Genomic DNA, 46,065 nt, shown 5'->3' on the forward strand with positions numbered 1-46,065 from the left:
CGGACTTCGGCGGACTGGAACACCTGGTGTCCTACGCAGTGTTGCCATCTGGCGACAGCGCTGTCGCCCGCGATGAGCGCTGGCGTCATCCCGGGCGCCTGCAATGGCCCGGGCAGGTCGGCGAGGCGGGGCCGCTGCGGCTGGTGGAGAGCGGTAGCCACGCGTGAGGCGAGGGCCCGCGATCGGGCCACCCCGGTCGCCGGGTCCGGCAGGGAGGCGGGTCAGGTGGCCGGCGCTGGTGTTGGCGCGGTCCCCGGGCCGGCCTCCACGATCACCACCGCCCGCAGGCGGCTGCTGCCGAAGCGGCTCATGGCGTTGAAGCTGTCCCGGGCGATGGGCAGGTGCTGGCAATCCAGCGCGCTGCGCTGGGCGTCCGCGGCCTGTCGGGGATGGGTATCGCCGAGGTCGGGGTCGTGGACATACAGGCAGCTCTCGTCGAAACCGCTGAGCACCACCCAGTGCGGTGCCTTCATGTTGTCCAGCCGGTAGGTGGAGATCAGGATCAGGATATTGGCGCCGGCCTGGAAGCGTTCGGTCAGCTGGCCCTGGTCGATATCGGCGTGGCGCACCGGAATCCGGGCCGCCGCGCACTGCTCGACAAACTGCCGGTGCGCGATGCGCATCACCCGTTTTTTATTCTCGTCCCGCACCCCTTCCAGGAACAGCGGCCCCTCGATATTGATCCAGGCTTCGCTGGCAAAGCCGCGGCGGTGGGCGGCCAGTGCCAGGCCCAGGGGGTGGCATCCCCCGTGCCCGGAGGTCATGAACACCGTGGTCGCTTCGCGCCACAGCTGGATTTCGTCCTCCGGGCTGGGCCTGTAGCCGCCGGGCAGGCCGGCCATGGCCATCATCAGCGCCGCCGGGCCGCAGGTAAAGGCGGTGGTCTGCGCCAGCCAGGGCAGGGTGCGGCTGTCGCCGCCCGGGGCGTAGGGACGGATACACTTTTCCATGCGCAGGGCGCTGCCGTGGTCCTCGTAGTAGTCCTCGTAGCAACCGAACTGCTGGTAACCGAGTTTGCGGTACAGGTTGATCGCGGGCTGGTTGTCGCTCGCCACCTCCAGGCGCAGGTACAGGGCGCCGGCGTCCCGGGCGCCCTGTTCCACGGCCTTCAGCAGCGCCCCGGCGACACCCCGGCCCCGGGATTGGGGCGCCACCGCCAGGGAGTACAGCCGCGCCAGGCGGGTGCCCCGGCGCAGGGTGACCAGGGCATAGCCCAGCGCCTGCCCCTGGTCGACGGCCAGCAAAAACACGCGGTCGTGGTGGCGCAGCCAGCGGCGGAAGCTGCGGCGGCTGATGCGGTCGCTGTGGAAACTCTGCGATTCCAGCGCCAGCAGCTCGGGCAGGTCGGATTCTAGGGCGGGGCGGATATCCATGGCCGTGTCGTTGTCTGTGGATACAGGCCGCAGACTATAGCCCGGGGCATGGCGCGACAGCCAGAGCCCCCGGCGTGCCAATTATTCACAGTGTGGCGGCCATCGCGCGCGAATCGGGTCGCGGGGGTTAAATACCGCTTGCGTTGTGGGGGGGCGGGTCTAGAATGCTGCCGGTTTGTTTGCGACGACAGAATGCGTCGACGACTTCGCGGGGCCCGGCCCCGCGGCACGGGAGAGCCACGGGAGGATGTTACCCATGCCAGCTGTTGAACCCGAGAATTGGCAGGCGAGCGACAGCGCCGCCCTGTACGGCGTGGACGCCTGGGGCGCCGGCTATTACTCGGTCAATGAGCGCGGTGAGGTGCAGGTACACGTCGAGCACGAGGGCGCCCCGGTGGCGGTTTCGCTGCTCGACATCGTGCAGGGCATGCGCGCCCGCCACCTGGACATGCCCGCCGTGCTGCGGGTGCGCAACGTGCTGGACCACCGCATCGCGGTGCTCAACGAGTCCTTCGCCCGCGCCATCCGCGAGGGCGGCTACGGCAATGTCTACCGCGGCGTGTTCCCGATCAAGGTCAACCAGCAGTGCCATGTGATCGAGGAGATCGCCAACTACGGCCGCCGCTACCACCACGGCTTCGAGGCGGGCAGCAAGGCGGAGTTGATCATCGCCCTCAGCCAGCTGCGGGACACCGAGAGCCTGGTGGTCTGCAACGGCTACAAGGACGCCGAATTCATCGACCTGGGACTGTACGCGCGGCGCATGGGCTACCCGGTGTTCTTCGTGCTGGAGTCCCTGCACGAGCTGCGCATGGTGATCGAGCGCAGCCGGCGCCTGCAAATCGCCCCCTTGATTGGCGTGCGCATGCGCAGCGCGGTGAAGGTCGACGGCCACTGGAGCCAGGACAGCGGCGACCGCTCGATCTTCGGCCTGTCCACCACCGCGCTGTTGCAGGTGGCGGCTGAACTGCGCGAGGCGGGCATGCTCGACTGCCTGCAGATGCTGCACTGCCACCTGGGTTCCCAGGTGCCGAATATCCGCAACGTGCGCAGCGGCGTGCTCGAGGCCTGCCAGTTCTACGCCGGGCTGGTGGCCGAGGGGGCGCCGATGGGCTACCTGGATCTGGGCGGCGGCCTGGCGGTGGACTACGAGGGCGCCAGCGCCAATACCACCCACAGCATGAACTACCAGCTCGACGAGTACTGCGTGAACATCGTGGAGACGGTGCGCGAGACCCTGGACCCGCTGGCCATCGCGCACCCGGTGCTGGTGTCGGAGTCCGGCCGCGCCACCGTGGCCTATTCCTCCATGCTGCTGTTCAACGTGCTGGACGTGCGCGACTGCCTGCCCGGCCCGCTGCCGTCGGCGCCGCCGGAGGGCGGCTCGGAGCTGATCGCCCACCTGCTGGAGGTCCTGCAGCGGGTCTGCGCAAAGAACTACCAGGAGTGCTACAACGACGCCCTGTTCTACCGCGACGAGCTGCGCGAGCTGTTCCACCGCGGCCAGGCCAGCTTGCGCGACCGGGCCCTGGCGGAGGATCTCTGCCTGGCGGTGCTGCAGCGCATCAACGCGCTGCTGCCGCAACTCGAGCGCGTGCCGCCGGAGCTGGAGAGCCTGCCGGAGCAGCTCTCCGACATCTACTACGCCAACTTCAGCCTGTTCCAGTCGCTGCCGGACATCTGGGCGATCGACCAGCTGTTTCCGATCATGCCCATTCACCGCCTGGCCGAATACCCCTCGCGGGAGGCGATCCTGGCGGATTTGACCTGCGACTGCGACGGGCGCATCGACCGTTTCACGCTGCCCTCGGGGGAGCGCAGCACGCTGCCCCTGCACCCGCTGCGCGAGGGCGAGGGGGAGGACTACTATATCGGTGTCTTCCTGGTCGGGGCCTACCAGGAGACCCTCGGCGACTTGCACAATCTGTTCGGGGACACCAATGTGGTCAATGTGGCGGTCAACCCGGACGGCAGTTTCGATTTCGCCCGCGAGTTTCACGGCGACAGCATCGCGGATGTGCTGAGCTACGTCGAATACGAGCCCAAGCACATGCAGGAGCAGTTCCGCCGGGTGGCGGAAGAGGCGGTGCGCTCGGGCCGCATCAGCGTCGAGGAGCGCCAGCGCATCCTGCAGGCGTTTCGCGACAGCCTGCAGGGCTACACTTACTTTGAGAAGGAGGGTTCATGGCAAAGGTAATCATCATCGGCGCCGGCGGCGTCGGCGCCGTGGTGGCGCACAAGTGTGCCCAGGTGGAATCGGTATTTACCGACATCCTGCTGGCCAGCCGGACCGAGGACAAGTGCAAGGCGATCGCCGCGCAGATCGAGCGCCCGATCCGCACCGCCCGGGTGGACGCGGACAACGTGGCGGAGCTCACCGCGCTGCTGCAGGCGGAACAGCCGGACTTGGTGATCAACGTGGCCCTGCCGTACCAGGACCTGTCGATCATGGACGCCTGCCTGAACGCCGGCGTGGACTACCTCGACACCGCCAACTACGAGCCCCTGGACACGGCGAAGTTCGAGTACAAGTGGCAGTGGGCCTACCAGGACAAGTTCGCCGCCGCGGGCTTGACCGCGCTGCTGGGCAGCGGCTTTGACCCCGGCGCCACCAATGTCTTTACCACCTACCTCGCCAAGCACTACTTCGACGAGGTCGAGGAACTGGACATCATCGATGTCAACGGTGGCGACCACGGCTATCCCTTCGCCACCAACTTCAACCCCGAGATCAACATCCGCGAGGTCAGCGCCGAGTGCCGGCACTGGGAAAACGGCGAGTTCGTGACCACGCCGCCGATGTCGAAGATGGCGCGCTTCGAGTGCCCGGAAGCCGTCGGCAGCTACAACATCTACCGCATGTACCACGAGGAGCTGGAGTCGCTGAGCAAGCACTTCCCGACGCTGCGCCGCGCCCAGTTCTGGATGAGCTTCGGCGACAGCTACCTCAAGCACCTGGAAGTGCTGGAGAACGTCGGCATGACCGGCATCGAGCCGGTGGAGTTCCAGGGCCAGCAGATCGTGCCGATCCAGTTCCTGGCCAAGCTGCTGCCGGACCCCTCGACCCTCGGCCCGCGCACCAAGGGCCGGACCTGCATCGGCTGTATCGTGCGCGGCAAGAAGGACGGGCGCGAGCGGGTGATGTACCTGTACAACATCTGCGACCACGAGGCCTGTTACCGGGAGGTGCAGTCCCAGGCGATTTCCTACACCACCGGGGTGCCGGCGATGATCGGCGCCAAGATGCTCCTCGAGGGCCACTGGAAACGCCCCGGCGTGTGGAACATGGAGCAGTGCGACCCGGACCCCTTCATGGAAGACATGAACCGCTACGGCCTGCCCTGGACGGTGGTGGAACTGGACCCCGGTTTCCGCCTGGACGTGCACAAAGGCCAGGACCTGTAGGGCGTGGAAATCCACCAGTTCACCGATTTCTCGCGCCTGGACACCGCGCGCCTGCCGTCGCCCTGCTACGTGGTGGACGAGGTGGCGGTGGAGCGCAACCTGCGCATCCTGGCGGGGGTCGCCGAGGCCAGCGGGGCGAAGGTCCTGTCCGCCCTCAAGGCCTTCAGCATGTGGCACTTCGCGCCCCTGGTGTCGCGCTACCTCAGCGGCACCTGCGCCAGCGGCCTGCACGAGGCGCGGCTCGGCAGGGAGCACTACGGCGGCGAGGTGCACGTATTCGGCGCCGCCTACAGCGAGCCGGACCTGGCCGAGATCCTGGCCATCGCCGATCACGTGGTGTTCAACAGTTGCGGCCAGTGGCAGCGCTTTCAGCCCCAGGTGCGCGCGGCGCTGGCGGGGCGGCCCGAGCTGCGTTTCGGCCTGCGCATCAATCCCGAACACTCCGAGGGCGCGGTGCCGATCTACGACCCCTGCGCCCCGGGCTCGCGCCTGGGCATTCCCCTGTCGCAGCTCGACGAGCGCGCCCTGGAAGGCATCAGCGGGCTGCATTTCCACACCCTCTGCGAGCAGGATTTCCCGCCGCTTGAGCGCACCCTGGCGGCGGTGGAGGAGCGCTTCGGCCACCTGTTGCCGCGGATGGAGTGGGTGAACTTTGGCGGCGGCCACCACATCACCCGGCCCGACTACCAGGTGGATGCCCTGGTGGCGTGCATTCGCGACTTCGCCGCGCGCCACCGGGTGCAGGTCTACCTGGAACCGGGGGAGGCGGTGGCGATCGGCACCGGGGCGCTGGTCACCACGGTGCTGGACACCACCTGGAACGCCGTCGACCAGGCCATTCTCGACACCTCGGCCACCTGCCACATGCCGGACGTGCTGGAGATGCCCTACCGGCCGGGCATTCTCGGCGCCGGCGAGCCCGGCGAGCGGGGGTGCGACTACCGCCTGGGCGGCTTGACCTGCCTGGCGGGCGACGTGATCGGCGACTACAGCTTCGACGCCCCGCTGCAGGTGGGGCAGCGGCTGGTGTTCCAGGACATGGCCCACTACACCATGGTCAAGACCACCACCTTCAACGGCACCCGGTTGCCGGCGATCGCGGTGTGGAACTCCCAGACCGACGAGCTGCGGGTGATCCGCGAGTTTGGCTACGAGGACTTCCGCGGCCGCTTGTCCTAGCCGAAAAGCGGCCGAATGAATTCGGCCCTACACAAATTCCGCCCCGCCCCCTGTAGGGCCGAATTCATTCGGCCATCCCCGCCGAATCCCACCCCCATTCCGGGCCGTCTCAATCCGCCGCCTCCGGCCCCGGGTCCAGCTCCCGCACCGGCCGCACCTCGATACTGCCGATGCGCGCCGGGGGAATCCTCGCCGCCTTGTCCAGGGCCTCGTTGAGGTCGCGGGCCTCCAGCAGGTAGAAGCCGGCGAGCTGTTCCTTGGTCTCGGCGAAGGGGCCGTCGGTCACCGAGACCTGGCCGTTGCGCACCCGCACGGTGGTGGCCGTGGCCACCTCCCGCAGCGCGTGTCCGGCGAGAAAATGCCCGCTGTCCTGCAGGCCGGCGGCGCAGGCCATGCACTCGCGGTCGTCGATAGTGGCCATCTTGGCTTCCTCGCCATAGACCAGGCACAGGTATTTCATGGTGTCTCCTTGCTGTCGGTGATCGCGTATTCGTCGTTGGTAGTCGGGTAGGGGGGCGCCTATTCGACAGGCCGGTGTCGATTTTCCGGCGCCGCCCCCTCCAGCGCCGCGATACGACCGGCCAGGAAGCGCTGTTCGGGCGCCTGTTGCGCCAGCTCCAGGGCCCGGCGGTAGGCCGCCAGGGCCTCCCCGGAGCGCCCCAGCTGGCGCAGGAAGTCGGCCCGCGCGGCGTGCAGCAGGTGGTAGCGATCCAGCGCCCCCTCCGCGGCGAGTTCGGCGACCAGGGCCTCCCCGGCGGCGGGGCCGTCGCGCATGCCCACCGCAACGGCGCGGTTGAGTTCGATCACCGGGGAGGGCGACAGGGCCAGCAGCAGGTCGTAGAGGCCGACGATCTCGCGCCAGTCGGTGGCATCGAAGGAGGGCGCGCCGGCGTGCACCGCGGCGATCGCGGCCTGGAGCGCATAGGGGCCGTGGCCGCCCGCGCGCAGCGCCGCGGTCACCAGTGCCTCGCCCCGCGCGATCAGCTCGCGATCCCAGCGCTCGCGATCCTGGTCCGCCAGCAGCACCAGGTCGCCCGCCGCATCGGTGCGCGTGGCGCGCCGCGATTCCTGCAGCAGCATCAGCGCCAGCAGGCCGCGGGTTTCGGCGTGGGGCAGCAATTCCAGCAGCAGCTCCGCCAGGCGGACCGCCTCGCGGACGAGTTCGGGGGCGCCGAGCTCGGCGCCGCGACTGCTGGAATAGCCCTCGTTGTACAGCAGGTAGATGACTTGCAGGACGGTTTGCAGGCGCTCCTCCAGCGCCGCGCCGGCGGGCACCTCGAAGGCGATGGCGGCGTCGCGGATCTTGGCCTTGGCGCGCACGATGCGCTGGGCCAGGGTGGGCACCGGGACCAGGAACGCGCTGGCGATGGCCTCGGTGCTCAGGTCGCAGACCTCGCGCAGGGTCAGCGCCACCCGCGCGGGCTCGGCCAGGGCCGGGTGGCAGCAGGTGAAAATCAGGCGCAGGCGGTCGTCTTCCAGCGCGTTGTCGGCGAGGTCCGCCGGGTCCGGGGCCTCCGCCATCAGCGCGTCGCCGATCTGGTCCAGCTTGTCCCGATGGCGCGACTGGCGGCGCAGGGCATCGATGGCCTTGAAGCGTCCCGCCGACACCAGCCAGGCCCGGGGGTTGTCCGGGATGCCGCTCTCGGGCCACTGCTCCAGGGCGGCGCGGAAGGCCTCCTGCAGGGCCTCCTCGGCCAGCTGCATGTCGCCGAGCAGGCGGATCAGGCTGGCGTAGATGCGCCGGGACTCCTCGCGGTAGAGGGCTTCGATACGCCGCCGGGCGAGCGCGGCGCTCACTGCCTGTGTTCCCCCTGGTGCAGGGCGAATTCGCGGGCGGCCCGGCCGCGGTCCGGGTCGGCCCGGGTCGGGATGCGTTCCAGCGCTGCTAGGTAGTCCGCGGGCAGGTCCGCCTCGCGGGCGCCCCGCAGGACGTGGTGCAGATACCAGTCGAAGGGTAGCAGCGCGGCCTCGATGGCGGTGGCGTAGTAGGTGAAGGCGCGGTGGATCCCGCCGTCGGTGCCGGTCAGGGTCACATCCTTGATTTCGTAGCCCGCGCCCAGGCCCTCGATGCGGTCCAGTACCGCCTTGTCGGTCGCGGCCAGCTGGTACAGCACACCCCATACCCGATCACCGTCATTTCCGGTGTGCCAGGCGTCGCACTTGGCCGAGCCGTCGTGGCCCGCCTTGTGGAAGCGCAGCAGGTGCCGCGGCAGGTAGTGGCGCCCGCGGGAGCGCGCCGAGGGCGCGCGCGCCAGCAGCCGCGCCGCGGACATGTTGGAACCGTAGGCAAAATAGAACAACGGCAATCCCTACTCCTTGTAGTACACCACCTGATGGGTGGTGGCCAGCAGCGCGCCCCCCGCGCCCCACAGTTCGCCGCTGTGGTCGAAATAGCCATTGTGGAAGCGCTTGCCCCGGGCCCGGCACAACAGGTGGGCATCCCCCTGGTCGGCCAGCTCGCCGGCGTCGGCGTGGAAGTAGGTGCTGAGGCTGATCGTACCCACCGGCACGAAGGTGGGGCGACGCACGAAAATCCGTGGAAAGAAAACGTCCGACAGGGCCAGCAGGGCGGGGAAATCGAGGGGCCGGGCCGGCAGGTCCCGGGCCCACAGCAGGGTCTCGGAACTGTCCTGCGCGCGCGGCGAGTCGGCGAGGAAGCTCATGCCCCCGGAGATCACCCGGATGTCGTAGTTGGCCACCCATGCCGGCAGGTCGCGGCTGTCGATGGGCGGGTAATGTCCGGGGCCGGCCACCTCGGGGCGCGCCGCCTCCTGGGCCGACCACGTTTCCCGGCGACGGGCGAACACCGCGGTGGCGGTGAGGGGGATTGACCCGTCCTGGTGCAGCTCCAGTGCCCAGTGCTGCGATGAGCGGTTGGTGATGGTGGGGCGGGCGTGAATCTCAAAGGGCGTTTGCGCCACCGGTCCGCCAAAGTTGACAGTGATCGCAAGGGGGTCGCCCAGGCGCCGTTCGTGCATGCAGGGCGCCCGCAGCAGGCAGGCCGCGAGCACGCCGCCGAAGGGGCCGATGAAATTGGCGTAGGCGGGCGGAATACAACCCTGAAAACGGTCATCCGACAGCGCCTCCAGTGTCGTGGCGGCATCCAGTGGGTGTAGTGCGGGGACGGTGGCCGGTGACTCCATGCCGATACTCTCTCTTACTCTCGCTGTCGGGGAAGCGGGCTTTATACCAGCCCGGTTTTGTCCCTGGCAACCGCGGCGGGGGGACGGGTTTTGCGCGCGCCGCAATCGTTTTTGGCCAGGGGCGTGCCCGGATGGGGAATAAAAATTGCATCGTATCCCGGGCGCGGTCGCGACCGCGCCGCGGGGCCGCGGATCGGGAGTCGGGAGCTGCAAAATGGCGCCGCGGTGGCTGTTTTTGGTGCGCGAAGGCCGGGTTCGTCGCGAGGGCCGCGCGCGCTGCGCGGCAGCGGAAGGAGAGCAAAACAGGATGCGTGGAATTGCAAAAACCGAGGCGCGTAACGTTCCTATTAAAAAACGCTTTATGCGCAAAATCACGCATTTTATTTTTTAATATCTGCCTACTTATACGGGGAATTTCCTGTATGCTGAGATTGAGTCTTCAGTGGTTTTCTTTGTCTACGGGACAGGGAGGAATAGAACAATGAGCCTATTCGATCACTACCAGGACCGCTACGAATCGACGCGCGAGGAGGACTACAGCCTTCAGGAATACCTGGAGCTGTGCAAGTCCGAACCCAGCGCCTACGCCACGGCGGCGGAGCGGATGCTGCTGGCCATTGGCGAGCCCGAGTTAGTGGACACTTCGAAAGACCCCCGCCTGAGCCGCATCTTCGCCAACAAGATGATCAAGCGTTACGCCGCCTTCAGCGAGTTCTACGGCATGGAGGAGGCGGTGCAGAAAATCGTCTCCTACTTCCGCCACGCGGCCCAGGGCCTGGAGGAGCGCAAGCAGATCCTCTACCTGCTCGGCCCGGTGGGGGGCGGCAAGTCCTCGCTGGCGGAGCGCCTCAAGCAGCTGATGGAAAAGCAGCCCATCTACTGTATCAAGGGCTCGCCGGTGTTCGAGTCGCCGCTGGGCCTGTTCAACGCCGAGGAAGACGCGCACATCCTCGAGGAGGAGTACAACATTCCCAGCCGCTACCTGAAAGCGGTCATGTCGCCCTGGGCGGTCAAGCGCCTGCACGAGTACCACGGCGATATCAGCAAGTTCCGCGTGGTCAAGGTGTTCCCCTCGATCCTCGACCAGGTGGGCATTTCCAAGACCGAGCCCGGCGACGAAAACAACCAGGATATCTCCGCCCTGGTGGGCAAGATCGATATCCGCAAGCTCGAGCACTACGCCCAGAGCGACCCCGACGCCTACTCCTTCTCCGGTGGCATGTGCCGCGCCAACCAGGGCCTGATGGAATTCGTGGAAATGTTCAAGGCGCCGATCAAGGTGCTGCACCCGCTGCTGACCGCGACCCAGGAGGGTAACTACAACGGCACCGAGAGCATCGGCGGCATCCCCTTCGAGGGCATCGTGCTGGCCCACTCCAACGAGTCCGAGTGGCAGAATTTCAAGAACAACAAAAACAACGAGGCCTTCATCGACCGGGTCAATATCGTCAAGGTGCCGTACTGCCTGCGGGTGAGCGAGGAGATCGAGATCTACCGCAAGCTGCTGCAGAACAGCTCCCTGTCCGCGGCGCCCTGCGCGCCCGATACCCTGGATATCCTGGCCCAGTTCAGCGTGCTGTCGCGGCTCAAGGAGCCGGAGAATTCCAGCATCTACTCCAAGATGCGCATCTATAACGGCGAGTCCCTCAAGGACCGGGATCCGAAGGCCAAGTCAATCCAGGAGTACCGCGATAACGCCGGGGTCAACGAGGGCATGGACGGCCTGTCCACGCGCTTCGCCTTCAAGGTGCTGTCCCAGGTGTTCAACTTCGACGCGGTGGAAGTCGCCGCCAACCCGGTGCACCTGCTGTACGTGCTGGAAACCGCCATCGAGCAGGAGCAGTTTCCCCAGGATACCCACGACCGCTACCTGAATTTCATCAAGGAGTGGCTGACCCCCAATTACGTGGAGTTCATCGGCAAGGAGATCCAGACCGCCTACCTGGAGAGCTACACCGAGTACGGCCAGAACCTGTTCGACCGCTACGTCACCTACGCCGATTTCTGGGTGCAGGACCAGGAGTACCGCGATCCCGAAACCGGCGAGATCCTCAGCCGTTCGGCCCTCAACGACGAGCTGGAAAAAATCGAGAAGCCGGCCGGCATCAGCAATCCCAAGGATTTCCGCAGCGAGATCGTCAACTTCACGCTGCGCGCGCGGGCCAGTAACGAGGGCCGCAATCCCAAGTGGACCAGCTACGAGAAACTGCGCACCGTGATCGAGAAGAAAATGTTCGCCAGCACCGAGGATCTGCTGCCGGTCATTTCCTTCAACGCCAAGGCCTCGGCGGAGGACCAGAAGAAACACTCCGATTTCGTGGCGCGCATGGTCGATCGCGGCTATACCGAGAAACAGGTGCGGCTGTTGTCGGAGTGGTATTTGCGGGTAAGGAAGTCGGCCTAGCGCGCAGCGATCGGAGGACGAAGTGGGATTTCTGATTGATCGCAGGGACAACCCGAAGCAGAAGAGCGCCGTCAACCGGCAGCGCTTCCTGCGCCGCTATCGCGAGCAGATACAGCGTTCGGTCAGCGAAAACCTCAAGGGGCGCCACATCACCGACAACGAGCGCGGTGAAAAAATATCCATCCCCAGCAAGGACATCGGCGAACCCCAGTTTCACCACGGCCGCGGCGGCCGGGTCACCCACGTCGTGCCCGGCAACGAGGAGTACACCCGCGGCGACCGCATCCAGCGGCCCCAGGGCGGCGGCGGTGCCGGCGGCTCCCAGGGCAGCCCGGACGGGGAGGGCATGGACGAGTTCGTGTTCCAGATCAACCAGCAGGAATTCCTCGACGTGCTGTTTGACGACATGGAACTGCCCAACCTCACCAAGCGCCAGTTGTCCGGCCTGGAGGAATTCAAGCGCGTTCGCGGCGGCTTCGCCGCCGACGGCCCGCCCGCCAACCTCAGCGTGGTGCGCTCCATGCGTTCGGCCACCGCCCGGCGCATCGCCCTGGGCGCCGGCCGGCGCACCGAGCTGCGGGAATTGGAGCAGGAGCTCGCGGCACTGCCGCAAACTCCCGAGAACGAAGACCGCCGGGCGGAGATCGAGGCGCGCATCAACGAGCTGCGCGACGCGCTGGCGCGCATTCCCTTTCTCGACGACGTCGACATCCGCTATCACCGGCACTACAACGAGCCGGTGCCCCATTCCAAGGCGGTCATGTTCTGCCTGATGGACGTGTCGGGCTCCATGGACCAGTACACCAAGGACCTGGCCAAGCGGTTCTACATCCTGCTGTACCTGTTCCTGTCGCGCAATTACGACCGCACCGAGATCGTGTTCATTCGCCACCACACCATCGCCAAGGAGGTCGACGAGGAGGAATTCTTCAACTCCCGGGAGACCGGGGGCACCGTGGTGTCCAGTGCCCTTGACTTGATGAAGCATATCGTCGAGGCCCGTTACTCGCCGAGCGAGTGGAACATTTACGGCGCCCAGGCCTCCGACGGCGACAACTGGCCGGACGACGCCCCGCGCTGCCTGAAACTGATCCACGAGCTGCTGCCGCTGTGCCAGTACTACGCCTACGTGGAGATCACCGAGAGCGGCGACAAACCCCTGTGGCACACCTATGCCGGCCTCGACAAGCAGTGGAAGGATGTCTTCGCCATGCAGCACATCACCGGCCCGGCGGACATCTACCCGGTTTTCCACGAACTGTTCCGGAAGCAGTCGGCATGACGCGCAAACCGCTGTCCAACGAATCCGACTGGACCTTCGAGCTGTTGCAGGTCTACGAGCGCGAGATCGCGCGCATCGCGGGTGACTTCGGCCTCGATACCTATCCCAACCAGATCGAGATCATCAATTCCGAGCAGATGATGGACGCCTACGCCTCGTCGGCGATGCCCATCAACTACCACCACTGGAGTTTCGGCAAGCACTTTCTCGGCGTGCAGAATAACTACAAGCGCGGGCGCATGGGCCTGGCCTACGAGATCGTGTTCAACTCCAACCCCTGTATCGCCTACCTGATGGAGGAGAACACCCTGACCATGCAGGCCCTGGTCATGGCCCACGCCAGCTACGGTCACAACTCCTTCTTCAAGAACAACTACCTGTTCAGGACCTGGACGGACGCCGAGTCGATCATCGATTACATGGTGTTCGCGCGCAACTACATCGCCGAGTGCGAGCAGCGTCACGGCATCAGCGAGGTGGAGGAAACCCTCGACGCCTGTCACGCCTTGATGAACCACGGTGTCGATCGCTACAAGCGTCCCTACCCGCTGTCGCTGGAGGAGGAGCGCCAGCGGCGCGAGGAGCGCGAGGTCATCCTGCAACAGCAGGTCAACGAGCTGTGGAAGACGCTGCCGGTGCCGCAGTCGGCGGCACAGGAGCGGGAGCACCGGCGCTTTCCCGAGGAGCCCCAGGAAAACATCCTGTACTTCCTGGAGAAGAACGCGCCGCTGCTGGAGCCCTGGCAGCGGGAAGTGATCCGCATCGTGCGCAAGGTGTCCCAGTACCTCTACCCGCAGCGCCAGACCAAGGTGATGAACGAGGGCTGGGCCTGTTTCTGGCACTTCCATATCCTGCACCAGATGTACCGCGAGGGCCTGGTGACCGACGGCTTCATGATGGAGTTCCTGCAGTATCACACCGCGGTGGTTTACCAGCCGCCGTTCAATTCCCCGTACTACAGCGGTATCAATCCCTATACCCTGGGCTACGGAATGATGCAGGACTTGCGCCGGATCAGCGAGAACCCCACGGCGGAGGACCGGCAGTGGTTTCCCGACATCGCCGGCGCGCCCTGGCAGGAGACCATGGACTTCGCCATGCGCGACTTCAAGGACGAGAGTTTTATCCTCCAGTTCCTGTCGCCCAAGATGATTCGCGAGTTGAAGCTGTTCTCGGTGCTGGACGACGCCGACCGGGACTACCTCGAAGTGACCGCGATCCACGACGAGTGGGGTTACCAGACGGTCCGCGAGTCCCTCTCGGCCAACTACGACCTGGGCAATCTCGAACCGTATATCCAGGTTTACAATGTCAACGTGCGCGGCGACCGCGCCCTGACCCTGCGCCATGAGATGCACCGGGGCCGGCCGCTGGAAGCCGACAGCGCGGTGGAGGTGGTCAAGCACCTGCAGCGTCTGTGGGGCTTTGACGTGGTGTTGGAATCGGTGATGGACGGCGAGGTCAAATCGCGCATCGCGCACAGCGAACTCGGTGCCGCGCCGGACTAAACGGCGCCAAGGCTTGCCCGGCGTGGCTGTCGCGTTACAATCGGCGGCAGGTCATCATAAATTCCAACAAACCGTAAAGAGGCCGTTCGCATGCCGACAGGGATTCCTGCGTCACCGGGAAGCAGCTTGTTCCGGGCCCTGGCCGCCGCATTACTGTTGTTTGCGGCCTCGGGTTGTGTCGGCGTGCCAGACGCCGGCAGCTTCAGCAAGCCCGATTCCCACGCCCTGACCGATACCGGGGACACCCGCCTGGCGCGAGCGATAAGCGCAGCCCATGGCGACGAGCTGCCGCAATCCGGGTTTGTGCCCCTGGGCGATGGCATGGCCGCCTTTGTCGCGCGCATGGCGCTGATCGCCACCGCCGAGCGCAGCCTCGACGTGCAGTACTACATCTGGCACGGCGACACCAGCGGCATCCTGCTGGTCGACCAATTGCTCAAGGCCGCCGATCGCGGCGTGCGCGTGCGCCTGCTGCTGGACGACCTCGACACCGCGGGCAAGGACGCCTTCCTGGCCCAGCTGGACGCCCACCCGAACGTCGAGGTGCGGCTCTACAATCCCTTCGGTTACCGCGGCGTGCGCGCACTGGGCTTCCTCGGCGATCTGAAACGCCTCAATCACCGCATGCACAACAAGTCGCTGACCGCCGACAACCAGGCGACCATTGTCGGCGGCCGCAATATCGGCAACGAGTATTTCAATGCCGTGGCCCATATCACCTTCGCCGATCTCGACGTGCTGGGTATCGGGCCGGTGGTGGGCAAGGTGTCCGGCATGTTCGACCTGTACTGGAACAGTGACATGGTCGTACCGGTGTCGGGCTTCGTCGGCGAGGGAGATATCACGCGCGAAGGCCTGCGCGCGGCGCGAGCGGGCTTTGATCGGCGGGTGGACGAGCAATTGGCCTCGGACTACGTGCGCGCGGTGCGGGAGTCGCCGGTGCTCAACAAGCTACGCTTTGTGGAACTGCCCGTGTATTGGGGCGACGCCACCCTGATCTACGACGACCCGGAAAAGGTTTACCACCAGAAGATCAGCGAGGATACCCACCTGATACCCAAGCTGGCGCCGCTGTTGAACGACGCCGGGAGGGAAGTGTTGGTGGTCTCGCCCTATTTTGTACCGGGGGACAAAATGGTCGACTTCTTCGCCTCTCTGGTGGCCCGGGGCGTGCGGGTGCGCATTCTCACCAACTCCCTGGCGGCCAATGACGTGGGCCTGGTACACGCCGGCTACATGCGCTACCGCGAGGACCTAATCGGCGCCGGTGTTGAGCTGTATGAATTCAAACCCTCTCCGTCCCAGGTGGTACGCAATAAAAGCTGGACCGGCTCCTCGGCGGCCAGCCTGCACGCCAAGACCATGGGCGCCGACGGCGAACGCCTGTTTGTCGGCTCCTTCAACCTGGACCCGCGATCGGTCGCGCTGAACACTGAAATGGGCGTGTTGATCGACAACCCCACGCTGGCGCGCCAACTGTCGCGGAGTTTTGAACAGGCGGTTGGCGAGCAGGCCTATCAGGTGGTGCTGGAGGGCGGCGAGCTGCGCTGGATCGACACCAACCCAGAAGGCGGGCCCCGGGAGTACGATATCGAGCCTCAGACCACCTGGTGGCAACGCTTCGCCGCGGGCGCGCTGTCCCTGGTCGTACCCGAGCGCCTGCTGTAGGCAGCCCGGCCTCGATGAAGCCGCCGCGCGTACTGTGTCTCTTGCTGTTGATGCTGCCGCTGTCCGCGGTGGCGGGCGTGGACGCCTGGATCGACGACGCCATGGCGCCGGTGACCCGCGCGCTGTCGGCGCTGGTGTTTTTCGAAGTCCCCCTGTTCGGCGCCAGGCTGCCGCTGGTGGTGCTGTGGCTGGTCGCCGCGGCCCTGTTTTTTACCCTGTACTTCGGCTTTCTCAACCTGCGCGGCCTGCCCCATGCCTTGCGCATCGTGCGCGGGGCCTACCACGACCCGGAACACACCGGCGAGGTCACGCACTTCCAGGCCCTGGCCACCGCGGTGTCCGGCACCGTGGGCATCGGCAATATCGGCGGCGTGGCGGTGGCGGTCTCGGTGGGCGGTCCCGGCGCCGCGCTGTGGATGATCGTGGCGGGGTTGCTGGGGATGTCGACCAAGTTTGTCGAGTGCACCCTGGGCACCCTGTACCGGCGCGAGAACCCGGACGGCTCGGTGTCCGGCGGCCCGATGTACTATCTCGAACGCGGCTTCGCCGAAAAGGGCAGGGCGGCGCTCGGCCGCTGGCTCGGCCGTTTCTACGCCCTGGGAATCGTCATCGGCTGCATGGGTATCGGCAACATGTTCCAGGCCAACCAGGCCTACGTGCAGGTGGTGAACGTGACCGGGGGCTTCGGCGGCAGCTGGTTTGGCGACAAGGGCTGGCTGTTCGGCCTGGTGCTGGCGGCGCTGGTCGCGTTGGTCATTATCGGCGGCATACGCAGCATCGCGCGCGTGACCGGCAAGGTGGTGCCCTTCATGGCTCTCTTCTACTGCGCCGGGGCCCTGTTGATCCTGTTCATGAACCGCGAGGCCTTGCCCTTTGCTTTTCACGCCATGGTTGACGGCGCCTTCAATGCCCCGGGGATGGCCGGCGGCGCGCTCGGGGTGATGGTTATCGGCTTCCAGCGCGCGGTGTTCTCCAACGAGGCGGGTATCGGCTCCGCGGCCATTGCCCACTCGGCGGTGCAGACCAACGACCCGGTGACAGAGGGCTATGTGTCGCTGCTGGAGCCCTTCATCGATACCGTGATCATCAGCACCATGACCGCGCTGGTGATCATTACCACCCTCTACTACGTGCCCGGATTCACCGAGGGCATGGGCGGTATCGAGATGACCTCGCGGGCCTTCGAGCGCAACGTGGCCTGGTCGCCGTACTTCATCGCGGTGGCGGGTTTCCTGTTCGCCTTCTCCACCATGATCGCCTGGTCCTATTACGGCCTCAAGGGCTGGACCTACCTGGTGGGCGAGGGGCGCGCGGCGGAAGCGGGTTTCAAGCTGGTGTTCTGCCTGTTCGTGGTTGTCGGTTCCAGCATCCAGCTCGGCTCCATTCTCGATTTCTCCGATGCCCTGGTGTTCCTGATCTGCGTGCCCAATATCATCGGTCTCTACCTGCTGGCCCCGGTGGCCAGGCGGGAGCTGGCCCGGCACGACCGCAAGGCGCGCCGGATCGCGGCGGAACGGGCACCGGGTAGCAGCTGACGGGCCGGCGCGCAAGCGTTGCATATTGGCGTCCAGTGTAGAGACTATTCACTGTTGGAGAACGTCTCACCCGTGGAGAGCCTCGATCGATCCCGGCGAAAATCATAGCAATAAGGAACCCCCCTATGTCCCCAAGCAGATTCACACGGTGCCTGGCGCGCCACCTGAGTACCGCCACTGCCCTGGCGGGCCTTTGCGCGGCGACGGGCGCGATCGCCGCCCCGGACGCCGCCGACCGGGTCTATCGCGGTGGCACGGTCATTACCCTGGACGAGGCCGTGCCCCGGGCCACGGCGGTGGCGATCAGCGGCGACCGGATTGTCGCGGTGGGTAGCGACGCCATGGTCGGTGCCCATATAGGCAGCGACACCGTGGTCACCGACCTGGGCGGCAACACCGTGGTTCCGGGCTTTATCGACAGCCACAGCCACCTGGTATTCCAGGGCATGACGCTGGCGCGCTTTGTCGATCTCAACGCGCCGCCGATCGGGGATGTGCGCAGTATCGACCAGCTGGTCAAGCGGCTGCGGGCCCGCGCCGCCGATACCCCCCAGGGGGAGTGGGTCATTGGATTCGGTTACGACGATACCCTGGTCGCGGAACATCGCCATCCGACCCGCGAGGACCTGGACCGGGTATCCACCGAGCATCCGGTCTGGGTCAATCACGTGTCCGGCCACATGGGCGTGGGTAATAGCCTGGCCCTCACGGCGGGCGGACTCAACGCCGACAGCCCGGACCCCGAGGGCGGAGTGATTCACCGCGACCCCGACACCGGGGAGCCCACCGGCCTGCTGGAAGAGTCCGCCGCCATGGGGCCGGTGTTGATGAAGGCCTTCGCCTCGATCGGGCCCGAGGACCTGCTCGCGGCCGTCGACGCGGCGGTGACCGACTATCTCAGCAAGGGGGTTACCACCGCCCAGGATGGCGCCGCCAGCGCCGAGACCCTGGAGGGCCTGGCCTATGCCCGCAGCCAGGGCTTGTTGCGGACCCGGGTGGTGGCTTACCCGACGATTGATGTGACGCTCAAGCAATTGGAGGGCGAGTACCAGTGGCCCTTCGAGGACGACGGCTTTCTGAAGCTGGGCGCCACCAAGCTGTTCAGCGACGGTTCCATCCAGGGCTATACCGGCTACCTGACGCATCCCTACCACGTGCCGAGGGACACGGCGAAGCCGGATTACCGCGGGTATCCGCAGACCGCGAGGGACAAGCTGGCGGAGCAGGTCATGGCGGTGCATCGCAGCGGCGGGCAGATCGCGGTGCACGGCAACGGCGACGCGGCGATCGACGACATCCTCCACGCCTTTGAGCGGGCCCAGGCCGCGGCGCCCCGCGAGGACGCCCGGCCGGTGCTCATTCACGCGCAGATGGCGCGGGAGGACCAGCTCGACAAGATGGCTGAACTGGGGGTGATTCCCTCCATGTTCAATATGCACACCTATTACTGGGGCGACCGGCACCGGGACATTTTCATCGGTCCCGAGCGCGCCGCGCGCATCAGCCCGGCGCGCTCCGCGGAGCGGCGGGGCATTCCCTTCACCTTCCACGCCGACACCCCGGTGGTGCCCATGGAGCCGCTGCGCATGCTCTGGTCCGGCGTGACCCGCCAGACCTCCGGCGGCGAGGTGCTCGGCCCGGAACAGCGGGTGAGCGCGGAGCGCGCCCTGCGGGCCCTGACCATCGACGTCGCCCGCCAGTACTTCGACGAGGACGACAAGGGTTCGATCGCGGTCGGCAAGCTGGCGGACCTGGTGGTTCTCGACGGCAATCCCCTCACCGTGGCCCCCGATGACATCCTGGCGATCGGGGTCGTGCAGACGCTGGTCGGCGGCGAGGTGGCCTACCAGCGCGACTGAGCGCGGCGCTCAGTCGCGGTACACTCAGTCGCGGTGAACGGAAAAGGCCGAGAAGGCCTGGCGCACCGGCATCAGCTCCAGCTGGTTGACGTTCAGGTGTGCCGGCATGGTGGCCAGCCACCAGCAGGTGTCGGCGATGTCCTCGGGCTGAATCGGTTTGGCCCCGGCGTAGAGCGCGTCGTGGGCCGCCTGGTCGCCGTCGGTGCGCACCAGGGTGAACTCGCTCTCGGACAGGCCCGGGGCCAGGTTGGTGACCCGCACGCCGGTGCCCTGCAGGTCGGCGCGCAGGGCGTAGGAGAACTGCTCCACGAAGGCCTTGGTGCCGCAGTAGACGTTGCCCCCCGGATAGGGCCAGTGGCCGGCCACCGAGCCGATATTGATGATACTGGCCCCGGTGCCGCGCGCGATCAGGCTCGGCAGCAGGGCGTGGGTCACGGTGGACAGGCCCTTGACGTTGGTGTCGATCATGCGGTGCCACTTTTCCAGGTCGCAGTCCTGGGCCGGTTCGGTGCCCAGGGCCAGGCCGGCGTTGTTGATCAGGGTGTGGACGCTGTTGAAGGGGGGGGCCAGGCCGGCGACCGCCGCCCGCACCGCGGCGGTGTCGCGCACATCCAGCTCCAGCGCCAGCACCTGGCAGTGGGGCGCCAGCTCCGCCTGTAGTTCGTTCAGGCGCTCCCGGCGGCGGCCGGTAATCACCAGGTTCCAGCCCTCGCGGCCAAAGCGTCGCGCGCAGGCCCGGCCGAAGCCCGAAGTCGCTCCGGTGATGAAGGCGGTATTGCCCATGGTCAACTCCCAATTCATTTTTGGCGGCCCGCCATCATACCGGGGAAAGCGGCCGATTGCTCAATCGTGGCGCTCCAGGTGGCCCAGAATGCCACCCGCGACACTGATCGCGTGCAGGCCCAGCGCGCGCAGCTCGGCGGCGCCGTCCCGGCTGCGCGCCCCGCTCTGGCAGTACAGCGCCAGCGGTTGCGGCAGCTCGCCGCGCGCGGCCGCCGCCAGCAAGCCGGCCGCGGGAATCGAGGGGTCCCCGAGATTGAACGCGGCGTATTCCTCCGCGGAGCGGATGTCCACCAGGTGCCAGCCCGCGCGGCGCAGCGCCGCCAGGTCGGCGTGGACCTCGCCGTCCTTGACCCCGTCCGCCTGCACCGCAGGAGCGGGCGCGCCGGGGGTGTCCGGCAGGGCCACCTGTTCCGGCGGCAGGCGGCAAACACAGGCGGGGTCGAGCGCTAGCGCCAGTTGCCGGGCAGTGCCTTGCAGCGGTGAATTCAGCGCCAGTTGGTCCCCGCCCTGGTGCAGGCCGGCGAGGTACGCGATGGCCGCGAGGGCCTGGTGGACGCCGGCCAGGCCCGCCACGGGGCCGAGGACACCGCCGGCGCGGCAGTCGCGCACCTGGGCGGGGGGCTGGGGGTAGAGGCATTCGTAGCAGGGGCCGCCGGGGCGAAACAGCGCGCTCTGGCTGTGGAAGCCGTCGACACTGGCGTAGCACCAGGGCCGCTGCCGGCGCAGGCAGAGGCGGTTGATCAGCTGCCTGACCGCGTAGCGGTCGCAGCAATCCAGCACCAGGTCGGCGGCGGCCAGCAGGGGCTCGTGGCGGGCCTCGAGCCAGGTGTCCACGGCCTCCACTTGCACCGCCGGGTTGAGTTCGCGCAGGCGCCCGGCGGCGGCGGCCACTTTCGGTTTGCCGCGGTCGGCGTCGCCAAACAGTACCTGCCGGTGGATGTTCGACAGCTCCACCCGGTCGCCGTCGACCAGGGTGAGCCGGCCCACGCCGGCCGCCGCCAGGTACAGGGCCGCGGGGCAGCCGAGGCCGCCGACACCGACGATGACCACGTGGGCCTCGCGCAGGCGGCGCTGCCCGGCAAGCCCGAATTCCGGCAGCTGCACCTGGCGGGCGTAGCGCTGCCACTCCGCGGCGCTGAATTCGCCGCTCACCGGTAGTGCCGCCGGAATTGCCGCACCAGTGCCCGGGCGGTGTCCTGGGGGTTGTCACTGCCGGTCAACGCGCTGATCATGGCCACGCCATCGGCGCCGGCGGCGGCCACCGCGGCGGCGCGCCGGGTATCGATGCCGCCGATGGCCACCAGCGGCCGCCGCCCGACCAGCTGGCGCCATCGCGCCAGCCCCGCCAAGCCCTGGGGGCGCCAGGGCATGATCTTGCTGGTGGTGGCGTACACCGGGCCGCAGGCGACGTAGGAGGGTTGGTGCGTGAGGGCGCGGGCCAGTTCCCACAGGCAGTGGGTGCTGATGCCCAGCCGCAGGCCGGCCCGCCGCAGCTCGGGCAGGTCGGCGCCGGCCAGGTCCTCCTGGCCCAGGTGTACCCCGTAGGCGCCGTGGTCCAGCGCCAGCCGCCAGTGGTCGTTCACGAACAGGCGGGCGTCGAAGGCCCGGGCGATGCGCACCGCCGTCGCCACTTCCCGCGCCAGCGCGGCTCCCGCCAGGTCCTTGACCCGCAGCTGGATGGTGGTGACGCCACAGGGCAGCAGGCGCTCGAGCCAGGCCGCGCGATCGACAACGGGATAGATGCCCAGCGGGCGCGGGCCGCAGTCGGGAAATGCCTCCTGGCGCCCGGGGGTGGGGGCCTGTTCGCCCCGCTCGCCAAAATCCAGCCGCGGCAGACGCGGCCGGCCCTCCCAGGGCGGCGTGGGCCGCAGCGCGCCCCCCTGTGCCGTCACCGCATAGCCCTGGCGCAGGGCGCGATCGATGCACATCTTCGCCACCACCACGGCGTCCGCGAGACTGTGACCCAGGGCCAGCGCCGCGGCGACCGAGGCGGCCAGGCAGCAGCCGGTGCCGCGCTCGCCGGCGGCCTCGATACGCGGTCCGGACAGGGTAAAAGCCAGGCCGGGCTGCTCGAAGTGGTCGCGGCAGTCCGCGGAGGCGGCGTGACCGCCCTTGTACAGCACGGCCGGCGCGGCCCCCGCGGCGGCATTGCCGCGCAGCGCGCGGATCGGTTCGGCCTCCGCCTCGTTGGGCGTAACCAGGGTGGCGACGGGCAGCAGGGCGGTCAGTATCGCCGTGTGATCGGCGGCAACCAGGTCCTGGCCCAGGCTGTTGCGGGACACCGGATCGAGTACCACCGGCAGTTTGCGACCGCCGACCTGCCGCGCAATCGAGCGCGCCTGGTCGAGGGAAGCCACCAGTCCGATCTTGATCGCCGCGGGTTCGGCGGCCAGGGCGCAGGCCAGCTGGCTGTCGAAGGTCGCGGCGTCGATCACCTGCACGGCGGCACCGCCGCGATGCTGGGCGGTGACGGCGGTGACCACCGGCAGGGGGTGGGCGGCAAAGGCTTCGACGCTGCGCATATCGGTGGCCAGGCCGGTGACCCCGGTGCATTCGCTGCCGCCGATGCAGAGCACCCGCGGTGGCGTCTCGGTATGACTCACGCGTGCCAAAACGGTTTGCCGATATCCGGTGTGCTGGGCCGGGCCTCGCGGGAGGTCGGCATCAGTCCCGCCTCGAAGCCGCGGCGGCCGGCCTCGACCGCGCTTTTGAAGGCCGAGGCCATGGCCACCGGGTCCCCGGCGCGGGCGATGGCGCTGTTGAGCAGCACCGCGTCGCAGCCGAGTTCCATGGCGCGCGCCGCGTGGGAGGGCGCGCCGATCCCCGCGTCGACGATCAGCGTGATATCCGGGTAGCGCCGTCGCAGTTCCGCCAGGCGCGCGGCGTTGTCGATGCCCAGTCCGGAACCGATCGGGGCGCCCCAGGGCATCAGGATGCGGCAGCCGGCGCCGAGCAGGCGATCGCAGAGCACCAGGTCGTCGGTGCAGTAGGGGAACACTTCGAAGCCCTGGCCCAGCAACTCCCGGGCCGCCTCCAGCAGGCCGAAGGGGTCGGGTTGCAGGGTGCTGTCGTCGCCGATGACCTCCAGTTTGATCCAGTGGGTGTCGAACAGTTCGCGCGCCATCTGCGCGGTCACGATGGCCTCTTCTGCGCTGTGGCAACCCGCGGTGTTGGGCAGCACCGCGAGCCGGTCCTGGTTGAGCGCCCGCCAAAAGGCGTTGCCGCTGCCGCCACCCGCGGTCTGTCGCCGCAGGGACACCGTTACCACCTCGGTGCCGCTGGCGGCGATGGCGTCGCGCATCACTTCGAGGCTGGGGTACTGGGCGGAGCCCACCAGCAGGCGACTGTGGAACGTGCGCCGGGCGAGTTCAAACATTCTCAACCTCCCTGCATGGGCGTGACCAGTTCGACCTCGTCGCCCTCGCTCAGGTGAACGTCGCCGTGCTCGCTGCGCGGGATGAAACGCTGGTTGAGCGCCACCGCGACTGCCGGCTCTTCCGGGGAATGCCAGCGGACCAGTTGCCGTAGCGTTGTTGCGTCGGCGACCGATGTGCGGCTGCCGTTCAGGGTGATGTGGATGCTCATGGCGTGTCGCTTTCCTCGCGGGTCGTGGTGAGTTCCAGTTGGCGCAGGGCCTCGCGGGCCAGTAGCGGCGCCAGCAGGATGCCGTGGCGATACAGCCCGTTGATGTACCAGGCGCCGCCGGGGTGGCGCCCGATGCGCGGGTGGTTGTCGGGTAGCGCGGGGCGGCAATGGGCGCGGGTCGCCACGATGCGGGCCTCGGCGAAACCCGGGTGCACGGAGTAGGCCGCGCTCAGCAGTTCGAGTGCCGAGCGGACGCTGATCGGCCCGGTGTCGTCCGATTCGATCTGGGTGGCGCCGATGACAAAGTGCTGCCGCGGGCGGGGCACGATGTACAGGGCGTAACGCGGGTGCATCAACCTGACCAGCGCCGGCAAGTCGACCGCCGGCGCCCGCACCTCGACCAGTTCGCCGCGCACGCCGCGCAGTGTCGTTAGTTGTTCCCGCGCCCCAAGTCCCCGGCAATCGACGGTCGCGTCCGCGTAGACGGTGCCGTGGTCGGTGTCGATGTGCCGCGCGCCCAGCGCGAGCACCGTGGTATCGCCGCGCCAGTCGCAATCCGCGCGGCGCAGGTCCCGTTCGAGGCGCTCGAGTACCCGCCTGGGGGGAATGCTGGCTTCCTCGGGAAAATACAGCGCGCCGCCAAAACGCGACAGCGGCGCCAGTTCCGCGGCCAGGGCACTGGCCGACAGGCTGCGATAGGACTGGCCCTCGCGCAGCTCCAGCCGGGCGAGACGGCGCTGGAAATGCAGCAGCTGCTCGCGGTCCTGGGGGTGCGCGACAACCCAGCAGCCGCCGCGATTGAACTCGTGCGCGAGGCCGAGTGCGTCGGCAAAGGCGGGCCACAGCGCCAGCGACGCCCGGCCCATGGCGAGCAGCTCCGGCGACACGTCCACCTCGGTGTTCGGTGTCAGCATGCCGGCGGCGGTCCAGGAGGCGCCATTACCGCCGGGGTCGGAACCCCGGCCGGCGGTTTCGAGTAGCGTCACCCGGTGACCCTGGTTCAGGGACCACCAGGCGAGCGTGCGGCCCATGATGCCGGCGCCGGCAATGGCGATGTGGGACACGGCGCGGCGCTCAATCCACCGGGTGGACGTAGATCTCGGCGCCGTTCTGGCGGAACTCCCGGGACTTTTCCCGCATGCCGTCCTGGCGGGCCTGTTCGGTGGCGGAGTAGTCGCGCACGTCCTGGGAGATTTTCATCGAGCAGAACTTGGGCCCGCACATGGAGCAGAAATGCGCCACCTTGGCGGAATCCTTGGGCAGGGTTTCGTCGTGGTAGGCGCGGGCGGTTTCCGGGTCCAGCGACAGGTTGAACTGGTCCTCCCAGCGGAAGTCGAAGCGGGCCTGGGACAGCAGGTCGTCGCGGTAGCGCGCCCCGGGGTGCCCCTTGGCCACGTCCGCCGCGTGGGCCGCGATCTTGTAGGCGATGATGCCGTCCTTCACGTCCTGGCGATTGGGCAGGCCCAGGTGCTCCTTGGGCGTGACGTAGCACAGCATGGCGCAGCCGTACCAGCCGATCATCGCCGCGCCGATGCCGGAGGTGATGTGGTCGTAGCCGGGCGCGATATCGGTGGTCAGCGGGCCCAGTGTATAGAAGGGGGCCTCGTCGCAGCAGGCCAGCTGCCGTGTCATGTTTTCCTCGATCAGGTGCATCGGCACATGCCCGGGGCCCTCGATCATTACCTGGACATCGTGCTTCCAGGCGATCCTGGTCAGCTCGCCCAGGGTCTCCAGCTCGGCGAACTGGGCCGCGTCGTTGGCGTCGGCGATGGACCCGGGGCGCAGGCCGTCGCCGAGGGAGAAACTGACGTCATAGCGCTTGAGGATCTCGCAGATGTCCTCGAAATGGGTGTAGAGGAAGTTCTCCCGGTGGTGGGCGATGCACCACTTGGCCATGATGGAGCCGCCGCGGGATACGATCCCCGTCACCCGGTCGACGGTGAGCGGCACATGGGCCAGGCGCAGGCCGGCGTGTATGGTGAAGTAATCCACGCCCTGTTCGGCCTGTTCGACGAGGGTGTCCCGAAACACCTCCCAGCTCAGGTCCTCGGCAATGCCGTCCACTTTCTCCAGCGCCTGGTACAGGGGCACCGTGCCGATCGGCACCGGGGAATTGCGGATAATCGCGTCGCGGGTGGCGTGGATGTGCTTGCCGGTGGACAGGTCCATCACCGTATCCGCGCCCCAGCGGGTGGCCCACACCAGTTTTTCGGTCTCTTCCTCGATACTCGATCCCAGGGCCGAGTTGCCGATGTTGGCGTTGATCTTGACCAGGAAGTTGCGGCCGATAATCATCGGCTCCAGTTCGGGGTGATTGATATTGGCGGGGATGATCGCCCGGCCCCGGGCGACTTCCTCGCGCACGAATTCCGCGGTGATCGCCGGCAGCGCCGCGTCCGCGAGCTGTTCGCGCGCCTGGTTCTCGCGCAGTGCGATGTACTCCATTTCGGCGGTGACCACGCCCTTGCGCGCGTAGTGCAACTGGCTGACGTTGCGCCCGGGCAGGGCGCGTCGCGGGCGCCGCTGCAGGGAGGCGCGCAACCGGTCGGCGGGCGGTTTGGCGGGGGCTTCGCCGAACGCGCTGTCGCCGCGATCGTCCAGCCATTGTCGACGCGCGTCCGTCGGCAGCCCGCGGCTGACGTCGATGTCGGCCGCGGTATCGGTGTAGGGGCCGGAGGTGTCGTAGAGCGTGACAGCGCGCCCGTCGCTCAGTGCGACCTCGCGCACGGGAACCCGGATGTCGGCGCGCTCACTGTGCGCGAGATAGACTTTGCGGCTGGCGGGCAGGGGGTTTCGGCTGATTGCCGGGGTGTCGCTGGAAGCGCTGGTGCTTGTCATATTTCACCTTACGTTGTGTGTTGTCGATCAACGTAAGGGAAGCGAGATGCAAACAACCCGATCGGACGGGCACACCCACCTGCGGCGGGCACGACGGGTCTGGATGTTTACTATCACTCTTCCCTACGCCGGTACTAACCGGATCAGGTTCACGGGTCCGCTTGCGCGATCTCAGCTGCCTTGGCAGCACCCCGAGAGTTACAGTGGCGAGGAGTATAGACAGTTGCCGGCGCGGGAATCAAGCCCCGCGGCGCGGCTCAACGCAGGCCGGTGACCAGCGTTTTTGCGTTCGGGTCGGGCAGTGACAGCGCACCCGACTCGAGCAATTCGCAGATGACGGCGCCCACGATTTTGCGTTGGGTGTGATTGCGCAGCGCCGTCGGGTTTTGCATTTTGCATTCGCCCCGGTTGACCGCGAGTTTCACTGAGGTGGAGCGCTCCTCGAGAATGAGGCTCCACAAGTTGGCGTTTTCCTCGCTGAGCCAGCTGCGCGCCGAGGTGTTGTCGCCCTGGAATATCGGGCTGGTAAGGCGGATGAAGGCCGTGTTGCGTTGCGTCAGGTTATCCACCAGCCAGCGAGCGCAAGCCTCGCAGTCCGGGTGATCGAAGGGGAGGGGGGCGTCTTCGCCCAATTGCCAATCAAAGCTGGGTTCCATGGTTCAGTGCTGCGCCGGTGGTTCGTCGGGCGGTCCGCCCATCGCGCGGCGGCCATCGAGCGGATACTAGCGGCAAGCGCGCATGTGCTCCAGTGTTTGCACAGGGGCCGTGTGAATTTATTTAACGCCCGGCAAAACCCCGGTAAAAACAGCACAAAATGCACAGTTGTCGCTAAGGTTTCGCGCGCCACGGCCGATACCGGTGGCGCAGTTGCGCCCTCTGTCGGCGGCTCAGGGCAGCAGCACCGCGGCGCCGTTGAGCGCGCCCCGGCGCAGGTCCGCCAGGGCCCGGTTGGCCTCCGCCAGGGGGTAGGTGCGGGTGTGCGTGGCGACACGCGCCTGGCGGGCCAGCGGGAAAAATTCCCGGGCGTCTTCCCGGGTCAGGTTGGCCACCGATACCAGCTCGCGCTCCTGCCACAGCAGCGCGTAGGGAAAGGCCGGAATATCGCTCATGTGGATGCCGCCGCAGACCACGCGGCCGCCCTTGCGCACTGCGCGCAGGGCCGCCGGCACCAGGCTGCCAACGGGCGCGAAGATAATGGCCGCGTCCAGCGCCCGGGGCGGCGGCTCGTCGGCCCCGCCCGCCCAGCTCGCGCCGAGGTCGCGGGCGAAGCGCTGCGCCGCCGTGTCCCCCGGGCGCGAGAACGCGTAGACCTCGCGCCCCTGCCAGGCGCAGACCTGGGCCAGGATATGGGCCGCCGCGCCGAAGCCGTACAGGCCCAGGCGGGCGGCATCGCCGGCCTTCTTCAGGCAGCGCCAGCCGATCAGGCCGGCGCAGAGCAGGGGGGCGGTGGCCACCGGATCGGCGTGATCCTCGAGCGCGAAGGCATAGCGGGCATCGGCAATGGTGTGGCTGGCAAAGCCGCCGTCGCGGGTATAGCCGGTGAACAGGGGAGCGTCGCAGAGGTTCTCGCGGCCCTGCAGGCAGTAGTCGCAGCGGCCGCAGGTATGGCCCAGCCAGGGAACGCCCACCAGTTGCCCCGGGCGCAGGTCGCGCACGCCGGCACCCAGCGCGTCCACCTTGCCCACGATCTCGTGCCCGGGCACCACCGGGTGGCCGGGGAAGGGCAGGTCGCCGTCCACCACGTGCAAGTCGGTGCGGCACACGGCGCAGGCCGCCACCGCGACCCGGACTTCACCCTCTCCGGGCGCGGGGTCGGGGCGCTCCTCCATGGCCAGGGGCTCGCCCGGCGCCGCGAGGACCATGGCGCGCATGGCCCGGCTCAGCGCTCCCGGTAGTCGGGGTCGGTCCAGCAGCGGGGCAGGGGCTCGCCGGAGAGAAACACCAGGTCGCTCTTGGCGATGGGTTCCGGGTCCTGCTCCTCCTCGCCGACCTGGTCGCGGGCCAGGATCTTGTCGTGGAAAATGCTGAAAAGCTGCTCTGGGTCCACCACCGCCACAATGTGGCCAGAGGATCGCTGCCGCAAAAACATCGACGTCTCCCTTTGGGTGTTGTTGGAACATCGCCGTGGGTTGGCTTGTAGTTTGCGTCGCCAGTTGATTCCAATTGAGTATAGTCCAGGGCTGTCTCCCCGGCGGCTCCAGGGAGCTTGTCAGCTTCCTTTACACCATCGCCGGACGGCCCCTGGCGGATGCGTTGTCCCTCTCGTTAACCCCCTGTATTTACTAGAGTATTGGAATGTTGGATTGCAGATTGCAGGAGTCGAGGTTTTGGCAATAGTCGGGCCCGCCGTCGGCGGCGTTCGACAGGTGTTTCGGGGTGAAGGTAGGTGAGGGTAATGGCCAGGTGGGTGAAGGCAGTTTTGCGGGGTCTGTTGGTGCTGGCGCTGCCGCCGGTGCTGCTGGCGGATGTTCATGACCGGACTGCGGCGGCACCGCAAACAGACAGCTTTGTCGTCGACCTCGAGGCGCTGGGCGAGCTGGACGCGAAGGGGTTTCACGCCGCCACGGCCTATCGCCAGCACGGCGCCAGCGCCTACCTGAGCGACGGGGCCGGCGCCGCCGAATTGAAGTTCAACACCCGGCTGTCCAGTCAGGGTTACTACCGGATCCATGCCTGGTGGCCGCAAGTCGCGGCCCCGGCGGCGGGAGAGCTCCGCTACCGTATCAGCCACGACGGTGGCGACACCGTTGTCGTGCGATCCCAACAAGGCAGCGCGGGACAGTGGAACCTGCTGGGCGAGTTCGCCCTGTTTTCGCGTGATTCGGTGCGCATCCGGGTACAGGCGGAGGTCGGTTCCGCGGTGGCTGTGGATGCCTTCCGCTTTGAGTATGTCGGTACCGCGGCCAGCGCGCCGCAAGTGACCACCACCGCCCTGGCGATTGGCCGTGTGGGAGAGCAGTACCGGGAATCGCTCCTGGCCCGTGGTGGGGCGGGGGACTACACCTGGCAGCTGCTTGCACCGTTGCCCGCGGGCCTGGCCTTGGATGCCAACACCGGGGAGATCAGTGGCACGCCCCGGGAATCCGGGGTGTTCCAACTAATGCTCTATCTGCGCGACAGGGACGGCGCCACGGCGTCGGCCGAGCTGGAGTTGCGCGTCGAGGCGGCAACCGACGGCGATCCGGCGCTTTCCCGCCCGGTCCCGCGGTCCCTGGCGAGGGCCGCGTCCACCACTGCCAACGCGGTGTCGGAGTCATTGCTCGATGTCGTCGCCGCGATGCCGGAAGGCAGCTGGAGAAAGCTCAATGAAAACCTGTTTTCGGATGTTTGGTCGCCGGCGGCACTGAGGCCGCTCAACAAGCGCAGCAACCCCAGGCCGGAGAAAATCATCGTTGCCTGGAGCAGCTTCGCCTGGGATTTCCTGGGCGGCAGGCTGTTCCTCTACGGGGGTGGCCACGCGAATTACAGCGGCAACGATGTCTACTTCTGGCGCGCCGCGACCCGGCGCTGGGAGCGGGCCTCCCTGCCCAGTGAAATCGTGCAGGACGACTTTGGCAACTGGCGCGCAATCGATGGTGTGTTCAATGCGCCCAGTTCGGCGCATACCTACGACAACAGCGTTTTCCTGCCGGTTTCCGGCCAGTTTCTCACCTATGGAGGGGCCGCCTACAACAATGGCGGCGCCTTCATGTACCAGCCGGACGCCAATACCGAGCGGCCCACGGGGCCCTATGTGTTTGACCCCGCGAAGGCGGACGGCGACAAGGTGGGCGGCACGACGGGCTCGCATGTCCAGCGCAACGGCCCCTACCCGGAAATTGGCGGCGGGGAGATGTGGTCCAACCGGGATATCTACGGCAACATCGCGGGCAATCCGCCGCTGCCGACCAACTTTGTCCAGGGCACGACCGCGACAACCATAGAGGCGGGCAGGGACGTGGTGTATGTCATGGCCCGTTCCGGTGGCACGGCGCGCCAGCTGTATAAACACACGATCCACGATATCAACGATCCATCGCGGGACACCTGGGAGCAGGTGGGGCGGTATTTCAATGGCTTCAACCAGCAGGGCGGTGGCGCGTACAGCGGTGTACTCAACGCCTATGTCGCCACGGCCGGTACCCAGTTCCTCTACTGGGATCTGAGCACGCCGGGGGAGCAAAACAACAACCAGTTATTCGTGCCCGAGGATGCGTCGGGGGAGTTCGAGTCCTCGCAGTTGTATGGCTTTGACTATTATCCCGGGGGAAACGCCTTTTATCTGTGGGGAGGTTACGGCGAGGTATGGCGCCTGGAGCCGCCTCCGGTGTTGTCCAGCTCGGGCTGGGCGATTTTCCGCGAAACCAGCGGCGGGGTGCCCGAGCCCCAGAAGGGGCCGGGCACCGGCATTCTTGGCAAGTGGGAGTTTGCCCCGGACCTCAACGCCTTTCTCGCGCTGGAGGATGCGCAGGAAGGCAACATCTGGCTCTACAAGCCCCAGGGCTGGGTTGAGCCGTCGCTCGAGCAGAACCTGCCGCCGCAAGTGGTCATTCTGGGGCCCGCCCCGGGAACGCAGTTCAGCGCGGGAGATACTGTTGTTATCGAGGCGGACGCCACGGACCAGGACGGCAGCATCGAGCGCGTGCTGTTCTACAGCGGCGCCCTGCAGATCGGCCAGGACGCGAGCCCGCCCTATAGCCTGGCCTGGGAAAACGTGCCGGCCGGCGAGCACGAGCTGTCCGCGCGGGCGGTCGATGACGCCGGCGCGACGGGGGTCAGTCCCCCGGTATCCATTACCGCCGTTGCCAGCGGTAACCAGCCGCCCGCGGTGGCGATTACAGCCCCGCCCGATGGCGACGTGGTGCCGGAGGGGCAGGCGCTGACGATCACGGTCGATGCCAGCGACCCCGATGGCAGCGTGACATCGGTGGAGATTTACGCGAACGATGAACTGCTCGCGGCACTTGGCGCGCCGCCGTATTCCGTGGAATGGCTGGGCGCGGAGCCGGGGGTGCACATGCTGACCGCGGTGGCCGGGGACAACGAGGGCGGCAGCAGCGTTTCCCTGCCGGTGCAGGTTACGGTCGAGGCAGTGAACCTGCCGCCGGATGTCGTGCTGACCGCGCCGGTCAACGGCGCCAGCTTCGACGAAGGGGATTCCGTGTCGCTGCAGGCGGAGGCGTCGGACAGCGACGGGAACGTGGCGCGGGTGGTGTTTTTCGTCAACGGTGTCGAACTCGCCGGGGACAGCGAGGCGCCCTACGGCGCCGACTGGGTCGATGTGCGGGCCGGGAGCTACAGCTTGCAGGCACGGGCGGAGGACGACGAAGGCGCGCTGTCGTGGTCGGCCCCGGTTGCCGTTCAGGTCAACAGTGCCGATGGCTCGGTGGAAGTCACCCTGCAGGACGGCGTCGGCGGCTACGCGGGTACCCGCGACACCTATTTGTCGCGATTCTACAGTTCCTCCACCCTGGGAGGGCGGGACCGGCTGCAGGAGGACGAGGGCACTTACGCCGTGCTCCTGGGTTTCGCGATTTTTCACTCGGAAGGTGGCCCGGTACCGGACGGGGCCGCGATCCAGTCGGCCTCGCTGTCACTCTACAAGTATTCATCCTACGACCACGATTACCAGTGGCACCGGCTGCTGCTGCCGTGGAGCGAGGAGGGCGCCAGCTGGAGCGAGCGCCTGCCGGGGCTTCCCTGGGCCGATGCCGGCGCCGCCGCGCCGGGACAGGATTACCAGGTGGTCGCCGATGGCGGTGGCGGTGTCGGCTGGTCGTCGGGCTGGCTGTCGATTGACGTCACTCCGGGGGTGCGGGCCATGAGCCAGGGCGAAGCGAACCACGGTTGGCGCCTGCTGCCGGTGGGCGGCAACGGCAACCGCAAGCGCTTCCATAGCCGTGAAACCAGTGAATCGCCGGCCCTGAGACCCCGCCTGGTGGTGCGCTACGCCGCCGACGGCGTGAATCTGCCCCCCGCGGTGACGCTGTCGGAGCCCGTGGATGGCGCGGTCTACAACGAAATGGACGATATCCCGCTGACCGCGCTGGCCAGCGACCCGGACGGCAGCGTGGCGAGGGTGGTTTTCTACAGTGGCGGAGTCGTACTCGGCGAGGCGCTCGCGCCGCCCTATGCCATGCTGTGGCGGGACGCGCCCGCGGGTACCCACAACCTGCGCGCCGAAGTGATCGACGATGGCGGCGCCAGCACGATGTCCGAGACGGTGACGGTCACGGTTCAAAGCACCAACCTCGCCCCCGAGGTCTCCCTGACGGCGCCGGCCGATGGCGCGAATTACATCGCCGGCGACACCGTGAGCCTGCAGGCGACGGCGGCCGATGCCGATGGCAGCGTGACCCGGGTGGTGTTCTATCAGGATGAAGAGGTGCTGGCCGAGGATACCAGCGCCCCCTATGCCTATGACTGGACCGGCGTGCCCCCCGGCAGTTACACCCTCAGTGCCCGTGCAGAGGACGATGACGGCGCGCAGTCCGTCTCGGCCGCGGTTTCGATCACGGTCCAGACGGACGGTAGCATGGTGGAGCTTGTCCTTCAGGACGGGGTGTCCGGCTACGCCGGTACGCGCGACACCTACCTCTCGCGCTGGCACCGCGGTAGCAGTCTCGGCGGGCAGGCACGCTTGCAGGAAGACGAAGGCAGCTACGCCATGCTGATGCAATTCGCCATATTCCAGTCGGAGGGCGGGCCGGTACCGGATGGCGTAACGATCGAGTCCGCGACGCTGTCGCTGTACAAGTACACGGCCTATGACCATGTCTACCAGGCACACCCGCTGCTCGCTCCCTGGAGCGAAGAGGAAACCACCTGGGACGAGCGCCTGCCCGGATCGCCCTGGGCGGCCAGCGGCGCCGCGGCGAACGGCGACGACTACGCCAGTGATCCCGATGGCAGTGGCGGCGTCGGTTGGTCGCCGGGGTGGTTGTCGATCGACGTGACAGCGGGTGTTCAGGCGATCAGCCAGGGGGCGTCGAACCACGGCTGGCGCCTGGTACCCGTTGCCGGCAATGGCAATCGTAAGCGCTATTACAGTCGCGAAACCTTCGAGGACACCACTCTCAGGCCGAAACTGCACATCATGTATCGCTAGTCGTCCGGCCCGGGTCCGGCATCGCCCTGGGCCTGCCGGTGGGGCCGGTTGTGCCGCGAGCGCGCCGGTTTCCCGCGGCCCGCAGTCCATGCCGGGCCAGGAGCCTGTGCTTCCGCTGTTGCTCCTGTTAGTCTCTGGGGCGCCAAGCCGCGCCCCGGCGCGCTGGTTTCGAGCGATATGCGGAGAAAAAACGATGAGGCTTGCCCAGGGAGAGGTGTTGATGAGGTATCTGTGTGTGCTTGTGCTCGGACTGTTGCTGTCCGGCTGTGGCGGGGGCGGCGGCGGTAAAGGCGGCGCAAACCTGCCCGCGATCGACACTCACACCGCCGATATGCGCCACATCGAGGGCTTTGTCGACCTGTACTGGGACGATGTGACCGGCCGGTTGTTTGTCGAAGTGGCGGCGCTGGACGAACCTTTTATCTATGTCAGCAGCCTGTCGCGGGGGGTCGGTTCCAACGACCTGGGCCTGGACCGCGGGCAGCTGGGCGATACGCGCCTGGCGCGCTTTGTGCGCTCCGGTGGCAAGGTGCTGTTGCTGGCCGACAATCCCGCCTACGTGGCCGATTCCGACAACGCCGATGAACGCCGCGCCGTGGAGGAAGCCTTCGCGCGCTCCGCGATCGGCGGCTTCGAGGTGGTGGCGGCCAGCGGCGAGCGGGTGCTGGTGGACGGCACCGACTTCTTCCTCCGCGACGCCCACGGGGTGGCGCGCCGCCTCAAGGACAAGGAGCAGGGCGAGTACCGGGCCGACCCGGAGCGCTCGGCGATCTTCCTGCCGCGTACCCGGGGCTTCCCCGACAACACCGAAGTGGACGCCATGGTGACCCTGGCCGGTGACGCGCAGGGCGACATCATCGCCAGCGTCGCGCCGGACCCGCGGGCGGTCACGGTGCACCAGCACCACTCCTTTATCCGCCTGCCGGAAGCGGGCTACGAACCGCTGCCCTACGACCCGCGCTCGGGTTTCATCGATCCCGGCTACGACACCTTGCGCTACGACTACGCCACCGCGATCGGCGAGCCGGTGAAGCGGACCTACGCCTGGCGCCACCGCCTGCGCAAGAAGCAGCCGGAGGCCGCGCTCAGCGAGCCGGTGGAGCCGATCGTGTACTACCTGGATCGCGGCGCGCCGGAGCCGGTGCGCTCGGCGCTGATGGAGGGCGCCGCCTGGTGGAACCAGGCCTTTGAAGCGGCTGGTTACAAGGATGCCTTCCAGGTGAAGCTGCTGCCCGAGGGCGCCGACCCGATGGATGTGCGCTACAACGTGATCCAGTGGGTGCACCGCTCCACCCGGGGCTGGTCCTACGGCTACAGCGTGCGCGACCCGCGCACCCAGGAGATCCTCAAAGGGCACGTGACCCTGGGTTCGCTGCGGGTGCGCCAGGATTACCTGCTGGCCGAGGGCCTGCTGGCGCCCTACGGCGAGGACGGGGAGGTGCCGCCGGAACTGCTGGACTTCGCCCTGGCGCGTATTCGCCAACTGGCCGCCCACGAGGTGGGGCACACCCTGGGGCTGGAGCACAACTTCGCCGCCAGCAGTGACGGCCGCGCCTCGGTGATGGATTACCCCCACCCCTACGTGACCCTGGGCGAGGATGGCGAGGTCGATCTCTCGCGGGCCTACGATAGCGGTATCGGCGAGTGGGACAAGCGCGCCATCCTCTACGGCTACCAGGATTTCGCCGAGGGCGTGGACGCGGCGGCGGCGCGGGAGCGGATCATTCGCGACACCTATTCGGCGGACGGCGCGGGCCTGCATTTCGTGGCCGACGCCCACTCCCGCGGCGACGCCTTCGCGATCACCGCCGGGCCGGCCCATCCCCGCGGCAGCCTGTGGGACAACGGCGCCGATCCGGTGGCGGAACTCGAGCGCCTGACACGCCTGCGCGAAACCGTACTGGCGCGGTTCTCCGACAGCAACATCCGCCTGGGGCGGCCGCTGGCGGAAATCGAGAATGCGCTGGTGCCCATGTACCTGATGCACCGCTACCAGGTGCAGGCGGCGGCCACCCTGATAGGCGGCCAGGAGTTCAGCTACGCCCTGCGCGGGGACGGCCAGATACCCACCGCCATGATCGCGCCCGGCCAGCAGCGCCGCGCCGTCGAGGCGCTGCTGGCGACCATCGCGCCACAGGCCCTGGCCCTGCGCCCCGAGCTGGTGGCGCTGATCCCGCCGCGGCCGCCGGGTGACGGCGACGGCCGTGAGCTGTTCCCGCGGCAGACGGGCTATGTTTTCGACCCGCTGGCCGCCGCGGCCACCGCCGCCGGCCTCACCCTGGATATGCTGCTGGACCCCACGCGGGCGGCGCGCATGAACAACAATCGCGCCCGCTCCGCCGCCCAGCCGGGTTTTCCCGACCTGCTGGATGCGCTGCTGACGGCCACCTGGTACGCCCCGGCGGAGAGCGGGCAGGCCGGCGCCCTGCGCCGGGTGGTGAACATGGAAATTCTCGAGCGCCTGCAGCGCCTGGCCGGCAATGGCCGGGCGCAGCCCCAGGCGCGGGCGGAGGCGCTCGACGCGCTGCTTGCCCTGCGCGACTGGCTGGGGCAGCAGGCCTCCTCCGCGGTACCCAAGTGGCGCGCCCACTACCGCTTTGCCGCGGCCCAGATCCAGCGCTTTGTCGACGACCCGCAGGCGATGGCGGGCATGGAGGCGCTCAAGGCCCCGCCGGGATCACCGATCTAGTGCCGCCGCGGGAGCGTCCCGCGCCAGGCGCTGTTCGAGATGGGGGTGGGTGCCGAAGTAGGGCAGCCCCTCGTCCGGGGCCTGCCCGTGCAGGCGCACCAGCATGCGGTCCAGGGCCTCGGGGTCGAGTTGCTGCCGGCGCAGGAAATCCCGCGCGTAGCGGTCGGCCTCGAGCTCGAAATCGCGCGAATAGTGCAGCTGGGTAAACACCACCGGCAGGGTCAGCACGATGTCGCCCAGGGTGCTTACGTCGCCCCCCACCAGGGCGACGGTGACCCCGATCGCCGCGCCCTGCAGCAGCTGGCGCACCGCGTGGCGGTGCTCGATGTGGCCCAGCTCATGGGCTATCACCGCCAGTACCTCGGTGTCGTTGGCCGCCAGTTCAACCAGTGCGTCGGTCAGGATAATGGTGCCGTCGGGCAGCGCCAGCGCGTTGGCGCCGAGTGGGTCGCTGTGGGCGAAGCGGAGCTGCTCGACAGGGTAGCCCGGCTCCCGCGATTGCAGCGCGTGGCGAATTCGCTGTTGCCGCCCGGCGTCGAGCGAAGAGGGTCCGAGGTAGCGCGACTGCAATAGCTCCAGGGTTTCCCGCGAGGCCCTGTCCATCACCCCGGCGGGTAGGTGCGCGGCGGCGGCGCGGCTGACCGCCGGTATGCCCCAGACGAAGTAGGCCGCGGCCAGCGCCAGCATGAGCACGCCGGCGATCGCGGCCAGCAGGCTGTGGTTCTCCAGGCGCCACAGGGCGTGGGAGGAGGGCGTGCCTACCCGGGCGTCCAGCCAGTCGGCGGCGGCCGGGTCCGCGGTTTCCAGGCGGCCGGGGTGCCCCTCGAAACGGATGTAGCGCGGTGTCGAGCCCAGGCGCGGCGAGATCGACAGCTGAGACAGGGATGCCTCCAGCGCGATGGCCCCGTCGACCCGAACGGAGACCCGCTCGCCGCTCACCTCCAGAACGGCATCGCGGCTGTGGCTGGTGGCGCCGTCCTGCCAGCTGCCCCCGAGGCGGCAATCCGCGGTCAAAAGCCGAAGTCCAGGTCGAACACGTCACTGAATTCCTCACCGAAGGCCGGGGTATCGGGCTGGCTGATGGCGGCGAAGCGGTCCAGGTCGCCGGTGGCGTGAAAGATCACGTGTGCCGCGGTGTAACGGGCGATGCGCACCCGCGCCCAGGGCAGGTAGAGGCCCAGGGTCAACACGATCAGGGCGAAATTGCTGAGCATGATCCAGCCGAAGCCGCGCAACTCGAAGTCGGCGGAGAAGGCGTGCGAGGCCAGGGTTGTGTGGTTGAAACGCAGGTTGTGCATGGTGGTGGTGAAATAGACCATGGCCAGGGCGTAGCCCGCCAGCGGGCCGACCAGGGTAGCCGCGGGAATCAGGGCGCCCAGCGCGGCGCCGGCGAGGATGCCCGCCAGGGCGATGGCCAGGGCCCACAGGCACAGCTTGTAGAAGCTGCCGCCGCCGGCGCTGAACTGGAAGCTCTTGTCGCCGTAGCTGTGCCGGTTGATGTGGTAGCGCTGCCAGCGCTGGATGGCCAGCGGCATGAGCAGCCCCAGGGTCAGCGCGCCGGCCAGGGGCCACAGGATTAGCACCACGAAGGCCTCGGGGTACTCCCCGTTGAAGCGAAAGCGCAAATTGCGGTAGACCGTGTTGCGGGCGTGGAAGGCCATGGACTTGTTGACCGCCCAGGGTATGGCCACCATCAGCAGCACCGCCGCCAGCGCGCCGGCCTCGGGAGAGAACATGCCCGCGGCGTAGTAGGCGAACAGCAGGACCATGGCGATCAGGCGCCCCACCAGCATCCGCAGCGGGTCCGCGGTGTACTCGAAGGTGGCGTTGTCGAGGGTGGTATTGCCGTAGAAATACTGGCGGTTGCGCACCTTGGCCCAGGGGCCGTAGAGGCCCAGGGTGACGATGGTCAGCAGGAGATTGACGATCCAGATACGGAAGTATTCGTAGCCGCCGCCGTTGAAGCCAAAGGGCAGGGGGCGCCGCGTCGTTTTCGCGCCATCGCCCGCGCCGGCTGGCCCCGGGGGATTTTCGCTGTCCCCGGGTAGCAGCTGGGCGCCCGCGTCGCGACGCACGCAGCGGATACCCAGCCGCCGCAGTATGGCCTGGAGTTCCTCGGCTTCCGCCGCGCTGCAATCGCCGCGTACGATTTGCGGCGTGCCCTCCAGAAATCGATGCGCGCGGCGGCCATCGATCCCGGTGGCCTGTGCGAAGGCGTATATGGCATCGCGTGGCTCGACACCCTCCTCGAAGGTGCCGGTGACATAGATGTCGAAACGCTGCCCCATGATTCCGTCCCTGGACCGTTGGTATCGGCGGTATCATGCGCCGTCCGCGCGCGCTTCGCCACTCCCGGGGACGGGGAATGTGAACCAGTGCCGACGGGGTCGGGCTGGCCCCTTAGAGAATGCGGGAATAGCGCGCCGGTTCCTGGCTGCCCAGGTAGGCGTCGAAGGCCATGCAGATGCGCCGGATCAGCAGGCGACCGCCGGCGGACACCGTGATTCCCCCGCTATCGAGCCTCAGCAGGCCGTCGCGGGCCAGTGGCCGCAGGGATGCCAGGGCGGTGGCGAAGTAGCGCTTGAAGTCGATGCCGAAGTCGCGCTCGAAGGCGGCGTAATCCAGGTGAAAATGGCAGATCAGCTGGCCGATTACCGCGCGGCGCAGCCGATCGTCCGCGCTGAGCGCCAGGCCCTTGCAGGCGGGTTCGCCGTCGACGGCCAGCGACTGCGCGTAGCGCACCATATCCTTGTGGTTTTGCAGATAGACGTTGTCGATGGCGCTGATGGCGGACAGGCCGAAGGCCAGCAGGTCGCAGTCGCCGTGCGTGGTGTAGCCCTGGAAATTGCGCTGCATCTCGCCGCGGGCCTGGGCCAGGGCCAGGCTGTCGCCGGGGCGGGCGAAGTGGTCCATGCCGATGTGTTGATAACCCGCCGCCTGCAGGCGGTCGATGGCGTGGTGCACCATGGCGAGTTTGTCGGCGGGCGGGGGCAGCGCCCCGGCGTCGATGTGCCGCTGGCTCTTGAACAGGTGCGGCATGTGGGCGTAGTTGAACAGCGACAGCCGGTCGGGTTCCAGGGCGATGACCTGTTCCAGGGTGGCGGCCATGGTGTCGGGGTTCTGATGGGGGAGGCCGTAGATGAGGTCCATGCTCAGGGAGCGGAAGCCCTCGCGCCGCGCGCGCTGGCAGAGTTCGCTCACCTGCTCGACGCTGTTGAAGCGGTTCACCGCGCGCTGCACCCGCGGGTCGAAATCCTGCACACCCATGCTCAGGCGATTGAAGCCGATCTCGCGCAGCACGCCCAGGGTGTCCGGCGCCATCCGCCCCGGGTGAACCTCGATGGAATAGTCGCCGCTGTCGTCGCCCAGCAACGAAAAATACTCGCCGGTGAGGCGCATCAGCGTGCGCATCTGGGGCGCGCTGAGAAAAGTTGGCGTACCCCCGCCCCAGTGCAGCTGCCGCACCGGGCGCGCGCGGTCGAATTGCCGCGCGCGCAGGGCCAGTTCCCGGTGCAGCAAGTCGATGTAGGGCTCGGCGCGGCCTTTATTGGCAGTAACGATTTTGTTGCAGCCGCAGTAAAAACAGATGGTGTCGCAAAAGGGAATGTGGAAGTACAGCGACAACGGGCGCTGGCTGGCGTTGCTGCGGGCAATGGCCGCTTGTACCTCGGAGGCCGGAAAACCCTCGGCGAAGTGCGGCGCCGTGGGGTAGGAGGTGTAGCGTGGGCCGGCCAGGTCGTAGCGGTCGATCATGGCCTGGTTCCACAGGGTTGTCGGCGATGGCATGGACGGCCTGCTGGTTGCTGGTTGGGCCGCCCATTGTAGGGTTTCCCGGGGAGCGGGCATTGATGCGTATCAAACTCGCCGCGAAAGGGCGCCGGGGCCCGGCGCGCGACCGCGCGACGCGACGCTGGTTGCAGATGCGATGCGCGTCGCTCGATGATAGACTCGGGCGCTGGCCGGTGGTAGCACAGATGGTGATGTGGTAGGCCCGCAGGGAAGGTAAGGCAGCTATGGAGCAGGACAATAAACGATTGCACGCAGGGAAGCGGCAGGGGCAGGGAGTGATGACATCGTCTATTCCAGGACTCTCGATGGATATCATCGAGAGCTTGCCGGGCATATTCTACGTACTCGACCCCGACGGTCGCTTTCTGTTGTGGAACAGCCGTTTTCTCCAGGTGTCGGGGTATGGCGCGGCGGAAGTGGAACGCCTGCATGCCCTGGACCTGTTTCGCGGCGCGGACCGCGATCGCGTGGCGAGGCGGATTCGCGACACCTTTGAAACCGGGACCGGGGATGTCGAAGCCGAGCTGGTGGGTAAATCGGGCAAGCCCACGCCCTTTCATTTCACCGGCCAGCTGGTCGATTTCAGTGGCGAGCAGTGCCTGGTTGGCCTGGGAGTCGACGTCAGCGATCGCAAGCGCGCCGAGGATTTTCTGCGCGAGAGTGAAGCCCGTTACCGAAGTTTTATCGAAAACACCACCGAGGGCGTGTACTCCTTCGAACTGGAGGGGCCGGTCCCCATCGAGCTGCCCGTGGACGAGCAGGTTCGGCGGATATACCGCAGCCGCATCGTTGCCTGCAACGATGCGCTGGCGCAGATGTGCGGTTACGAGGAAGCGGGGGACCTGGTCGGTGTCACCATGCAGGAGCTGCACGGGGGCAGTGATATTCCGGAGAACCTCGCGCTGCTGGAGGAGTGGGTCGCGCGCGGCTACCACGTCGCGGGCGCGGAGTCGCTGGAAATCGACCGGGACGGCAACGCCCGCTGGTTTGCCAACAACTGCCTGGGCATGGTCGAGGATGGCTGCCTGGTGCGCGGCTGGGGGGCCCGGGTGGATATTACCCACCGCAAGGTCACCGAGCAGCGCCTGCGCCTGTCGGCCAGCGTGTTCGAGAACATTGCCGATGGCATATTCATCACCGACGCGGACTCCAGTATTGTCGATGTGAACCAGGCCTTTGTCGAGATTACCGGCTTTGCCAGGGAGGATGTCATCGGCCGGGACCCGCGGATGCTGCAGGCCGGACGGCACGACGACAGCTTTTTCCGCGAGCTGCAGCGCACCCTGGGGGTGAAGGGGCAGTGGCGCGGCGAAATCTGGTACCGCCGCAAGGACGGCGAGGTTTTTCCGGTACTGCTGACCATCAATCGCGTGCTGGGCGACGACGGCGGGACCACCCACTATGTGTTTGCCGCCACCGACATCAGCCAGATCAAGCAATCGGAGGAGCGGCTCGACTTCCTGGCCCACCACGATCCGCTGACCGGCCTGCCCAACCGGGCCCTGCTCAACGAGCGCCTGGAGTGGGCGATGCAACACGTGCGGCGACAGTCGCGCTCCTTTGCCGTGGTGTTTATCGATCTCGATCACTTCAAGCATGTGAACGACAGCCTGGGACACCCCGCGGGCGATCGCGTGCTGCAGGACGTGGGCCAGCGGCTGGTGGGCGTGTTGCGCCAGGACGATACCGTCGCCCGATTGGGCGGCGATGAGTTCGTGCTGCTACTCGAGGACATCGCCCACCCCGACAAGGCGGCGAAAGTCGCTGCAAAGGTCATGCGCGCCCTGGCCGAGCCCTTCGAAGTGGAGGGGCGGGATATTCGCGTGCAAGCCAGTATGGGCATCTGCATGTACCCGGGGGATGGCGACGACGCGGCGACCTTGTTGCGCAATGCCGACGCCGCCATGTTCCGGGCCAAGGATCGCGGCCGCAACACCTACGAATTCTATACCGAAGAGCTCACCCGCAAAGCTTTCGAGCGCGTGTTGCTCGAAAGCAATTTGCGCCTGGCGGTGGAGCGGGAGGAATTGTTCCTGAATTACCAGCCGCAGATCGAGCTGGCCACGGGCCGGGTCGTGGGTATGGAGGCGCTGATCCGCTGGAATCACCCGGAACTCGGCCTGCTGTCCCCCACCCGTTTCATCCCCCTGGCGGAAGACTCCGGCTTGATCCACGCCATTGGCGAGTGGGTGCTGCGCGAGGCCTGCCGCCAGGCGCGCGCCTGGTGCGAGGCGGGGCTGGAGTTCGGCCGCCTCGGGGTCAACGTCTCGCGGGCCCAGTTGCAGCGCGGCCGCCTGTTCGAGGACATCCAGTCGGCGCTGGCCGCCAGCGGCCTGCCGCCCGAGCGTTTGGAGCTGGAGGTGACCGAGAGCTTCATCATGGAGCAGGACACCCTGGCGGTCGAGCAGCTGGATCGCCTGCGCGACTGCGGGGTGTCCATCGCCATCGACGATTTCGGCACGGGCTACTCTTCGCTCAGTTACCTGAAGCGGCTGCCCGTGCACAAGCTCAAGATCGACAAGTCCTTTGTCCTCGACATCGCGGACGATGACAACGACATGGCCATTGTCGCCGCGGTGATCTCGATGGGGCGCAAGCTCGGGCTGACGGTGCTGGCGGAGGGTGTGGAGTCGGCTCGTCAGGCGGACTTCCTGCTGGAAAACGGCTGCCACGAGGCCCAGGGCTTTCTGTATGCGCGGCCGATGCCGCACGAGGCCGTCACTGCCTTCCTGCGCGAGCAGGCGCCCAAGGGCGATAGCGACTCCGATCAGTAGCGGGGCATGGACGGGTCGACCCGCCGCGCCCAGGCCTCGACCCCGCCTGCCAGCACCTGCAAATCGCGGTAGCCCGCCAGCCGCAGCAGCGCGTGGGCCCGCAGGCTGCGGCCGCCGCGGTGACAGGTGAGGATGCATGGCCTGGCCGGGTCCAGCTCCGCCAGGCGGCCTTCCAGCTCCCCCAGGGGGATCAGCACCGAGCCGGGGATGTGGGCGATGGCGTATTCCTGCGGCTCGCGCACATCCACCAGCTGTAGCGAGCCGTCCGCCGCCAGCCGCGCGGCCACCTCCTCGGCGGATACCTGAGCGGGGGCTTCGGCTCCGGCGCAATCCGGCGTGTACGCGATGGGCCGGTCGATGCTCGCCCCGGGACCGCAGAGCGCGCAGTGGGGGTCCTTGTCCACCGTCAGCGAGCGCCACTCGCCGCCCAGGCCGTCGAACAACAACAGGCGGCCGATCAGTGGCTTGCCCCGGCCCAGCACCAGTTTCACCACCTCCAGCGCCTGCATGCTGCCGATGATGCCGGGCAGCATGCCCATTACCCCGCCCTCGGCACAGGAGGGCACCAGGGCCGCCGGTGGCGGCTCCGGGAACAGGCAGCGCAGGCAGGGGCCGCGCCGGGCGTCGAACACGCTCAACTGCCCCTCGAAGCGGAACACGCTGGCGTGCACCAGGGGTTTGCCCGCGAGCGCCGCGGCGTCGTTCACCAGGTAGCGGGTGGGGAAGTTGTCGCTGCCGTCCACCACGATGTCGTAGTCGGCGAGCAGCGCCATGACATTGTCGGCCGACAGCCGCAGGGCGTGGGGCACGATGTCGACATGGGGGTTGAGGCCCGCCAGGCGCTCCCGCGCCGCCTCCAGCTTGGGGCGGCCGATATCCCCGGTGGCGTAGAGCACCTGGCGCTGAATGTTGCTGGCGTCCACCGTGTCGAATTCGACCAGGCCCAGACGACCAATACCCGCCGCCGCGAGATACAGGGCGAGGGGAGAGCCCAGCCCGCCGGTGCCCACGCAGAGTACCCGGGCGCGCTTCAGCGCCCGCTGCCCGTCGAGGGTGACCTCCGGCATCACGAGGTGGCGGCTGTAGCGCAGCAGTTCTTCCTGTGACAGATCGTCCATGGCGGGCATCCTGGCGGCGGTCGCGGCCGCGCAAACTGGCAGGGGCGGGCTATGCTGGATACAGGATCATACAGGGCGCGGCCCCTGTAAATAGCGGAATGACCGGGAGGCGGATATGCAGGGTGTCAGAGTACTGGTGGGCACGCGCAAGGGCGCGTTTATCATAAGCGCCGACACTGGGCGTCAATCCTGGCGGATTGATGGGCCACATTTCGGCGGCTGGGAGATCTACCACATGACCGGCTCGCCGGCGGACCCGAACCGGCTCTACGCGTCCCAGGCCAGCGACTGGTTCGGCCAGGTGATGCAGCGCTCCGACGATGGCGGCAGAACCTGGGACACGGTGGGCAACGCCTTCGACTACAGCGGCGAGGTGGGCGAACACCAGTGGTACGACGGTTCCCTGCGGCCCTGGGCGTTCAAGCGGGTATGGCACCTGGAGCCCAGCGCCGACGACCCCGATACCGTCTACGCCGGCGTGGAGGACGCGGCCCTGTTCCTCACCCGCGACGGCGGGCAGACCTGGCGTGAGCTGCCGGGCCTGCGCCAGCACGGCACCGGCGCCGACTGGATGCCCGGCGCCGGCGGCATGTGCCTGCACACCATCCTGCTCAACCCGCAAAAACCGGAGCGCATCACGGTGGCGATCTCCGCCGCGGGGGCCTTTCGCAGCGATGACCACGGCGCGACCTGGCGCCCGATCAACCGCGGCCTGCACTCGGAGCAGATGCCCGACCCCGAGGGCGAGGTGGGGCACTGCGTACACCGGCTGGCGGCCCATCCGGCCAACCCGGACGTACTGTACATGCAAAAACACTGGGATGTGATGCGCAGCGACGACGGCGGCGACAACTGGCGCGAGGTCAGCGGCAACCTGCCCAGCGACTTCGGCTTCCCTATCGCGGTACACGCCCACGAGCCGGAAACCATCTACGTGGTGCCGATCAAGAGCGACTCCGAGCACTACCCGCCGGACGGCAAACTGCGCGTGTACCGCAGCCGCGGCGGCGGGGAGGACTGGGAACCACTGACCAAAGGCCTGCCCCAGGAACACTGCTACGTGAACGTACTGCGCGACGCCATGGCGGTCGATACCGCCGACCCCTGCGGCGTCTACTTCGGCACCACCGGCGGCCAGGTGTACGCCTCCAACGACGATGGCGACACCTGGCAGACCATCGCCAGCCACCTGCCCGCCGTCCTGTCCGTGGAGGTGCAAACGCTGCCATGATCGACGTCATACTGCCCGCGCCCCTGCTGCGCCTGGCCCGGGTCGACAACCCGGTCAGCCTGGCACTGGAAGGCGAAGCCACCCAGCGCCACCTGCTGGACGCCCTGGAAGCCCGCTTCCCGGCCCTGCGCGGCACCACCCGCGACCGCCACAGCGGCCAGCGCCGCGCCTACGTGCGCTTCTTCGCCTGCAACCGCGACCTCTCCGACGCCTCTCCCGACGCTCCACTCCCCGAGGCCGTGGTCGACGGCCGCGAGCCATTCCTGGTGGTGGGGGCCTTGTCGGGCGGGTAGGGCGAGCGTGTACAGCGCTGCAAGCGGGTTTGTACCGGCTGGCTTTGCGGGCGAACTTACTTTCATATTATTAGTGGCATGAATAAACTGGCTGCGGGGGACGGCGTGTGCCGTGGTAGGGGAGCGGTGATACCTTTTCAGGGGGAGATGTTGGGGGGGGATACCTTTTGATTTTGGTTTTCTGGTTTTGGTGAAAATAATCTGTATGTTTTTCAGTGCCTTACGGATACGCGAATTTGTGGCTCCGGCAAAAAAAGTATACCTTCTAATATATATTATGAGGCCGGAGGCCTCATTAAACAGACTGTTAAGTGACCAACATAGTTCGAGGAATGCGATGTTAGTTTTACAAACTACTGAACTTGGAAAAATGTGGCATAGCTGGGTTCAAGCTACCTTTGAGCTTTATGGTCATTCGTGGGTTCATAATGTGCCAAGGACACTACTTGGACAGGAAAGCCCAGACAACTGGAAGCAAGTTCAGGAATCACTCAATGCAAAGGTTCGTTTGTATGAACTTAT

At 67.3% G+C, this 46,065-nt stretch carries 36 protein-coding genes and 1 riboswitch (1 of these 37 cut by a window edge); of the genes, 17 read left to right on the forward strand and 19 right to left on the reverse strand.

All coding sequences use genetic code 11. From position 1 onward, the window contains the following. A protein-coding gene (locus JYP50_RS18920) for a hypothetical protein (protein WP_206562129.1) crosses the window boundary here: on the forward strand, nucleotides 1-167 show its 3' portion. Its footprint begins 505 nt before the window's first position; the window shows 167 of its 672 coding nt (coding positions 506-672); its start codon lies off the left edge, out of view; the stop codon is at nucleotides 165-167. Between the two features lie 54 nt (nucleotides 168-221). On the opposite strand, the gene JYP50_RS18925 is transcribed toward JYP50_RS18920, so the two are convergent. Continuing rightward, nucleotides 222-1,373 (reverse strand): GNAT family N-acetyltransferase/peptidase C39 family protein, encoded by a 1,152-nt coding sequence (locus JYP50_RS18925; RefSeq protein ID WP_206562130.1) that lies wholly within the window; start codon nucleotides 1,371-1,373, stop codon nucleotides 222-224. A gap of 256 nt (nucleotides 1,374-1,629) precedes the next feature. On the opposite strand from JYP50_RS18925, the gene speA reads away from it, so the two are divergent. From speA to nspC, 3 genes are read left to right on the forward strand one after another with little or no spacing between them, the layout of a single operon-like run. After that, on the forward strand, nucleotides 1,630-3,570 hold the full coding sequence (gene speA, locus JYP50_RS18930; protein ID WP_206562131.1) for a biosynthetic arginine decarboxylase: 1,941 nt from the start codon (nucleotides 1,630-1,632) through the stop codon (nucleotides 3,568-3,570). Next, entirely contained in the window at nucleotides 3,558-4,778 is a 1,221-nt protein-coding gene (locus JYP50_RS18935; RefSeq protein WP_206562132.1) for a saccharopine dehydrogenase family protein, read from the forward strand. Before speA ends, JYP50_RS18935 begins: the two co-directional genes overlap by 13 nt. Nucleotides 4,779-4,781: 3 nt before the next feature. Then, entirely contained in the window at nucleotides 4,782-5,957 is a 1,176-nt protein-coding gene (gene nspC / locus JYP50_RS18940; protein WP_206562133.1) for a carboxynorspermidine decarboxylase, read from the forward strand. 109 nt (nucleotides 5,958-6,066) lie between these two features. On the opposite strand, the gene JYP50_RS18945 is transcribed toward nspC, so the two are convergent. From JYP50_RS18945 to JYP50_RS18960, 4 genes are read right to left on the reverse strand one after another with little or no spacing between them, the layout of a single operon-like run. Continuing rightward, nucleotides 6,067-6,417: a YciI family protein gene (locus tag JYP50_RS18945; protein WP_206562134.1), complete on the reverse strand. Its 351-nt coding sequence runs from the start codon at nucleotides 6,415-6,417 to the stop codon at nucleotides 6,067-6,069. A 59-nt stretch (nucleotides 6,418-6,476) separates the two neighbouring features. Beyond that, nucleotides 6,477-7,754 carry a sigma-70 family RNA polymerase sigma factor gene (locus JYP50_RS18950; protein ID WP_206562135.1) on the reverse strand — a complete coding sequence of 426 codons (1,278 nt, stop codon included), beginning with the start codon at nucleotides 7,752-7,754 and terminating at the stop codon, nucleotides 6,477-6,479. Beyond that, nucleotides 7,751-8,263 carry a gamma-glutamylcyclotransferase family protein gene (locus JYP50_RS18955; protein WP_206562136.1) on the reverse strand — a complete coding sequence of 171 codons (513 nt, stop codon included), beginning with the start codon at nucleotides 8,261-8,263 and terminating at the stop codon, nucleotides 7,751-7,753. Before JYP50_RS18955 ends, JYP50_RS18950 begins: the two co-directional genes overlap by 4 nt. A gap of 3 nt (nucleotides 8,264-8,266) precedes the next feature. Then, on the reverse strand, nucleotides 8,267-9,100 hold the full coding sequence (locus JYP50_RS18960; RefSeq protein ID WP_206562137.1) for an acyl-CoA thioesterase: 834 nt from the start codon (nucleotides 9,098-9,100) through the stop codon (nucleotides 8,267-8,269). A gap of 214 nt (nucleotides 9,101-9,314) precedes the next feature. On the opposite strand from JYP50_RS18960, the gene JYP50_RS18965 reads away from it, so the two are divergent. The 7 genes from JYP50_RS18965 to JYP50_RS18995 all read left to right on the forward strand — a co-directional run bounded on the left by JYP50_RS18965 (nucleotide 9,315) and on the right by JYP50_RS18995 (nucleotide 19,356). Then, entirely contained in the window at nucleotides 9,315-9,491 is a 177-nt protein-coding gene (locus JYP50_RS18965) for a hypothetical protein (protein WP_206562138.1), read from the forward strand. 90 nt (nucleotides 9,492-9,581) lie between these two features. Further along, nucleotides 9,582-11,504 carry a PrkA family serine protein kinase gene (locus JYP50_RS18970; RefSeq protein ID WP_206562139.1) on the forward strand — a complete coding sequence of 641 codons (1,923 nt, stop codon included), beginning with the start codon at nucleotides 9,582-9,584 and terminating at the stop codon, nucleotides 11,502-11,504. A gap of 22 nt (nucleotides 11,505-11,526) precedes the next feature. Beyond that, a complete protein-coding gene (locus JYP50_RS18975; RefSeq protein ID WP_206562140.1) occupies nucleotides 11,527-12,786 on the forward strand; it encodes a DUF444 family protein in 1,260 nt (419 codons plus the stop codon). Further along, nucleotides 12,783-14,294 (forward strand): SpoVR family protein, encoded by a 1,512-nt coding sequence (locus JYP50_RS18980; protein ID WP_206562141.1) that lies wholly within the window; start codon nucleotides 12,783-12,785, stop codon nucleotides 14,292-14,294. The genes JYP50_RS18975 and JYP50_RS18980 overlap by 4 nt, the downstream gene beginning before the upstream one ends. A gap of 126 nt (nucleotides 14,295-14,420) precedes the next feature. Then, entirely contained in the window at nucleotides 14,421-15,962 is a 1,542-nt protein-coding gene (locus JYP50_RS18985; protein ID WP_206562142.1) for a phospholipase D family protein, read from the forward strand. A gap of 14 nt (nucleotides 15,963-15,976) precedes the next feature. Further along, the gene (locus tag JYP50_RS18990) at nucleotides 15,977-17,497 is read left to right on the forward strand and encodes an alanine/glycine:cation symporter family protein (RefSeq protein ID WP_206562143.1); all 1,521 of its coding nucleotides are present in this window, start codon (nucleotides 15,977-15,979) and stop codon (nucleotides 17,495-17,497) included. Between the two features lie 125 nt (nucleotides 17,498-17,622). Further along, nucleotides 17,623-19,356, forward strand: a complete 1,734-nt coding sequence (locus tag JYP50_RS18995) for an amidohydrolase (protein ID WP_206562144.1) — start codon at nucleotides 17,623-17,625, stop codon at nucleotides 19,354-19,356. Nucleotides 19,357-19,380: 24 nt separating this feature from the next. On the opposite strand, the gene JYP50_RS19000 is transcribed toward JYP50_RS18995, so the two are convergent. The 10 genes from JYP50_RS19000 to JYP50_RS19045 all read right to left on the reverse strand — a co-directional run bounded on the left by JYP50_RS19000 (nucleotide 19,381) and on the right by JYP50_RS19045 (nucleotide 28,651). After that, the gene (locus tag JYP50_RS19000) at nucleotides 19,381-20,157 is read right to left on the reverse strand and encodes an SDR family NAD(P)-dependent oxidoreductase (RefSeq protein WP_241263325.1); all 777 of its coding nucleotides are present in this window, start codon (nucleotides 20,155-20,157) and stop codon (nucleotides 19,381-19,383) included. A 42-nt stretch (nucleotides 20,158-20,199) separates the two neighbouring features. Continuing rightward, nucleotides 20,200-21,291, reverse strand: a complete 1,092-nt coding sequence (locus JYP50_RS19005; protein ID WP_206562145.1) for a ThiF family adenylyltransferase — start codon at nucleotides 21,289-21,291, stop codon at nucleotides 20,200-20,202. Then, the gene (gene thiE, locus JYP50_RS19010) at nucleotides 21,288-22,742 is read right to left on the reverse strand and encodes a thiamine phosphate synthase (protein WP_347136852.1); all 1,455 of its coding nucleotides are present in this window, start codon (nucleotides 22,740-22,742) and stop codon (nucleotides 21,288-21,290) included. Before thiE ends, JYP50_RS19005 begins: the two co-directional genes overlap by 4 nt. Continuing rightward, nucleotides 22,739-23,515, reverse strand: coding sequence for a thiazole synthase (locus JYP50_RS19015; protein ID WP_206562147.1), 777 nt, complete (start codon nucleotides 23,513-23,515; stop codon nucleotides 22,739-22,741). The genes thiE and JYP50_RS19015 overlap by 4 nt, the downstream gene beginning before the upstream one ends. Nucleotides 23,516-23,517: 2 nt before the next feature. Further along, entirely contained in the window at nucleotides 23,518-23,724 is a 207-nt protein-coding gene (gene thiS, locus JYP50_RS19020) for a sulfur carrier protein ThiS (protein ID WP_206562148.1), read from the reverse strand. Then, a complete protein-coding gene (locus JYP50_RS19025; RefSeq protein WP_206562149.1) occupies nucleotides 23,721-24,788 on the reverse strand; it encodes an FAD-dependent oxidoreductase in 1,068 nt (355 codons plus the stop codon). The genes thiS and JYP50_RS19025 overlap by 4 nt, the downstream gene beginning before the upstream one ends. 10 nt (nucleotides 24,789-24,798) lie before the next feature. Further along, entirely contained in the window at nucleotides 24,799-26,562 is a 1,764-nt protein-coding gene (gene thiC / locus JYP50_RS19030; protein ID WP_206562150.1) for a phosphomethylpyrimidine synthase ThiC, read from the reverse strand. Nucleotides 26,563-26,665: 103 nt separating this feature from the next. Continuing rightward, a riboswitch (TPP riboswitch) is annotated at nucleotides 26,666-26,766 on the reverse strand. 53 nt (nucleotides 26,767-26,819) lie between these two features. Continuing rightward, the gene (locus JYP50_RS19035; RefSeq protein WP_206562151.1) at nucleotides 26,820-27,218 is read right to left on the reverse strand and encodes a hypothetical protein; all 399 of its coding nucleotides are present in this window, start codon (nucleotides 27,216-27,218) and stop codon (nucleotides 26,820-26,822) included. A gap of 231 nt (nucleotides 27,219-27,449) precedes the next feature. Then, nucleotides 27,450-28,433, reverse strand: a complete 984-nt coding sequence (locus JYP50_RS19040; protein WP_206562152.1) for a zinc-dependent alcohol dehydrogenase family protein — start codon at nucleotides 28,431-28,433, stop codon at nucleotides 27,450-27,452. Between the two features lie 8 nt (nucleotides 28,434-28,441). Further along, complete coding sequence (locus JYP50_RS19045; protein WP_206562153.1) at nucleotides 28,442-28,651, reverse strand: acetyltransferase; 210 nt, start codon at nucleotides 28,649-28,651, stop codon at nucleotides 28,442-28,444. A 318-nt stretch (nucleotides 28,652-28,969) separates the two neighbouring features. Between JYP50_RS19045 and JYP50_RS19050 the strand changes: the two genes are divergently transcribed. Further along, nucleotides 28,970-33,649, forward strand: a complete 4,680-nt coding sequence (locus tag JYP50_RS19050; protein WP_206562154.1) for an Ig-like domain-containing protein — start codon at nucleotides 28,970-28,972, stop codon at nucleotides 33,647-33,649. A 220-nt stretch (nucleotides 33,650-33,869) separates the two neighbouring features. Then, nucleotides 33,870-36,338: a zinc-dependent metalloprotease gene (locus JYP50_RS19055; RefSeq protein ID WP_206562155.1), complete on the forward strand. Its 2,469-nt coding sequence runs from the start codon at nucleotides 33,870-33,872 to the stop codon at nucleotides 36,336-36,338. On the opposite strand, the gene JYP50_RS19060 is transcribed toward JYP50_RS19055, so the two are convergent. The 3 genes from JYP50_RS19060 to hemN form a co-directional block, all read right to left on the reverse strand. Beyond that, complete coding sequence (locus JYP50_RS19060) at nucleotides 36,327-37,352, reverse strand: M48 family metallopeptidase (protein ID WP_206562156.1); 1,026 nt, start codon at nucleotides 37,350-37,352, stop codon at nucleotides 36,327-36,329. The genes JYP50_RS19055 and JYP50_RS19060 overlap by 12 nt on opposite strands. Beyond that, the gene (locus tag JYP50_RS19065; protein WP_206562157.1) at nucleotides 37,349-38,626 is read right to left on the reverse strand and encodes a YjgN family protein; all 1,278 of its coding nucleotides are present in this window, start codon (nucleotides 38,624-38,626) and stop codon (nucleotides 37,349-37,351) included. Before JYP50_RS19065 ends, JYP50_RS19060 begins: the two co-directional genes overlap by 4 nt. A gap of 112 nt (nucleotides 38,627-38,738) precedes the next feature. After that, nucleotides 38,739-40,124, reverse strand: a complete 1,386-nt coding sequence (hemN, locus tag JYP50_RS19070) for an oxygen-independent coproporphyrinogen III oxidase (RefSeq protein WP_206562158.1) — start codon at nucleotides 40,122-40,124, stop codon at nucleotides 38,739-38,741. Nucleotides 40,125-40,432: 308 nt separating this feature from the next. On the opposite strand from hemN, the gene JYP50_RS19075 reads away from it, so the two are divergent. Continuing rightward, nucleotides 40,433-42,901: a sensor domain-containing protein gene (locus JYP50_RS19075; RefSeq protein WP_206562159.1), complete on the forward strand. Its 2,469-nt coding sequence runs from the start codon at nucleotides 40,433-40,435 to the stop codon at nucleotides 42,899-42,901. On the opposite strand, the gene moeB is transcribed toward JYP50_RS19075, so the two are convergent. After that, on the reverse strand, nucleotides 42,895-44,019 hold the full coding sequence (moeB, locus tag JYP50_RS19080; protein WP_206562160.1) for a molybdopterin-synthase adenylyltransferase MoeB: 1,125 nt from the start codon (nucleotides 44,017-44,019) through the stop codon (nucleotides 42,895-42,897). The genes JYP50_RS19075 and moeB overlap by 7 nt on opposite strands. A 115-nt stretch (nucleotides 44,020-44,134) precedes the next feature. On the opposite strand from moeB, the gene JYP50_RS19085 reads away from it, so the two are divergent. The 3 genes from JYP50_RS19085 to JYP50_RS19095 all read left to right on the forward strand — a co-directional run. Further along, complete coding sequence (locus tag JYP50_RS19085) at nucleotides 44,135-45,250, forward strand: WD40/YVTN/BNR-like repeat-containing protein (protein WP_206562161.1); 1,116 nt, start codon at nucleotides 44,135-44,137, stop codon at nucleotides 45,248-45,250. After that, complete coding sequence (locus tag JYP50_RS19090; protein ID WP_206562162.1) at nucleotides 45,247-45,543, forward strand: MoaD/ThiS family protein; 297 nt, start codon at nucleotides 45,247-45,249, stop codon at nucleotides 45,541-45,543. The genes JYP50_RS19085 and JYP50_RS19090 overlap by 4 nt, the downstream gene beginning before the upstream one ends. A gap of 337 nt (nucleotides 45,544-45,880) precedes the next feature. After that, nucleotides 45,881-46,065: hypothetical protein (locus tag JYP50_RS19095; RefSeq protein ID WP_206562163.1), on the forward strand; the 185-nt coding region annotated here is incomplete at its 3' end.

The organism is Parahaliea mediterranea (genome assembly GCF_017255185.1).
Lineage (GTDB): Bacteria > Pseudomonadota > Gammaproteobacteria > Pseudomonadales > Halieaceae > JAFKCZ01.

Coding starts and splice junctions, on each gene's coding strand:
- JYP50_RS18990 (WP_206562143.1), top strand. CDS start 15,977: ATGAAGCCGCCGCGCGTACTGTGTCTCTTGCTGTTGATGCTGCCGCTG.
- JYP50_RS19045 (WP_206562153.1), bottom strand. CDS start 28,651: ATGTTTTTGCGGCAGCGATCCTCTGGCCACATTGTGGCGGTGGTGGAC.
- JYP50_RS19065 (WP_206562157.1), bottom strand. CDS start 38,626: ATGGGGCAGCGTTTCGACATCTATGTCACCGGCACCTTCGAGGAGGGT.
- JYP50_RS19075 (WP_206562159.1), top strand. CDS start 40,433: ATGGATATCATCGAGAGCTTGCCGGGCATATTCTACGTACTCGACCCC.
- JYP50_RS18945 (WP_206562134.1), bottom strand. CDS start 6,417: ATGAAATACCTGTGCCTGGTCTATGGCGAGGAAGCCAAGATGGCCACT.
- JYP50_RS18995 (WP_206562144.1), top strand. CDS start 17,623: ATGTCCCCAAGCAGATTCACACGGTGCCTGGCGCGCCACCTGAGTACC.
- JYP50_RS19040 (WP_206562152.1), bottom strand. CDS start 28,433: ATGCGCGCCATGGTCCTCGCGGCGCCGGGCGAGCCCCTGGCCATGGAG.
- JYP50_RS18980 (WP_206562141.1), top strand. CDS start 12,783: ATGACGCGCAAACCGCTGTCCAACGAATCCGACTGGACCTTCGAGCTG.
- JYP50_RS19035 (WP_206562151.1), bottom strand. CDS start 27,218: ATGGAACCCAGCTTTGATTGGCAATTGGGCGAAGACGCCCCCCTCCCC.
- hemN (WP_206562158.1), bottom strand. CDS start 40,124: ATGCCATCGCCGACAACCCTGTGGAACCAGGCCATGATCGACCGCTAC.
- JYP50_RS18960 (WP_206562137.1), bottom strand. CDS start 9,100: ATGGAGTCACCGGCCACCGTCCCCGCACTACACCCACTGGATGCCGCC.
- JYP50_RS18925 (WP_206562130.1), bottom strand. CDS start 1,373: ATGGATATCCGCCCCGCCCTAGAATCCGACCTGCCCGAGCTGCTGGCG.
- JYP50_RS18970 (WP_206562139.1), top strand. CDS start 9,582: ATGAGCCTATTCGATCACTACCAGGACCGCTACGAATCGACGCGCGAG.
- speA (WP_206562131.1), top strand. CDS start 1,630: ATGCCAGCTGTTGAACCCGAGAATTGGCAGGCGAGCGACAGCGCCGCC.
- JYP50_RS18965 (WP_206562138.1), top strand. CDS start 9,315: ATGGCGCCGCGGTGGCTGTTTTTGGTGCGCGAAGGCCGGGTTCGTCGC.
- thiC (WP_206562150.1), bottom strand. CDS start 26,562: ATGACAAGCACCAGCGCTTCCAGCGACACCCCGGCAATCAGCCGAAAC.
- JYP50_RS19085 (WP_206562161.1), top strand. CDS start 44,135: ATGCAGGGTGTCAGAGTACTGGTGGGCACGCGCAAGGGCGCGTTTATC.
- JYP50_RS19000 (WP_241263325.1), bottom strand. CDS start 20,157: ATGAATTGGGAGTTGACCATGGGCAATACCGCCTTCATCACCGGAGCG.
- JYP50_RS19015 (WP_206562147.1), bottom strand. CDS start 23,515: ATGTTTGAACTCGCCCGGCGCACGTTCCACAGTCGCCTGCTGGTGGGC.
- JYP50_RS18935 (WP_206562132.1), top strand. CDS start 3,558: ATGGCAAAGGTAATCATCATCGGCGCCGGCGGCGTCGGCGCCGTGGTG.
- JYP50_RS19055 (WP_206562155.1), top strand. CDS start 33,870: ATGAGGTATCTGTGTGTGCTTGTGCTCGGACTGTTGCTGTCCGGCTGT.
- thiS (WP_206562148.1), bottom strand. CDS start 23,724: ATGAGCATCCACATCACCCTGAACGGCAGCCGCACATCGGTCGCCGAC.
- JYP50_RS19090 (WP_206562162.1), top strand. CDS start 45,247: ATGATCGACGTCATACTGCCCGCGCCCCTGCTGCGCCTGGCCCGGGTC.
- moeB (WP_206562160.1), bottom strand. CDS start 44,019: ATGGACGATCTGTCACAGGAAGAACTGCTGCGCTACAGCCGCCACCTC.